Here is a 57,671-nt window from a genome sequence, read left to right as displayed (position 1 = left end):
TTCTCACGCTCTACCAGGGGACGCCGACCGATTTATAACTAAGGGGCTTGACGATTACATTACAAAACCCTTTACAACCGAGACGCTAAACATAAAATTGAAAAACTGGTTTGGTGAACATTATGATTACCATTAAATTTACAACAACCTCTTTTGTAAATTATGGCTAAATCATACGACTATTGCATAAATCGGGATAAACCTATTGATTTAAGGGTTTTAACAAAATACTTCTATTAATTTTAGTATCTTGTATACACTGATCATACGTTTAAACTAAATACCAAAAGTTATGCCTCTACACATGTTATTACGCTATAAAAAGTATGTAATCTTCCTACTTATACTCCTGTTAGAATTAAAATATCCATCCTCTACGTATGCTGTTACCTTAATTCAGGATACGAACTTTAAAGGTCAGACTATAGATTATAACGAGTATAAAGGAGCCGTTTATGATAACGAAACAAATACTCCAATCGTAGCTGCAACTATTGCAGTGAATACCACAAATATTTCAACAGTAACCAATAATGAAGGTGAGTTTTTACTAAAAGTCCCTAAAAACTTAACCAATACAGACATTACTATTTCACACCTAGGATATCAAGATAGGGTTGTTGCCTTATCGGCATTTACAAACGAACCCTTAAAAATAACACTTGATTTATCCATAACAGAACTATCAGAGGTGAGTATCGACCCTAGAGATCCCGAAGCTTTGATAAGAGCGGTAATGAAAAAAAAGGGAACCAATTATTTGAATGATAATACGATCATGACAGCTTTTTACAGAGAAACGATAAAAAAACGTAGAAGTTATGTTTCACTTTCAGAAGCCGTCGTAGATGTTTATAAAAACCCTTATTTCTCAAACAAGACCGATGTTATTAGACTATTTAAAGCGAGGAAAAGTGCTGATTACAAAAAATTAGATACCTTAACTGTAAAGCTTCAAGGTGGACCCACAAGTACTTTGTATATCGATGTGATGAAAAATCCTGAAATTCTATTTACCGATGATTGGGTAAAAACCTACCAATTCAGCTTTGATAAATCTACCAAAATAAGTGATCGACATATTTACGTTCTCAATTTTGAACAACGCCCCAATATTGTAGAACCTATGTATTATGGAAAGCTCTATATCGATGCCGAAACCCTGGCCATGACCAAAGCTATTTTCAGCCTTAATACTGAAAATAGAGAAGAAGTTAGTAAAATGTTCGTACGAAGAAAACCAAGAAATGCCAAAGTATATCCTACCGAGGCTAGTTACAATATTGATTATCGCGAAAAGGATGGTAAATGGTATTATGGCTACGGAAGAATAGATCTTACTATAAAAATTAATTGGAAAAGAAAATTGTTCAACTCGGTATATAAACTTAACGTCGAAATGGCTGTCACCGATTGGAAGAAGAATTCGGAAAACGAAAACCTGAAACCAAAAGATCGACTTAAAACTTCTGTTGTTATTGCAGATGAAGCTTCAGGTTTCTCTGATCCAAAATTTTGGGGAGAATATAATGTTATTGAGCCTGAAAAGTCTATTGAGTCTGCTATAAAAAAAATTCAGAAGCAACTTAGAAAATTGAATTGATACAACTTGAGTACTTTGTAAAGTTCTTATCGAACTGGTTTAAACTTTATAATCTGAAAGAAAAAAATTGTAACATTTCTATGTAAAAGCTGTCATTTACTTAAATTACTTTATAAATATTCGTAATTTTACCTAGACGGTATGTGTCAAGCTGAATACTGAAACAAGTTCAGCACAAGCTTGTTTCAGCTTCTCATCTTAATGTATTGAAAATAAACTTAATGAGATCCTGAAATGAATTCAGGATGACTTCTCTGTTAAATTTTAGGTATAATAACGGACAATCAATAATTACTTTTACAAAAATTCAATATTGAAAAAAAATCTATTCCTTCTAAGCCTTCTATCAATTGCGAATATACTTAATGCTCAAAAAAAGATGGATTCATTGGCTGCAATGACTGATTTTCAAATCTTTGAAAACATTTTAAAAAAAGGGCACCCTTCTCTTTATGAATATATACGTCAGGATTCTTTAGACTATCTTTTTCGAGACACCAAAGAATCCATAGGAAACCACACTTCAGATATCGATCTGTATAAAAGCATGGTAACCATCACCGATAAAATTAAGGACGGCCATCTTCTTTTATTCGCTCCAAACACAATAAAGACAGAACAATACTACTTCCCTTTAATTCTTAAAATAATCAACGCAGATTTTTATACCGATACCGATGATTTTGGAATTCCTATTGGCTCCAAGATCAATACCATTAACACTCATGATGCGGCTAACATTCTTGAGCATCTTAAAAAGTATGCTGCAACAGATGGATATAATCTCACTAGAAAATATAGAGATATAGAGCTAAAGTTTGGATTATTTTATGCTTATGAATATGGAAGTACCAAAGAATTTAAAATTGATTACACCACGCCTGGCGGACAAGACAAATCTATTACTCTTGCTGCAGAATCTTTTGTTAAAGTCAAATTTAGAAATGTAAAGAGAAACTCCTATTTTTCAAAATTTCATCTCGAAAAAAGTGAAATGGGTTTTTTCAAAAAATTCATTACCAATAAAGAACCGTTTGTGTATTACAGGGATGAGATTAAAACGGCAGTTTTAGTGGTAAACTCGTTTGGGATAGACGTTAGAAAATTTAAATCGTCTCTTATTTCAATTTTTAAAGAAATTAAAAAGAAAAAGAGTAAACACCTCATTATCGATATACGCAATAACGACGGAGGTTTTAAACCTAATGCCATACACCTTTATTCTTTTATTACTGAAAAACCCTTTAAACAAATTCTTAGTGAATATGCAATTTCTTTAACAGTACCCGAAAAAGAATATGCAACCAGAACCTTTTTGAATGAAAAAGATTTTTTGACCGATAAATTTAAAAATCATCCTGTTTACGATGGTTGGAAACTTACTTTTGATGATCTCGAGGCCATTATGGTTCCAGAGCGTAATAGGTTTGAAGGAAAAGTGTATGTTTTAATCGGTGGTACTACTTTTTCTGCAGCTTCTAGCTTTGCATTAAATGCCAAGAACGACAAAACAGCTATACTAATAGGTGAAGAAACAGGGGGAGGCTACTATCAGTTTCAAGGACAATTTCCTGTATATTACGAGCTTCCTAACTCCAAAATCACTATGGTACTCTCTATGGTTAAAGTAGAAAACTATGTTACAGATCATACCATACCTAAAGGATCTGGAGTACCGCCTGATCAATATATATCATTATCCATAGAAGATCTTATTAAAGGAAAAGATCCGCTTCTCGATTATGTTTTTAGATTGATTAAAGGGTAAGTAATTAACCAATATACGTATTTACACTGGTCACTAACTTACAAGAAGTGTGCAACATTTGCTTAAATCGCAATGCTACTCCCTCATCATTAAATTTCATAGCCTCGCTTATACTATTCGACAACACCAGTTCGCCAATAAGGTACTCTACAAAATAATTTTGATCTTCTGTTAAAAGCACATATGCTGTCATACGTCGAATTTTAAAAAGTGTAATTTTTAATTGTAAAAGAAAACCTTTTACATGGCATAAAATTAAAAGTTTAAAAAACATCCCCACATATCGGTCTAAAAATTTGTAAACATTAGTATTAACAATGAATTGGTTTACTATGCGTGTTCTTTTGGATAAAATCTGAAGAAAAACCATACCAATTACCCAAAAAAATTAGGAATGCTACCAGCAAGCCCTAATGGAAAAGTTTAGAAAATTGCCAGGCACTACTATGGCAATGTACAGATGAATGTGACGGGTTGTTTCTTATCTCATAGAATGATGCAGTACTCTAATTTAGCGTTCGAAGATAGTAAACTACTTTGGGGCAAGTCCCAGAAGCTTTGGCTGAAAAGAATTTTCAATTTCGAGACAAGCTCCGGGGTTATTTTATCCCTTGGCGGTGTCAATAAACAGAGCAAGCGAATTGTAGTAGTTCTTTACACTCAGACTAGAAAAAAGTTACCTACGATACTAGAAAATCCTTCATAAAATGAACCAGTCGACAATTATCTGAATTTATGAAAACCAAAAAAACCTACACGTTTTTCAAAATGCTAAAGCCAAATTCGGATTATAAATTAGAACTTCGTTGAGAGAATTTCAAATTCATAGAGCGAATTCAACGATCAGATGAAATCGCCATATCATCATATCGGTGAGCATCAACCGTATTGTTATGGTCTATTTCATATTCATAATTCAGCATACCCGTTTTTGAAAATGTGCTAGTAGGAGAATTCTTTATTTTTTCTATTATTCTCTTTTTTACAATTTCAATCTTAGAGGACAGATCTAGAGTTTCTGTATCTTTATGTACCTCAACATCTAAAAATTCGGCAATCGATGCCATAATAACTTCTTCTAAATTCATAGTCATAAAATTTAATTACTTATCAAGTGTCCATTTTTGGTTATAGAGATAATTAAACAAGAAAAGGCTTAATTCATAAAAAATAATTATTTAACTACCCCCCCCCTATTCTTAATTAATCATGGACGAAAAATAGTAAAATTTAAAATTATACCTTATCAAAAATAGGGTATTATCATAAAAATTATAGTTTTTAAAAAATATGACTGCTCTAATTGTTTTATTAATAATTGAAGGCAAAAAAAAAGAAAAGATCATATTGAACTCCTTTATATTTTTTCAATCATGGTCTTTTTAAAATTAGTCATTGGTGAATCACAAAGAGAACAACGATATGTGTCTGGCAAATTGTTAAAACTAGTTCCTGAAACTATCATATTAATCGCATCACCAACAGTTGGATCATAAATAGTTAAGCAATCGTTACATTGATACACCTCATGTACTTCAATCTCTTCTTGAGTGCTAATTATCGAAATTGTCTGTTCTTGTGGCTCACCCAAATTTTTAAAATACGTTTTAGTAAGTTCTAGCAAAAGCATAGATAAGTTCTTTGAATCAACGTCTTGTGCATACATGATATAATTTCGAGTGTTGGGGTCAAAATTTTTTGCATGTACTACATTAAATGTAGCGCCTGGCATAAATTCTTTTCTAGTTGCAGAGGCCTCATTTTTTTCGATCACAATAGAGGTAAAATAGTTATTTTTAGTTTTGAGGGACACAATCGCAAAAGTGAGGCCATAAGTACTAATATCATTAGCATTAAAATCAACGACTAAACATTTCTTAAGCTCTAATGCCTTTTGGTCCTTGATCGGCAAATGCCAGTTCAATTCTAAAGCTGAATGTCGTATATTAATACCAAACCGACCCAATAGCTTTTCTAATGTTAATTTCCCTTCGTTGGGAATTGCTTTAATGATTATAGATTTCCAAGGCGTTAGGCATATTTTACCAATCTTATAATACAAGCAATATTCGCAAAGAGCTTTAAGAAAATCAAGATTATAATGATTGTTTCTCCAATACAAGCCCAGCCAATATTGGTTATTCTCCATTTTATTCATTCCTTCATAATACGGAAACGGTTTAAAATCTATATGAAGAGGTGTTGTTATGGTTTTGTTATTTGTATCAAAGTGTATATTTATGTAGGTAAAGAGATCATCCAGATCACCAACTTTGTTGTAATTCACTTCAATCGCTTGCGCAATCTTAGCAATATCCCAGGTATATACCAATACGGGATAATACGCTTCTTCCCAGCCTGGTAATCGCAGAAATATATACCAATAATCTTCATGCGGTGAAGCAATAAAATTTAAATCACCTGAAAATAGAGGAACGATCTGTTGCTTGGGATCAACAATGTTTATTTTCAATTCTGGTTGATACTGAAAATCTTCCAGAATATACAAATAAGTGGTTCCTCTTAACCATACGGTTGAGTCAAAAATATCTACTGAAACATAAGAGCACGTAATGTTTTCATAGCTGTCGGAAGAAAAAAAGGAGGGTTCAAACTTTTTTTTACTTGAAATACTATTTCCGTTGCTATCATTTGAAGAAAATAGAATATCCTGCCTAGATCCTAAATTAAAGGCTTGCAAGTCCAATTCTTTTGCATATTCAATGATGCGTAGCATTTGCATAACCGATAAAACACCACCTTTTATATCAATTCTGTGTAATGTTTCTGTATTTTTCATGATTTATGCTATTTGTGCTACTGTACGTAAGACTTCTTTGATTTCGGGTTTGCAACTTCCACATCCCAATCCGGCTCCAGTTTTTGAACATAAATCTGCAAACTCTTTACATCCTGAAGTGATAGCTTTTTTGAGATTATCTTCTCCTACCTGACTACAAGAGCATATTAATTTCCCAAGAACCGGCTCACTTGTAGACGAAGACCGCAGTAACTCATCTCTTTTTTCTGATAGCTCTATTTCTTTTTCTATGAGATTTCTAAAATCGGCAAATTCATTTTTATCACCTATCAAAATGGCACCGATCAGTTTATCATTTTTTACAATACATTTTTTGTAGGATCGCTTACGAATATCTGTAAAAATAATTTCTTCGTACATCGAATCATTTGCAGGAACGTTAATGTTTCCTAAACTACACAGATCTAAATCTTCGAATTTTAAAATATTCATGGATATAGACCCCTTATAGATCGCATTAAAATCACCTAGTAAAGATCTAGCCACTAGATCTGCTTGTTGTTCTGCAGCCGCAGTAATCCCATACAAATTTCCTTCAAACTCTGCTATTTCGCCAATGGCATATATAGATGGGTCACTGGATTGCAGGTAGTGATTCACTAAAATACCTCTGCGACATTGGATTCCCGATTGTTTTGCCAGTTCGATGTTGGGTAGCGTGCCTACAGCGTATACGATAGCGTTGCACGTATACGATTTACCTGATTTCAGATTGATCAAAATATCTTCAGATCCCTGATTAAAAACTGTATCTACTTCATTATCAAAGTGAATTTGAATACCTTTCTCTTGAACATCTTCGGCTAATAAACGACTAGCTACGGCATCAAGTTGCCTTTCCATCAAACGACTACCACGTTGTATGATGGTAATTTTTACATGCCTTTTTCGTAGTGAAGCAGCCAGTTCTAAGCCTAACAAACCCCCACCTACTATAGTGACGTGTTGTTCGTTTTCTGGCAAATCGGTTTGTTTCAGATATGCTTTAAGTGTATCAGCATCTCCTCGATCTCTAATAGTAAATCTACCGGGAAAGTGAATAGGTGCTTCTTTAGGAACAAACGGTCGACTTCCGGTAGCCAATACCACAATATCATAGTCGTGCTTTTCACCTTTACTATCGATAAGATACTTTTCGTTTCTGTGAATTTCAATAACCGGATTTTCTATAGAAAGTTCGACATTGAGGTCGTTCATACTTCCTTCCCGCATTTTTTGCAACTGTTCCCAACTTAATTCTTCACTCACGTATTCTGGCAATAAAACTCTGTTGTAAAAAGGATGAAGTTCTTTTGAGAACACCACGATCTCATCATTTGTATTGTATTGACGATACGTTTGTATAAAACGGTATGCTGCTGTACCTGCACCTATGATACAAATTTTTTGTTTGGGTTTTATGTACTTTGCGACCTGTACTGCAGAAAACTTAAAATCAGGCTCTTTGGAAATGGAATCAACGATACTTGTTGTCAAATTATTAGCCCTACCAAAATCGTTACCAAATGGTTTTCCCCAATGCATTGGTAAAAAAACAACGCCGTGTTTTATAGCATCACTTACTTTTGCTGTAACTTGAACTTGTCCTCTTTTACTTTTCACCATAACGATATCCCCTTCTTTGATTTTTCTAAGAAATGCGTCTACTTGATTTATTTCCAGATAAGGGCCGGGAATATGATTCATTAATTTTTTCACCTTTCCTGTTTTCGTTCTAGTGTGCCACTGGTCTCGAACTCTTCCGGTAGTGAGTATTAATGGATAATCTTGCGTAAGTAATTCTGAAGTTGGTTTCGTGAATCTAGGAACTACAAATTTTGCACGTTGTGTATCGGTATAGAATTTTTTATCTGTAAAAAGTCGTGCAGTACCCTGGTGATTAGCATGAGCTACAGGCCATTGAAAACTACCTTCTACTTTGAGTCGATTATAATTTAATCCCGAAACATCAATGTTGGTGCCTTTGGTAAGCAGGCAATGTTCATTATACACTTCTTCTACGGTAGTGTAATCAAACCCTCGATACCCCATCTTTCTTGCAAAATTCCATAAAATTTCGGCATCGGGCAGTGCTTCTCCGGGAGGATCCACGACTTTATTCAAGTATGTGATACGGCGTTCGCTATTGGTCATGGTACCTTCTTTCTCTATCCATCCTGCAGCAGGAAGTAACAGATCGGCATACTCAGTAGTTTCAGAATTATGAGATATATCTTGTACAATAACAAACTTTGCTTTTTTTAGTGCGTTTTCAATTTTGCTCGCATTAGGTAAACTAATTAAAGGGTTTGTACAAATGATCCATACTGCTTTAAGTTTTCCGGTTTCCAAAGCATCAAACATCTCTGTGGCAGTAAGTCCTGGTTTTTCTGAAATCTCTTTACCACCCCAGAAATTGGCAACTTCGCGCCTGTGGTTTGGGTTAGATAAATCTTTGTGCGCTGCCAACAGGTTGGCCATTCCTCCTACTTCTCTACCTCCCATGGCATTTGGCTGACCTGTTAAAGAAAAAGGTCCAGACCCGGGCTTACCAATATGCCCTGTAAGTAAGGATAAATTAAGCAGTGCATTATTTTTATACACACCTACAGAACTTTGATTAAGTCCCATAGCCCAAAGAGTGATAAACCCTTTGGCATCTGCAATATAGGATGCAGCCTTTTTAATAGCTACAGGGGATACTCCACATATTTTAGCCGCCTTGGTCAAAGAAACTGCTTGTAACGACTTTTTTAGTGTTTGATAATTATCGGTATGGTTGGCTATAAAATTTTTATCAATCTTCTTTTTATCGATAAGTCGTTTGGCTATCGCATTATAAAGAACAATATCGGTACCGGGAAGAATTTGTAAATGTAAATCTGCAATATCGCAAGATGGTGTTCTTCTTGGGTCTACCACAATAACTTTGGTCGCAGGGTTCTTTTCTTTATGGGCTTCTATTCTTTTATACAAAATCGGATGACACCATGCAGGATTCGCACCAGCAATCATAAAACAATCAGCAAGTTCGATATCATCATACGAAATAGGCACACTATCTTCACCCAAAGCTTGCTTATAACCTACCACAGCAGAACTCATACAAAGTCTTGAATTGGTATCTATATTATTGGTACCTATAAATCCTTTGGCTAGTTTGTTAACCAAATAATACTCTTCGGTAAGACATTGTCCAGAAACATAAAATCCTACACTATCTGGTCCAAACTTTTTTAATAAAGTACTAAAAACTGCGGTTGCTTTGTCTAGTGCTTCATTCCAGGTTACTCGCTGGCGAGGGTGATTTTTGCTCCACCGCATTTCAGGATAAAGAATTCTATCACTTTTATCTGCAACCACATGGTGCAGATTCATCCCCTTTGAACATAGCATTCCCCGATTTACGGGGTGATCGGGATCACCTACCACAGTAATTGCATCTTTGGGGTCTTTTTTAACGATGATTCCACAACCAACACCGCAGTAAGAACATGTTGTTTTATAGGATTTAACTGTAGCCATAGATGTGGTTTACATACATTCTTATTATAATTTCAAAACTAAGTATTACTACGTATCGATCACAAGTTTGCTACTCTTTTCTGTTGTATCATGCAAAGAATTGTATAATCTGTAAAATAACACATACTCTATTTTGATTTTGATGTAATTTTGCAGTTAATTTTAGGAATACTATATAGCGTCACCCTCCTGTTTTTTAAAAATTAGCATACTACAGAAATGATCAGAGTTCTTTGACATACTTACCATGAGTACCAAACTAAAAATATCCGAACCACTAACTAAGAACAGAGACATTAGACATTTCTCGTTGTACGGCTTTTTCATCTTCTGTTGAGAATTTGATCGTTAGTGAAACGACAGCTGTTATTACTACGAAAACTCCGATAATGAAATATCCGCTGGCTACAGCCTGAGAAGACGCCAGGGCTTGCGCAGCTTCAACCGCTTCCTGCCCTAGACTTTGATACTCAGCGATGGCAGTTTTCTCGGCTATGGCAGATTTAGACTTTAAAACTAATGCAGCAACAAACGCCCCTACATTACCCCCAGCACCTACAATTCCAGAGATAAAACCTATCGCTTTTTTATTTATAAACGGTACCACAGAAAAGGTAGCGCCTTCTGCCATTTGCACAGTAAGACTAAAACCTACCAAGAAAATAATTCCAAAAGTTAGCCCTGTCATACCTGAAAACAAAGACAGCATAAGACCCTCGATCCCAAGGATAACCGCTAAGAACAGAACCCTACCCCGCAATCCTTTTAATTTACCAAACTTATCCCCGAAAAAACCGCCCAGAGTTCTGGCAAAAATATTCATAAGTGCAAAGGATAAAACTAAATTACCCGCAGTAACTCTTTCTAACTGAAAAGTATTTTGAAGATAATCATCCATAGTACCATACACAGTAAGTTCCATACCGAAACACGCAGCATAAACAATAAAAAGTATCCATACTCTATAGTCTTGTATCGCTTTTAAGAAACTTACTTCATCTTTTTTAGCCTTTGTAAATTCGCCTTTAGCTTTCAATTCAGAAAAATTTCCACTTGGTGTATCTTGTGTGAAGAAAAAATATACGATGCCCATGAGAAAACAGACTACTCCTGCTATAATCATACTATATCGCCAAGCTTCCGTTTCTGCTACACCAAAGCTGATTACAGCAGCTGCGATCAAGGGCATTCCCAAACGATTGGCGCCACCGCCTAAATTACCCCACCCGGCAGACGTAGCATTTGCCGTCCCCACAATATTGGGAGCAAACATAATAGAGGTATGAAATTGAGTAATGACAAATGAAGCTCCTATAAACCCGATAAAAAGCCTACATATAATAAATTGTAAAGGTGTTTGTACAAATCCTAAGATAATCACCGGTAGCGCACCTAAAATCAATAACCAGGTATAACAAAGACGAGGCCCAAATTTATCACATAATTTGCCTATTAAAAGTCTGGCAAAAACAGTCCCTGATACAGCTACAATTATCGAATTCCATTTTTGGTCAGGAGTTAATCCTAAATCCTTAACCACATCTGGCATAAAAGGTACAATACCAAACCATGCAAAAAAGCATAGAAAGAAAGCAATCGAAGTAATCCAAAAGGTTCTAATTGGTAGACTTCTTATATTTAATAATTTTAAACTTGTTGATTTACCTAATGTATTCATAATACTGTGCCTTAAATGAGTTAAACTTGATTTTTAGCATAAAAAATATACAACTGAGAGTATCAAAACTAAGTACAAATACTTAAATTTTGTTTCAAAAAATGTAGAAATTACGTAAATAGGAGAAGAATTATGTATTGGAAATTTATTAGGAAATAAATTTTAATATTTGATAAAAAAAAGAAACAGGAATTATAAATATCACAATGAACCTATACAAAGAAGAGAAATTGAACTACTACACTAAGTAAACCATATGTTTTTGCCTTATTATTAAGCTCTACAACGTTTTTTACGTTCATTTTTTTCATCAGATTAAAACGATGAGCTTCAATAGTACGTTTACTAATATTGAGCTGTGTTGCTATAGCTTTATTTGTTTTCCCTGAAATGGCGAGACGAAGAATTTGATGTTCTCTTTTGGTAAGATCAAAAGGATTGGCACTCTTTTTTTCTTGGGGTAGGGTATCTGAAACATTATCGACTACATCCGCAGTATTCCCCCTAATTTTTTTAATTAAAATCGAAGAAACATCTCCGCTAAAATATTGCTCTCCTCTACTTACAGTATTTAAAGCTTTCATAAACTCTTCTTTACTCGCACCTTTAAGAAGATATCCATCTGCTCCCGCATTGATCGATTGTAAAATATACTCTTCAGAATCATGCATAGACAGCATAATATACTTTGTAGACAAATTCATATTTAGCATTTGTCGCACTAGTTCTATACCAGATATTTCTGGCATACGTATATCGCATATAGCAAGATCTGGCTTCAAAGATTTTAGTAACGACATAGCCTCTTTTCCATTAGCTGCTTCTCCCACCACTTCAAAATTTTCTTCTTCTTCTAAAATTGCCCGAATACCGTCTCTAACCATAAAATGATCATCAACAAGTACTATTCTTACCATATCGTTTTTCTAAAAATATTGAACTGCTTTACCTAGTTCAAATATATGAATTATTCAAAAGGAACAGCATTAAATTAAAAATATGAAAAGAAAACATACGTATTATTATGTATAAAAATATATAAAATTAAGTATTAATACTTAGATTTGAAAACTATTTGATCACTTTGTATTATTCATAGTCACTTAAAAAATATCTTATGAAAACACATCTTTATATTGTATTTCTCGTATTTGCGATAACCACAAAAATTAGAGCGCAAGAAATTAGAATTGATGCAGATATTAGACCTCGCGCAGAATACTTAAATGGATTTGGTACTCTGATTCCCGATGGTGTTGACGCAGGTCTATTTATCCAACAACGTTCTCGACTAAAATTTGGATATGCGCAAGAGAAATTTTCAGCATTTGTTAGTGTACAAGATGTAAGCGTTTGGGGAGATACACCACAAATAGCAGTTGCCGATAATAACAATAGTTTCTCATTAGCACAGGCATGGATTGATTTCAAATTCGGAAATGGTTGGTCTACTAAGTTAGGCAGACAAGCATTATCGTATGACGATCAACGAATTTTTGGTGCTCTGGATTGGGCAATGCAAGGTCGTTTTCATGATGCGGCTTTACTAAAATATAATAAACAGTCTCTTCAATTGGATATAGGTGTAGCTTTTAATCAAAATGGTGTGCGCACACAAAGGACGTTGTTCGATCCAAATAACGGAGGAAATGCAAGAGCCGTATTTGATTATAAAGCAATGATATATGCTTGGTTACATAAAGACTGGGAGAAATTTTCGGCCAGTATTCTTGTAGCTAATAATTCGTATCAAAATTTAGATCCTATAGACGGACAAACCCCAATTGACGGAAACGTTAATCGACAAACCTTCGGAACCCATTTAGTAGCTAAACCTGCTAAAGGACTATCTGTCGCTGCTAATCTTTATGGCCAAACGGGAGAATTTACCGAAGAAATTGATCTTTTGGCATACAATGCTATGTTAGAGGTAAATTACAAACCCGGAAAAACTGTATTTGGGCTTGGTTTTGAAACGCTAAGTGGAGATGATAATGGAGGGGCTGACGGAGAAATCAAATCATTCTTCCCAATTTTTGGTACCAATCATAATTTTAACGGATTTATGGATTATTTTTATGTAGGTAATCACGCTAATAACATTGGACTTAACGATTTCTACGCAAAAACTGTGATCAAAACCGGAGAAAAATCAAGTTTACTTCTAAAAGCACATTATTTTGCCGGAGCTGAAAGCCTTGTAGATGGCATAGATGATTATTTAGGAACTGAATTGGATATTGTTTTTACTCAAAAATTAATATCCTTTGCCGCCTTAAAACTAGGGTACTCTCACATGTTTGCTTCTGACTCAATGGAAATCCTAAAAGAAGTGCCACAACCAGCAGATGCACAATATTGGGGCTGGGCGATGCTAGTCGTAAAACCAAATTTCCTGAAATGGAGTGCTACACCTACTCCTGCTGAAGACCAATAAATGATTGAATCCTTAGCCTGAATCCTGCAAAACTGTTTTTTGCAGGATTGTTAGTTGATTATTCAGATATTCTCAATTTACTTACCTTATAATTACGTATTTCTTATCATTTAATTAAGTACTAATACTTAATTTTGAATTCTAAATATATGTATTATGAAGAATGTAGTGGTCATCGGTAATGGAATGGTCGGATATAAATTTTGTGAAAAATTTGTTGTTTCTGAAAACTTTAATGAATTTAAAATTACTGTATTTGGAGAAGAACCTAGACGAGCCTATGACCGGGTTCACTTAAGCGAATATTATGCAGGAAAAACTGCCGAAGATCTTAGTTTATCCAGTGCTTCCTGGTATCAGGAACACAATATCGATCTTCATACTTCAGAAATGATCACCAAAATTAACCGAAAAGAAAAAACAGTAGCAAATCATAGAGGGGTAACCTATGCTTACGATTATTTGGTAGTCGCCACAGGATCTTCGGCATTTGTACCGCCTATCCCTGGTGTAGAAAAAGAGGGCGTATTCGTTTATAGAACCATCGAAGACCTTGAAGCTATAAATGCTTATGCAAAAAGACTAAAATCTGAAGGAAAAACAAAGGCAGCAGTGCTTGGAGGTGGACTTTTAGGCCTTGAAGCTGCTAATGCAGTAAAAGAACTAGGGCTAGAAACTCATGTAGTAGAATTCGCACCCAGATTGATGCCCAGACAATTAGATCAAGGGGGAAGTGATATGCTCCAAACGACAATCGAAGAACTTGGACTACATGTTCATGTACATAAACAAACCGAATTCATTCAAGGAGATCATAGTATTGAAGGACTACACTATACTGACGGCACAGCATTAAAAGTGGATATGCTTGTGATTTCTGCCGGAATTAGACCCAGAGACGAGGTTGCCAAAGAATGTGGCTTAGAAACGGGCGTAAGAGGTGGCGTTATTGTAGATAACACTATGAAAACCTCTGATGATAACATTTATGCCATCGGAGAAGTCGCTCTATACAATAATATGATCTATGGCCTTGTGGCACCAGGATATGATATGGCAGATATCGCCGTATCACAAATCACAGGAGATACCGATAAAAAAATGGTAGATCATATCGATATGTCTACGCAATTAAAACTTATAGGAACCGAAGTTGCCAGTTTCGGTGATGCTTTGAGCGAAAGCGATACTATAGACACCATAGTCTATGAAAACAAAAGAATAGGAATTTATAAGCGTATTAATATTTCTAATGATGGTTCTAAACTGCTTGGCGGGATACTTATAGGAGACTCCTCAGATTACAATGCTTTGTTTCAAATATATAATACCGCGATGGCGCTGCCAGACAATCCTGAAGATTTAATTCTTGGTAATCGTAGTGGTAGTGATTCGCTTATTGGTAATGTAATGGATTTGCCAAATGATGCGCAAATATGTTCATGCGAAAGTGTAAGTAAAAGTACTATCTGCAATGCCATACAAAATGGATCTTGTAATGATCTAAGTGATGTAGTTACCTGTACCAAAGCAGGAACGGGATGTGGAGGCTGCAGACCTATGGTTAAAGACTTGGTTGATGCGACATTAAAATCCTTAGGAAAAGAAGTAAAAGACACCATATGCGAGCATTTTGATTACAATCGACAAGAACTCTTTGATATTATAAAACTAAAGAGGTATAGAAAATATAACGATGTATTAAATCAGTATGGAAAAGGAGACGGATGCGAATTATGCAAACCTGTAATTGCATCAATAATGGCAAGTATTCATGCCGATACCGCAAATGAAGAAGCAGTCATACAGGATTCGAATGACCGATTTCTAGCCAATATTCAGCGTAATGGAACTTACTCGGTAGTACCAAGAATCCCGGGAGGAGAAATTTCTCCAGAGAAGCTCATAGCTTTGGGTGAAGTTGGTAAAAAGTATGATTTATATACCAAAATCACAGGAGGACAAAGGGTCGATTTCTTTGGAGCCCGTCTGGATCAATTACCAAAGATATGGAAAGACTTAATTGATTATGGATTCGAAAGCGGGCATGCCTATGGTAAATCATTGCGTACCGTTAAAAGCTGTGTGGGATCCACCTGGTGTCGATATGGTATGGATGAAAGTGTAAGTTTTGCGATTGAGCTAGAAGAACGTTATAAAGGATTACGATCCCCACATAAGTTAAAAGGAGGTGTATCTGGATGCATTAGAGAGTGTGCCGAAGCGCGTTGCAAGGATTTTGGTGTTATCGCTGTTGAAGGCGGGTGGAATCTTTATGTATGCGGAAATGGAGGCGCCAACCCAAAACATGCCGAATTATTGGCCGAGCAAATAGATAACGAAACAGTGATCAAATATCTTGACCGATTCTTAATGTTCTATATCCGCACCGCTGATCCGTTAGAAAGAACAGCAAAATGGCTAGATAAACTTGAAGGGGGCATCGAATACCTAAAACAAGTCGTAATTGAGGACACTCTTGATCTGGTCACAGCGCTTGAAACAGAAATGGCAACTTTGGTTGGTAAATTTCAATGTGAATGGACACAAGCGATACAGGATAAAGAGATTATGAAACGTTTTAATCATTTTCTAAACAGTGATCAACCTGATGATAATCTTGTTTTTGTTCCGTTAAGAGATCAAAAAATGCCAAAACATTGGAAGTAACTACTTTTAAAAAAAAGAGACGCATTAAAAACAGACAACATGGAAGATATTTTAGAAATATACAAAACCACCACTTTAGAAAGCGTAAACATCTGGTATAAAGCTGCAAAGGTAAGTGATTTTCCTAAAAATGGGGGTGCATGTATAAAATATAAAGAAAAACAAATTGCTATATTTAATTTTGAAAGAAAAAATACGTGGTATGCCTGTCAAAATGTATGTCCGCACAAAATGGAAATGGTTCTAAGCAGAGGTATGATAGGCGATCAAAATGGAATTCCAAAAGTTGCCTGCCCTATGCACAAGAAAACGTTCTCTTTGCAAAATGGACACAATCTTAATGGCAATCTAGCACCTATTGCCATTTATCCCGTAAAAATTGAAAACGACACTGTGTATATAGGATTCGAGGAGTAAGTACACCAATTCACGGCAAACTCACTAGGCATTCGTGGATAACCGTTTTCAATTTCGAGACGAGTTTTCTGTACCTGAGGCACCTTGATTATCGTGTGAAAAATAGTAACTTTGTTATTGAATACTACAATTTTATGTCAATCCATAAATTATCTGAAGCTTACATTTTATTCGATAAGGCCAATGCGCAAGATCCCAATACTGAAGAGGTAAATGGATCAGTAATGCCCAAAGAGCTGATTTACGGACAACGCATGTCTCAGGTCTTAGATGTATTTGAGCCTAATGCTTCAGAACCTTTAAAATTAGCAGCACGATCTCAACATATATGCCGATGGGAGATTCCTAGAAAAAGTTACCCCATGAATAGGGTTGGCTATCTTCAATGGAGGCAAGAGCTTAAGAAATTTCACGCTGCAAAAGCTTCAGAAATTCTTGAACAACTAGAGTATCCCAAAGATAGTATTGATAGAGTCGCTTTTCTGCTTCAGAAAAAAAAATTAAAAAAAGATAACGACACACAAACACTTGAAGATGTAGTATGCCTTGTTTTTTTAAAATATTATTACGAAGAATTTCTAACAAAACACCCCGACGAAAAAGTAATTGATATTTTACAAAAAACCTGGCACAAAATGTCTGTCAAAGGACATAAAGCAGCTTTTAAACTATCATATTCTAAAAAAGCATTAGATTTAATTCAACAAGCAGTAGCCTAATCCCGTTGAAAAAGAAAGAATCTTTAGATCATCAGACCTTTTCCCGTCTCAGTCGCATATATAGCGTTGCACTGGGAGCTATTGCTTTATTTACCATAGGCGCCCAGTTTTTTATTCAGCAATACTTAAATTCTCAAATTGACAGCTCTAGAATTATCAATGTTTCTGGAAGACAACGAATGTTAAGTCAAAAAATTACAAAAGAAATACTTCTACTATCTCATGCCTTTAAAAACAACACCGATTATGATGAATCTATACAAGAACTCAAGGGTAGTATTGAGCTTTGGAGAGCATCGCACAATACCCTTTTAAAATACAATAAACTCAATCAGAAAACGCGTGTAGATAGTACAGTTATCCAAAAAATGTTTGAGAAACTTGAACCTTACTTTCAAAGCATCTATAAACATAGTCAACATATTATTCAGCTTGATAGCTTGGGCATTATTGATTCTTTACAATTAAAAACTCATCTCAAGGCTATTATTCAAAATGAGCCTCTTTTTTTAAAGCAGATGGATGCTATAGTTTTTCAGTATGACAAAGAAGCACAACAAAAAATATCACAATTAAAAAAAATCGAGTATTTGCTATTTACGCTAATTATTATAATTATTATTCTAGAAATTTTCTTTCTATTTAGACCGGTTACTATAAGTATCAGAAATACTATATCCGATCTATTACACGCTCAACAAAGAGCAGAACATATCGCCTTTAAAGCCGAAAAACTGAGAAAATTACAGGAAGAAAATGTCCAAGAATTAGTATCGCTTAATCGCGCTATAGATCAAACACTATTGTATGCTCGAGTCGATGAATTTGGAAATATTAAAAACTTTGGAAAACGTTTTGCTAAACTTTTAGGATCAGAGAAAGCGTATATCCAAAAAAATATTACGGATATATTAGGGTTGGATGAAGTTGAGAAAAATAGATTACTTAGGCTTATTACTCAAAACAAAGGAGATATCTGTAATGAAGAATTTAAAGCCATTATACAAAACCAGACGGTTACATGGCTGGATATTTCCATATTAACGGTGTTTAAAGAATCAGGAAGTGCCGAAAGATTAATACTATGCACCGATATCACTACAAGAAAAGAGGCGCAAAATGAAGTAGAACGTCTACGTACGCAAAGATTTAAAGAGAAAGAAAAGCTACAAAAATTAAATGCAAGTCAAATTGTTGAAGCTCAGGAAGAAGAACGTAAGAGAATAGCCAAAGAGATACATGATAGCATTGGTCAAATGTTAACAGCCCTTAAACTAAACATAGAGTCAATCAACCTAAAGAATGCTGAAAAGGCATTTCGGAAAATAGAAAGTTTAAAGCAATTATCTAATGATTTAATTCAGGGAATTAGGTTTGCAACTTTTAATCTTACTCCGCCAGAATTAAAAGATTACGGTATTAGAACCGCCTTACAGAAAATGGTAACAGAGCTTTCAAAATTAACGGGTAAAAACATAGTTTTTGAAAGCAAGTTAGATCAGGAACAAAGGTTTGATACACTGGTAGAAACTAATCTGTATCGAGTGACTCAAGAAGCAGTCAATAATGCTATAAAATATGCTGATTCTACTAGTATACTTGTGTCGATATATCAAACAAAAACAGTACTAAGCATCTCTATCGATGATAACGGTAAAGGATTTGATATACAAGATATCCCTTCTAAGCCTGCTCACAATGCGGAAGGCGGAATGGGTTTATTTTTTATGAAAGAGCGCATGAATTATATTAACGGTAGATTGTTTATGAACTCTACTCCAGGAAAGGGAACTCGAATAACTTTAAATTATGAACTCCCTAAGACAGAAATTTTAAATTGACAATTTTAATTTTTCATAATAACTTCGTTTCGGTAATAATCAATAATACCATCAATAGGTCTTCGTACGATATTTCCAACCGTTAAATGATAAGGCCAAACTGCAGCTCGTATAATATCTTCACTAAAATGAGCAATAGATCCTATAAAATGAATAGGTACATTTTGCGCCTCGGGGAAACATAAAACTCGATTTTCTACAAATTCCTGAATGCCTTCGGTTACAATTTTATAGAAATAACCATTACGCTCACTTGTAAAAATAAATTCGGCAAAAGTGGCGAGATACGTATTTGGATTGTCTTTTTTATAGAGATTCTCTTTTATCGCATCTGAAGACAGGTCGAAACGCTTTTCAAATTCTGAGGCTACCTCTTGAGGCATTCTTTTGTAATAATAATCCCGAATAAGCCTTTTTCCAAAGTAATTTCCACTAGCCTCATCCATTAGGATATATCCTAAAGAATCTACTGTCATATGAATATGATCCCCATCAAAATAACAACTATTTGAACCTGTTCCCAAAATGCAAACAATACCAGGCTCCGTAGTGGCTGCGTACACCGCAGCAACCATATCTTCTTGTACAATAACTTCGGTTGCGTTTGTAAAAAACTCTTCTAATACCTTTTTGAGCATTGCTGCTGGTTTTTTAGTCCCACAGCCTGCGCCATAGAAATTAACCTTATCAATTTTGTTGCTATACGAAGTAAGTTCTTCATTCGCTCTTATGCGTTCTTCGAGCAACGATTTTTCAAACACTGCAGGATTCAAACCCTTGGTTCGTGTCTTAAAAATAATTTCTCCGGAGTCATCCAGAAGAATCCAATCACATTTGGTAGAACCCCCGTCGGATATTAGAATCATTTGAAGTTTGGTTTGTTATTTGGTAATAAGAAATACAGTAGTTTAAAAATAAGCAAAATGATAAAGAGAGCGTAGCCGATCAATGTATAAAATTATAAAAATACCTTCGACTTCGCTCTGTAGTTAGCTACCCATGGGATAATGGTTTTACAAAGTGCCTACCAAGGTTGATAAATCTACCAATTTTGTAGAATACCCATATTCATTATCATACCACGAGATCAGTTTAAAAAAGTTATCGTTAAGTGCAATTCCTGCGTTGGCATCAAAAACTGAAGTTTGCGACTCTCCTACAAAATCCTGAGATACTACGTTATCTTCAGTATACCCCAAAATTCCTTTTAATTCATTTTCAGATGCCTTTTTGATTACTGCTTTAAGCTCATCATAAGATACTGCTTTTTTGGTTTTCACGGTAAGATCAACTACAGAAACATCTGCTGTAGGTACTCTAAAAGCCATTCCGGTTAATTTCCCTTTTAAAGCAGGTATAACTTTGGTGACTGCTACTGCTGCTCCTGTGGTAGAAGGAATGATATTATTTAACGCACTACGCCCTAATCTATAGTTCTTTTTTGATGGTGAATCTACTACAGCTTGTGTAGCCGTACCTGCATGTACAGTCGTCATTAATCCTTCTTCAATACCAAAATTATCGTCGATAACCTTGGCTAGTGGAGCTAAGCAATTAGTAGTACATGATGCATTAGAAACAATAGTATCTGAATCCTTAATTTCTTTATCATTCACTCCCATAACAAACATAGGGGCATCTTTAGAAGGGGCCGAAATAACCACCTTTTTTGCACCTGCCTTTAAATGTGCATCTGCAGTGCCAAGTGTAGTAAAAATCCCTGTACAATCCATAACAACCGACACTCCAACCGCATCCCATTTAAGATCTTCAGGGTTACGTTCTGCCGTTACTCGAATTTCTTTGCCATTAACTACGAGATTACCATTGGTAACCTCAACGGTACCATCAAACCGACCGTGTACCGAATCATATTCTAATAAATAAGCCAAATGTTCTACGTCTAATAAATCATTGATCGCTACAATCTCTACATTTTCACGTTTAGAAGCAATTCTAAAAGCGATTCTTCCGATTCTACCAAAACCGTTAATACCTATTTTTAACGTACTCATATCTTATAATTTAGTTGTTTATTTTAAAAAGCGACATGTTATACCGAAGTAATATCGGCTACTTTAATCAACATATCATGTTTATGTATTCTTTTATCTAAAGCCTCTTTTAGGGGTACAATGGTTACGGTTTTATGAACAATACCAATCATTACCTCGCTTTTACCTTCTAATAACGCTTCTACAGCACCTACCCCAAGTTTACTTGCCAGTACGCGATCGTAACAGCTGGGCGCTCCCCCTCGCTGAATGTGACCTAGTACTGATACTCTAACTTCGTACCCATCAAGATGCTCTTCGACGTACTGACCCAGTTCGAATATATTTTTTCCTGAGGTATCACCTTCTGCCACGACAATAATACTAGAGGTCTTTCCGGTTTTTTTACTCTTCTTTAAAGATTCAATAAGCCGATCTATGCCCATGTTTTCTTCGGGAATCAAAATTTCTTCAGCTCCTGCTCCTATCCCGGCATTTAAAGCGATATCCCCTGCATCTCGTCCCATAACTTCAATAAGAAATAATCGGTTATGCGAACTCGCCGTATCTCTAATTTTATCAATAGCTTCGACCACCGTATTTAAAGCAGTGTCGTAACCTATCGTATAATCGGTACCGTTGATATCATTATCAATCGTACCTGGAATACCGACAACAGGGAAATTAAATTCCTCAGACAACTTTAATGCTCCGGTAAAACTACCATCGCCACCGATCACTACCAGTGCGTCTATATTGTTTTTTTTCAAATTCGCATATGCCTTTTGTCTCCCTTCGACAGCTCTAAAATCTTTTGAACGTGCAGATTTTAAAAAGGTTCCACCTTTATTGATGATGTTACGTACGGAACGTGCATTTAATTCTTCAATTTGATTGTGGATAAGTCCTTCATATCCTTTAAATACACCAGAACATTTGATGTTATAATAACTGCATGAGCGAACTACTGCACGAATAGCCGCATTCATTCCCGGGGCATCTCCCCCTGAGGTTAATACCGCTATATGTTTAACTTTTGTTGTCATTGAAGCCAAAGCTATCGCTAATGCAAATAATAACCTAATCTGATAAAAAACTAAAACGTTTTCGGTTGATAAATTTGGTAATTACTGATGAAAAAAGAATAATTTTAACACATTTTCATTGATTACGTTAAGATTAAATCAATTTCGCAATGTGTGACGTACACTAAAAAGACAAGGAATACTATGCAACAAAATAATAATCGAACCCTAGTTATACTGGTTCGAACTTTTTAAGACGAAGTTTTAATGAGAACTTTATACTCCCAAGGTTTAAAACTGAAGGTAGTATTAGGTTGTGTTTTGATTGTTTCTTCAGAAAAAAAGTCATGATATGTACCCGTATGATCTACTGAAAATGTATTGGGTTTACTGGTCATATTACCTATAAAAATGATTTCATTACTTCCTTTTTGACGTTTAAAAGCTAAAATTTTGGTATTATCTGAAGTCTGGATTCGAGTATACGAACCTGCATTTTCACCGGTGTGTAATGCAGGACTATTTTTTTTAAGTACTCCAAGCTTTTGATACAAAGGAAAAAATTTACCTTTCTCTTTACTAATCGTATCCTTTTCGAAAAACAACAGGCGTTTATCAAGGTCATACTCTTGCCCGGAGTAGAGCAATGGCATCCCTGGCGCTACATAGGATAGTACAGCAAATATTTCTGCTGCATCCCCCATTCTTTCGTTAACTGTGCCATTCCATGAATTCTCATCATGATTGGATGTAAAATTCATAAGAATATCGTCTTTGTCGTATAATGAATCTATCTGCTGCATTCGCATATCCCACTCCTTCACTGTTGCTTTTTCTTGGGCAATAGCATTCATTTTATGATGAGTATCCCAACTGTACCCCATATCAAAGGCATGATCCAATAATTCTGGTTCCCAACCTTCAGCTAACATAAATACAGGTTTAATTTTTTTGATTGCTTCTACGGTTTTTTCCCAAAAATCGACAGGTACCATTCCGGCAACATCACATCGAAAACCATCAATATCTTCATTTGCCACCCAATGGATCATATCCTGCCTCATCTGCTCGCGCATATTTTGGTTATCATAATTAAGATCTGCGACATCTGTCCAATCGGTATCTACGGTATGCGTGATAGCACCATCACTATCTTTGGTATAATACTCTGGATGGGTTTTAAGCCAGACATGATCCCAACCGGTATGATTTGCGACCCAATCCAGGATTACATAAATGCCATGATCATGAGCGGTCTTGACCAGGGCTCTAAAATCTTCTAGAGTACCGAACTCTGGATTAACTTTGGTATAATCAGAAACAGCATAGTAGCTTCCTAATGAACCTTTACTTTTGGTGGTAGAGATAGGATATATCGGCATTAACCATAGCACCTCAACGCCAAGTTGTTTTAACACAGGAATATCTTTTGTAAACGCTTTAAACGACCCCTCTTCAGAATATTGCCTGATATTTGCTTCATAAATTATCGCATTTTCCAACACTTCGTTGGTAATGGGTTCCAGGTCTTTTTTTTCCGCTGCTGCTGCTGGGGTACTTGCACTCTTCTTTTCTTCATTCTTTACGTTTCCGCAAGAGAACATCACCAGCAAACTAAGTAATCCTATGGCTATTTTTTGCATTCTTATTAAAATTATAGTGTATATACTATGACACAGTTATTAAAGTGTTAGGAGAAATTTTGAATTCCTTTCCATCTACATATATGGTTAATGGCTTGTCACCTTCAAGCGTAAATGATGTTCCTTGCTGCGAAACATTAACCTTCAAAATCTGATTTCTAAAGTTAACATTGAAGGTATACCCCTTCCATTCTTTAGGGATTTTAGGTGCAAAGGAGAGTGTATCATTTTTAATTCTCAATCCGCCAAAACCTTCTACAATACTCATCCAGGTACCTGCCATACTGGTAATATGCAATCCTTCTTCTACCTCTTTATTGTAATCATCAAGATCTAATCTTGACGTGCGAAGGTAAAACGTATAGGCTTGATCCATTCTATCTAAAGCCGCCGCCTGAATACTATGCACGCACGGTGACAATGAGGATTCGTGAACAGTAAAGGGTTCATAAAAATCAAAGTGTCGCTCTAGTTCTTCTTTGGTAAAATGGTCTTCAAACATATAAAAGCCTTGCAACGTATCGGCTTGCTTAATATATGGTGAACGTAAAATACGATCCCAACTCCATTTTTGATTAATTGGGCGTTGAGATGTGTCTAATTCTGCTACTGTCATTAATTCTTTATCCAAAAAACCATCTTGTTGCAAGTATACTTGATGCTTTTCTGAATATGGAAAATACATTCGTTTAGCCACGTCTAGCATCGCATCAATTTCGTTTTGAGACAAATTCGTTTTATCGATAATTCTTTTGTAATCAGAATTGTATTCTGCTTTTACTTTTGTTATGTTATCAACGCAATATTCGATACACCATTTGGCCAGGTAGTTGGTATACCAATTGTTATTTACATTATTTTCATATTCATTAGGTCCGGTTACCCCTAGAATCACATACTTATTTTTATCAGTAGAGAAGGTAGCTCGCTGATGCCAAAAACGAGCGACACCTATCATAACTTCAAGACCTTTTTCTGGTATATAGCTATAATCACCGGTATAACGATGATAATTATATATTGCAAAAGTCATAGCCCCGTTACGATGAATTTCTTCGAAGGTAATTTCCCATTCGTTATGGCACTCTTCTCCATTCATAGTTACCATAGGATACAAGGCTGCTCCGTTACTAAATCCGAGCTTCTCTGCATTTTCGATAGCTTTGTCAAGATGTTGGTAGCGGTATGTAAGTAGATTACGTGCTACTCTCTGGTCTTTGGTAGCCATATAGAAAGGTATACAATACGCTTCTGTATCCCAATAGGTACTCCCCCCATATTTTTCTCCGGTAAATCCTTTGGGTCCAATATTCAATCTCGCATCCTTACCAAGATACGTTTGATTCAACTGAAATATATTGAATCGTATCCCTTGCTGTGCTTTTACGTCGCCTTCAATTACGATATCTGCCATCTCCCAAATTTTGGACCAGGCCTGCTTTTGAAGATCTAATAAAGAATTAAAACCAGCGTCTGCTGCCTGTTTTAATGCAGCGGTACTGGCAGAAACCAAGTCATCTTCTTTATGATTTAAGGATACACAATACCCTCCAAATTTAACAAGCGAAGCAGTTTCACCTTTAGAAGCCTGAACCTCATAACGTAATCTTACATATGTATCTTTGGTTGCCACTTTGGGGTATATGTCCTGCATTTTATCTCCAATAAAAACCTGATTGCGCATTCCTGTACAAACGTGGAACTCGGTCTTCATGGTTTTTGATAAAATGTAAGCAGAACTGCCTTTATGAGCCACGTCATATGTATCCCAAAATTGATCATCCCAATTAGAATCTTCATTTGTGATACCTGCATCGAGATAAGGAGTAAAAACGATTTCAACGTCTTGCTGTAACGGAGTAACTTCATATTTAATTGCGCCTACTTCATCCAAATCCAAGCTTAAAAACCGTGTGGCTACGACCAAAATTTCAATTCCGTTACGTAACACAATAGTAAAGGAACGTTGATACCAGCCTTCCTTCATGTTTAATTCTCTTCTGAAATTTGAAACCGATTTACACCTGTTTAGATCTAGTGTTTCGCCGTTTATTTGCACATCGATACCTATCCAATTGGGTGCATTAAGCACTTTGGCAAAATACTCTGGATATCCGTTTTTCCACCAGCCTACTCTAGTTTTATCAGGATAATACACCCCTGCAATATAACTTCCTTGAAAGCTGGGGCCAGAATATGTTTCTTCAAAGTTGGCTCGCTGCCCCATTGCTCCGTTTCCAATACTAAAAAGGCTTTCCGATGATTTAACTCTTTCAGCATCATACCCTTCTTCAATAATTGACCAGCTATCTGGTTGTATATAGTCTTGATTCATACGTTTACATGTTTTTAATTGTTTGAAAACGAAATAATTAAAAAATTGAGAACGTATGTAACCACTGCGTTCTCTCATTAAGAATTTTAAATCCTACACGCCATATTGTGAAGTAATTTTTAAATTTTTTACTATTCGTTTCCTCTTTATTAAACTTTTCTGGCCGAAACCAAATTATTGATAAATTCTTTATTTATTTCTGTAAAATCTTTAAAAATATAATCTGCTTCGTGTAGTACGCTGGCATCACCTATACCTATACTAATCATATGAGCGGCATTGGCTGCCTGGACTCCTGCCACAGAATCTTCGAATACAATACAATCTTCTGGAGCGATATTTAATTGCTTTGAACCAATCAAAAATACTTCAGGATCTGGTTTAGCTTTAGTAACATCTGTGCCATCTACAATGGTATGAAACTTATCGATTAGCTGTACTTTTTCAAGAATAACTCTTGCATTTTTGCTAGCAGAGCCCAAAGCAATACCCTGTTTTTCAGTACTAAGATGATCTAATATCCGTGGGACATCGGGTAAAATCTCTGTAGTATCCATTCTTGAAATGTATTGAAGGTATTCTTCGTTCTTTTCATGCATTAGTCTAGCAAATTCTTCTTCTGAAATACTTTTGTTACCCCAGGCTAATATTTTTTCGAGAGATCTTATTCGGCTTACTCCTTTGAGCTGTTCATTTTGTTCTACTGAAAAAGAAATTCCTAAACTATTGGCAAGATTTTGCCAGGCCAGAAAATGATACTTTGCCGTATCTACAATCACCCCATCCAAATCAAATATAAATCCTTTCTTCATATGCATTTTATTTATTCATTTATTTCTATGGTTGCTTTATCGCTAACAAACACTGTTAAAAATCCTGAAATGACCATACTTATACCACCAATAATCAGGGCATACACTGTTTCATTTTCAAAAAAAGTATTCAGTAAAAAACCTAAAATTGAAGCTGCTACTATTTGAGGGATAACAATAAAGAAATTGAAAACTCCCATATAATATCCCATTTTTTTTGGAGGCAAAGCCCTAGCAAGCATGGCATAAGGCAAAGACAAAATACTGGCCCATGCAATTCCTACACCAATCATGGATATCACCAGCATTTCTGGCGTTGTAAAAATGGTTATAGATAAGAGTCCTAAACCGCCTAAAACTAGACTTACAAGATGTGTCATTTTACGGCCAACTAATTTTGCGATGACAGGAAGTAAGAAAGCTACAAGGGCTGCCACTGCGTTATAGACCGCAAAAAGAACGGTTACCCAATCTGCGCCATCATTATAAGCTTGAGAGGTAGGATCTGTCGCACCGTAGATGTAGCTAGTTACCGCCTGAGTTGTATAAATCCACATAGCGAATAAGGCAAACCACGAGAAAAATTGAACTAATGCCAATTGCTTCATTGTAGTAGGCATATACAAAAGATCGGTCATTATCGTAACAAATCCATTGATTCCTTTTGATTTTCTAACCAATGCGGCTGTTAGAAATAAAATACCTATAGAAAGAATACCTACAGACACAATATAAAGTTCTTTATCTAAAGATAAGTAAATAAGGATCGTGTTTAGAATGATACCAAAGACACTCATCATAGTTCCGGCTTTTATGAGTTTTGCTATCCTGCTTTCATCCTCTTTACCGGTTAATTGAACATCATACTCAGCTTTGTGATCTGTAAAGGCTTCTAATTCTTCTGGTGTATATTCTTTTGAATTGAAAACTGTCCACATCACAGCTAAAAGAAACACTAAAGCTCCGATATAGAAAGACCACTTAACAGAATCTGGTATAACTCCTTCTGCCGCAGTATTGCTTATCCCTAGCCAATTCGTAAAAATATAAGGCAAGGCAGAACCTACAACTGCTCCCAATCCTATAAAAAAGCTTTGCATTGCAAAACCTTGAGTTCTCTGACTTTCGGGTAAATTATCACCCACAAAAGCTCTAAATGGCTCCATAGATATGTTAATCGATGAATCCATAATCCACAAGGTACCGATAGCCACCCATAATGTAGAAGAATTGGGCATCATGCACAAGGCAATTGATGAAAGTATCGCCCCTACCAAAAAATAAGGCCGTCTTCGCCCTAACTTGGTATGCCAGGTGCGATCACTAAAATAACCAATTACAGGTTGTACAACTAATCCGGTTATAGGCGCAGCCAACCAAAAAACAGCTAACTCATCAACCTGGGCACCCAGGGTTTCAAAAATCCTTGACGTATTGGCATTTTGTAATGCAAAACCGAACTGAATTCCTAAAAATCCAAAACTCATGTTCCAGATTTCCCAGAAATTTAATTTACGCTTGTTCATTAAGTGAAATTAGATGATTACACTGATAAGCGCATGACTTATCAAAACTTATTTAGTAGAAAGTGAAAATATAAGTTTTGACTAGTCGCAAAGATATTATTATTTTTCAATAAGCAAGAATCGCTTTATTATTTTTTTGTAGATTGTCTTTGCACCAGACTCGTATCAATAATAACGGTTCTATATTCTTCAGTAGACATATCGTCTCCTTCTAGCTTATCGATAAGCAATTTTGCGGCTCTAATCCCCATATCTTCCCCGTGCTGACTAATCGTAGTTAAACTTGGGATAAAATGCTTAGAAAGAATACCATCTGTAAAACCAACGACAGCAATATCTTCTGGTACACTTTTTCCTTGCGCATGAAGAACTCGTACAGCGGTAACAGCAAATAACTCATTAACTGCAAAGACAGCATCAATATGCTTATGCTTTAGAAATTCTGCAATCTCAGATTCACAATTATCGACATCTTCTATTTTAAGAATCAGTTCTTCTTGCTCTTCAATATCATAGGCACGCAACGCTTTTAGGTATCCATTTGTTCTAAGTTTACCTACACTGATGTAATCTACTGTGGTGAGAATAGCAATTCGTCTACATCCCAGAGAAAGAAGGTGATTGGTAGCTGTTTGTGCTCCTTTAGTATCATCAATAATGACTTTATCACATACAACTTCATCAATAATTCTATCAAAAAGAACTACAGGCATCCCCTGGCTCATTGTTTCTTCTATATGATGATAATCTTTCTTGAGTTGTGTTTCTTTGGCAACTGATAAAATGAAACCGTCTGCGCTACCACTAGCAAGCATTTCCATATTTAAAACTTCTTTATCAAAAGAGTTGTTAGAGGAGCAAATAATCACATTATATCCTTTTTGGTTTGCAACCTTCTCTACCCCTCCTATAACAGTTGTAAAAAAATGATGAACAATTTCGGGAATAATGACACCAATGGTTTTGGTCTTTCTATTTTTAAGACTTAACGCAATGTTATTGGGTTTGTAATTGTAAAGCTTTGCAAATGCCTTTACCTTTTGCCGCGTATCCAAACTAATTTCAGCACTATCTTTTAGCGCTTTTGATACGGTAGAAATAGAAACATCCAGTTCTTTTGCAATTTGTTTTAGTGTCACTTTTTGTTTCATACGTTTAAATCTTTTTAATTGTTTGGAAACGAAATAATTAAAAAATTGAGAACGTATGTAACCGCTACGCTCTCACATTAAAAATTTTAAACATTCCCTTTGGTGAAGTAATTTTTAAAATTTATTAATGTTCGTTTCATCTGTTTATTTTTATGGTTTTTTAGTGGTCAGACCTGCATGCCTAGCTGCTGGTAGGCGGGTGGAATCGCCATTTACTCATATCGGAGCGTATCATCCTTATTATTATGGCTTATTTCATACGTTTAAATTATTTAATTATTTGAAAACGGAATAATTAAATAATTGAGAACGTATGTAACCGCTACGCTCTTACATTAAAAATTTTAAACATTCTCTTTGATGAAATAATTTTTAAAATTTATTAATGTTCGTTTCATGCTTCTAGTTTAATTAAAAGTTAAGTAATTCTTAAGATTATACCTTTACAGCCAATTTTTTCGCTCCCATTTTTTTAAGATTGAAGGCTACAACGTCGCTACCTAAAACTTATTTCCTAACGCTTACTTTTTATCTAAACATCAAAAATCACTGCGAAAATATATCATATGAGCATTAAATCGTTTAAATTTTTATTGAAATTCTAAAAGTTTTCCACACGCAAACGTTTTCGTAAAGCATGTAAAATAGTTACCTCAAAATTTAACACAAAATTTACATACTTTGGATGGCAGAAAGTGAAAGTATAAGAAGTGAAACAATTAAAAACTAATTTAATTTTTATGAAATGAGTATAAACTTTTTTAAACATGCTCTATCGATATGATTAAAATAAGTTTATGCGAAAACGAAGTGGTTACATCTATTTATGATTTTGTAATTACTTAATTTTCATTGAATTATAAAATTTTAAACAAATGAAAACATTTACAAAATGCGCATTGTTTTTGGTGTGGTTGATACCCATGAGCTTATTTGCTCAATCAACAGTAACAGGAACCGTGAGCGATGCCGGAGGCGGGCAACCAATTCCGGGTGTAAACATTATCGTTAGAGGATCGACGAAGGGGGCTACTACTGACTTTAACGGACAATATACTTTAGATAATGTGAATAAGGGGGAGATACTAGTTTATTCTTATGTAGGTTTTATGGCTCAAGAAGTCGTATTTGATGGTCAACCCTCAATAGATATTACATTACAAGAAGATGCTGCAGAATTAGAACAAGTTGTAGTTATTGGTTATGGAAATACAAGAAAGAAAGATCTAACCGGTTCTGTAGCCTTGGTTACTGCAGAAGATTTCAACACAGGAAATAACGTTACTGCAGAAAACCTGTTTACTGGTCGTGTGGCCGGAGTTAATATTAATACAAATGGTGGCCCTGCTGGTAATTCGCAAATTAGAATTCGTGGTGGTGCTTCTTTAAACGCTTCAAATGATGCTCTTATCGTAATTGATGGTTTGCCAATTAATGACCCATCTGACGAAGATAATGGTTCTAGGTCCATTTTATCTTCTATTAACCCTAATGATATCGAGTCTTTTTCTATTCTTAAAGATGCATCAGCGGCAGCAATTTATGGTAACCGAGGTGCAAATGGAGTAATTATCATTACTACAAAAAAAGGAAGGAAAAATCTTAGTATTAGTCTAGATTCTCAAACCAGTATTACGACTGCAAACAGAACCGTTGATGTTTTTTCTGGAGATGAGTATAGAGCCCTGATTGCCGAACGATTTCCAGACCGGGTAGGTAGTTTGGGAACAGCGAATACAGACTGGCAGGACGAAATCTATCGTGATGCGTTTTCTTCAATTCATAATCTTTCACTTAGCGGGTCCTTATTAGATGTTTTACCCACTCGTCTTTCTGTGGGTCGAGCAGATCAGGAAGGGCTTAGAAAAACATCAAAATTCGAGAGAACTACCACATCATTATCTCTAAATCCACGATTATTTGACAATCATTTGAAAATTGATGTTAATGCGAATCTAAACTTTGAGAAAAACCGTTTTGCTGAGGGTGTAGAAAAAGATGCGATTACATTTGATCCTACTCAACCGGTTTTTGATGCATCTTCACCATACGGGGGCTTTTTTGAATACGTAAATAGCGATGGTTTTGCACTTCCCAACGTACAGCGAAATCCCGTTGCAAAATTATTACAAACCAGAAATATTGCCAATGTAAGACGATATTTTGGAAATGTAAAATTTGATTATCAGATGCACTTTTTGCCCGAATTAAGAGCTGTGGTAAATCTAGGTCTGGATACTAGCGAAACACAAAGATTCGAAGAGCGTTCTACAGAGAGTGCGAACACATTTAGATCAGAGTTTGGAGAGTTTAACGGGTTTAAGTCTGATACAGATTTTACATCAGAAAACAAATTACTAGATGCCTATCTTGTTTATACTAAAAAGTTTGGTGAACTTGATCTGGAAACAACAGCAGGATACTCGTATCAAAAATTTGAAGTTGAAGAATTTAAAACTGAAGATCAACGTGATCCCAACAGACTTCCTGAGAGAAATATTGAACCTGATGTAGTCCTTTTGGCTTATTTCGCCCGAGCGAACCTAAAATTGAGTGACAAATATTTTCTAACCGGTTCCATTCGTAGAGATGGTACTTCAAGATTTAGTCCTGATAATAGATGGGGGTATTTTCCCTCAGCATCTTTTGGATGGCAAATTAGTGAAGAAGATTTTCTTCAAAACTCGACTACAGTAAGCAATCTTAGACTGCGTTTAGGATATGGTATCACAGGACAGCAAGATATTAGCCAAGCATATGCCTATATAGAGCGTTATAGAGGCAGTAATCCTAACACTCAATATATCTTAAATGGTGAAGTGGTCAATATAGTTCAGGCACAGTTTAGAAACGAAGATATCGAATGGGAAAAAATTACTGAATATAATATCGGACTGGATTATGGATTTTGGAACGATCGCATTAGTGGTTCTATAGATGTATTTAGAAAAGAATCTGATGACCTGCTTTCTGAAGCCCCTGTACCCGATGCAGTTAACTTTTCTAACCAAGGATTTCAAAACATAGGTAAGTTTGTAACGCAAGGTGCCGAATTCTCTATTAATACAGATATTATTAGAAGCTCAAATGTGAACTGGAGCGTAAGCTATAATGCCACTTTTATTGATCAAGAAATAGAAGAACTAGCCTTTGGGCAGGATATTATCGTAGGGGGTATCGATGGGGGTACGGGTAATAACGTTCAAATTCAAAGACAAGGCGAAGTTCCTTTTTCCTTTTTCACTTTTGCACAGGTATATGATTCTAACGGAAGACCGATTGAGGGTGCTTATGCAGATCTAGATGGTAATGGCGTTGTAGACAATAATGACAGATACATCGCAGGAAAACCAGCTCCAGACTTTCTTATGGGGCTTCAATCCAACCTCAATTTTTACAATTTCGATTTTAGTTTCAATTTACGTGCTAGTATCGGCAATGATGTCTATAATAATGTGGCTTCAGCGAATGCGCAAGAAGGTAACCTTTTCAGAAATGTATTCAACAACGCACCTACAACCTTGTTAAATACAGATTTTGTAAGTACACCCGATGTAATTCTGTCTGATATTTATGTAGAAGACGGTTCATTTGTACGAATGGAAAATATTACACTGGGGTATACGATGAGGGATATCATGAAAGGTGTTTCAAGTTTAAGAGTTTGGACGGGAGTACAAAATGCTTTTCTAATTACAGATTATTCAGGTCTTGATCCTGAAATTCAGAATGACGGTAGAGATCAGTCTATTTTTCCCAGAGGACGTACTTTCTTATTCGGAATCAATTACAAATACTAAAAAAACTAGCAATGAAAATATATATATCTTTTTTATACGCATTTCTATTCGTAGGGATTTTAAGTTCTTGCGAAGGAGACCTCGATATCGAACTTGAAGACGATGATGACCTATTGGCTGAAGATGTTTTTAACCAGCCCGGGGGATATGATCGAGCAATAGCAGGAGTGTATGCTAACTTTTCGGTCGTTGGTTTAGATGATCCGGGCACATCTAATCTTGCAGGGATCGATGCCGGTACCGGTAATTATATAAGAGGATTATTTAATTTACAAAGTTTAGCTTCTGACGAAGTACTATGGAATTTTGAAAATGATCAGGGAATACGTCAAATACAACGTAATAGCTGGGATGCGAATAATGTTATAGTTTTAGGATTTTGGGCCAGAGCTACATTTCAAATTTCATTAGCCAACGAGTTTTTAAGACAAACTACAGAAGATAAATTAAATGAGCGCGGAGTTGATGAGGCAGCGAAACAAGAAATACGTACGTATAGAGCAGAGGCACGAGTTTTAAGAGCTTTGGCAAATTATCATTTATTGGATCTTTTTAGAAGAGCTCCTTTTGCTACAGAAAATGATCCTGTTGGATTTACCAGAGTTCAAGAAATTGCAGGAGATGATCTGTTTAACTACATAGAAACAGAGTTGCTCGAGGTAGAGGATCAATTACTCGATGTAAATCCAGGCAATGCCGAACAATATGGCAGAGCTAATAAAGGAGTAGCAAAAATGATTCTTGCCAAGTTATACCTCAATGCTGAAGTATTCCTAGAGAATAGCAATAATCGTTTTGCTGATTGCCTTAGAGTATGCGAAGAAATCATCAATAGCGGATATAGTTTAACACCTAATTATCTTAATAATTTTAATGCAGATAACAATAGTAACGGGGCACAAAATGAAATTATATTTCCTGTTGTTGCAGATGGTGTTTCGGTACGAAATTTTGGAGGAGCATCAATCATTATACAAGGACAACAGAACGCAAATGGAGATTTTAGACCTACACCTGCTGACTTTGGTGCTATTGGCTTCGGAAACTTATTTAGAGTACGAGAAGAATTATCTCTAACTTTTGAAGCGCCTTTATTTAATAATGATGAAAGAAATACCTTAGTAAAATTTGACGTACCGGTAGTTCCTGGTCCTAATCCACCGGTAGAAAGGGATATTGCTATAGGTGCAGATTTACTGGATACTTCGTCAGGGTATTTAATGGCAAAATATTCTAATATTAGCTCAAATGGTGAGCCTGGTCAGGATCAATTGTTTGTCGATACCGATTTTCCTTTGTTCAGACTTGCAGATGTTTATTTAATGTATGCAGAGGCTCACCTTGAAGGAGGCGGCGGAGATCTAACTACTGCAACCCGATACATCAATTTGCTTAGAGAGCGAGCCTTTAACAATAGCTCTGCAAATATTTCAGAAGGGGATCTAACACTCGATTTTATACTTGATGAACGAGCTCGAGAATTACATTGGGAAGCGCATAGAAGACAAGACCTTATTCGTTTCGATCTGTATACGGGCGGCAGTTATACCTGGTCGTTTAAAGGAGGCCCACAAAACGGTACTGCGATTGATGAAAAATTTAAACGCTTTCCGGTACCTGCATCAAGTAGATCAGCAAATCCAAATTTAGGACAAAATCCAGGATTCGAATTATAGAAAAACTTAATTTATACAGTCATGAAAAAAATTTCAATTTTAATTTTAGCAGGTATTACTTTGCTTAACTTCTATTCTTGTATAGATGATGAAGGGCCTGAATTTATTATTCAGGAAGAGTCGGCTACCGCACCAGTAATTGTAACGGCTAATACAACCGTTACTTTAAATAAAGAGGTTGAAAACAATCAGGCACTTACTGTGGTTTGGAACGATGCCGATTATAATTTTCAAACCCCTGTTTCTTACAGTATCATGGTTGCCAATGCAGGTACCAATTTTGAAAATGCGATCGAAGCTGCTTCTACAGTAGAGCGTTCGTATACCTGGACCGTAAAAGACCTTAATGATCTGGCAATAAAAACCGGATTAGTAATAGACGAAGAAGGTGCTCTAGAAGTTCGTGTTATTTCTTCTTTAGGAAGTAATGACGGAGTAGCTATGAACTCAAACATTCTTGCCATTACGCTAACCCCCTATTCGACCGAGTTGCCTAGATTATGGCTGCCCGGTGATTATGCTCAGGATAGCGGTTATGGTGCGAATTGGAATCCTTCAGACCCCGCAACACCTACGCTAATAGCAGAAAACTTTACAAGTTCTAAGTTTGAAGGATATGTGTTTTTTGCCAATGATAATTCCAATTTTAAGATTACTCCTACAAATGTTAATTTTGATGGAAACTTTGGGGATACTAATGATTCTGGAACATCTGGAACTTTATTACGAGACGATGCCAGTAAAAATATCGTTGTTCCTATTGCAGGATATTACAAAATCAATGTAGATATTGAAGCACTTACCTACACCCTAACAAAAACAGAATGGGCCATTACAGGTTCGTCTACACCTTTAGGCTTTGCCCCAGCCGAACCAGGTCCAGATCAGGATCATGACCTTACGTATGATAAAGATACAAAGGTTTGGACTACTACCTTGGATCTTTCTTCTGGTGAGATTAAATTTAGAGCAAATGATGCCTGGTCCCTGAACTATGGAAACGATGATAACGGAGATGGATCACTAGACGAAGGTGGGTCGAATATTGCTGTAGCATCAGGAGGTACATTTTTAATTGCACTTGATTTTAGCGAACCAAGAGGGTATAGTTTTATGCTTACTCCTGTAACAAATTAAGAGCATAATGTATAAGAGGCTGTTAGGATCAACAGCCTCTAAACTTTATTAATGATAAAACGAATAGTTATAAAATTTTTAATGTGAGAGCGCAGCGGTTACATACGTTCTCAATTTTATCATTAATGTATTTCTCGATAATTACTAAAATTTAAACGTGTGAAAAAAAATATAAAAAATTCTATAAAAAGTACGCTTCTTATAGGCGCCTGCATAGCAATTTTTTCAGGTTGTTCAAACGATGATGATGCTTCTAACAACCAAGAAGCTGAAGCAGGTCAAGAAGATTTAAAAATGGATCTTACCCCGTTTATAAAAGCTGATGCAGGGGTACTCATGCAAGCATTTTATTGGGATGTAGAGCCAATAGGCGGTTGGTATGACGAAGTAAGTTCAAAAATTGAAGATTGGGCTGCGGCTGGAATCAATAGAATTTGGTTACCTGCTCCGGGAAAAGGAGCTTCAGGACAATTTTCTATGGGGTATGATCCCATGGATTATTTTGATGTAGGAGAATTTAGTCAAAGAGGGTCAGAAAACAAAGAAACACGTTTTGGATCTCGTGAAGAACTTGAAAACCTTATTCAAAAATCACATGATAATGATATCGAAGTCATTGCAGATATCGTTATGGGACATAACTCTGGTGGTGGCTTGCAGTACAACCCCTACAGAGATGCAGAAGTATACAGCCTTTTTGATGAAGAAAATGGAAATGCCTCTGGAAAATTTAATAGAAATTTTGAACATTTTCATCCTAACGCAATTGTTGATGCTGACGAAGGAGCCTTATTTTTTGCCGAAACAGATCTTAGCCACGCTGTTCCTTATGTACAAGAATGGTTATGGGGCCGAGATGACTCTGTAGCAGAATTTTACAAATCACTTGGTTTTGACGGTTGGCGTTTTGATTACGTAAAAAGCTTTGCTCCTAAATGGGTAAAAGCATGGAATGATAAGGTTGGAGGATTCTCGGTAGGAGAAAATTTTGATGGCAATCAACAGGTGCTGAAAGATTGGGTAGATGCCTCTGGATCTCCTGCTTTTGATTTTGCATGTTTCTATAGGTTAGAAGAGTCTCTAGACCGTAACAAAGATCTTACTGCGCTAGGAGAAGAAGGCAATATGCTACGTAAAATATATCCTGACAAAGCGGTTACATTTACAGCGAATCATGATACAGAGAAAGATGAAAATACAAATAATAACATAAGCTATGCCAATAAATTATTAGCATATGCCTATATGTTGACTCATGATGGGTATCCTACAATTTTCTATCTTGATTATGAAAACGAATCTTTTAAAAAGCAAATTCAAAATCTGATTTTAATTAATAGTACTATCGCTACTGGTGATATAGAAATTATTGAAGCTAATAAAGATGAATACATTATGAAAAGAAATGGTTCTGGTGATAACCCAGGACTTATCTTCTACATGAACATAAGTAACAATACCAAGCAATATACTATGCAAACGAATTGGGAGAACAAAACCCTTGTTGATTATGCTAATAATTCTAAAATAACCCCAAGCACCGATGCTGAAGGAAATACAACAATTTACGCCAAAGCGGGTAGTTTTTCTATCTGGTCCATTAGTAAATAGTAACACAATAGTAGAATAAGCCAAAGTCAAGAGCACCTTTTATAGGTGCTCTTGTCATACTGATTTAGACGTATTCTACTCGTTTTTAAAAATTTCGAGCCAGCAAAATTGATCATTTCAATCATAATACAAAAGAATTACTTTACTTTGTAAAAAGGATCTTCTAGTAGTAGAACATCATTTTTACATACATCATCATTATAATTACGTAAACTTAATGCCTAAATTTCCGTTTTATAAGCAAGCTGAATCCAAAGATTGTGGTCCGACTTGTATAAAAATCATAGCAAAACACTACGGAAGAGTTCTTAATACACAAAAACTTCGAACGCTTAGCGAGACTACTCGAGAAGGCAGTTCTCTTTTAGGGCTTAGTGATGCTGTAGAAGAAATTGGATTTCGATCTCTGGGAGTAAAACTTTCGCTAAGAAAACTAGAAGAAGTCCCCCTACCCTGTATCGTGCACTGGAACAAAGTACACTATGTGGTAGTTTATAAGGTAAAATTTAAACGTAACGGTGAGGCAACTATTTATGTATCTGATCCAGCTCACGGATTAATTACGTATTCTAAAGAAGAATTCATCAAAGCCTGGATTGGTAATAATGCCGATGAACATACCGAAGAAGGGGTGGCACTTTTACTCGAACCTACTCCAAAATTTTATAATGACGATCTTGATGAAGAAGATGAAAAGTTTGGGTTCAAATTTATATCTAAGTACATACTTAAATACAAATCCTTTTTATTTCAGCTTGCCTTAGGTTTGGGTGCCGGTAGTTTATTACAACTTATTACTCCTTTTCTTACACAAAGTATTGTAGATGTTGGTATAAAAAATCAGGATATAAATTTTGTTTATCTCGTTTTAATCGCCATGCTATCTCTTTTTATAGGGCGAACACTCATCGAAGTACTTCGAAGTTGGATTTTACTGCATTTAAGTACGCGTATTAATATTTCTTTGATTTCAGACTTTTTTATCAAACTCATGAATTTGCCTATCTCCTATTTCGATGTGAAGATGACGGGAGATTTATTACAGCGAATTAATGATCATAAGCGAATAGAACAAATATTAACGATGTCATCGCTCAATGTGCTATTTTCGATGGTTAATTTAATCGTTTTTAGCGTCGTATTGATCTATTACAGCTTGTCGATCTTTGGTATTTTTGCTATCGGAAGCGCGCTCTACTTTGCCTGGATCTTAATTTTCTTTAAAAAACGTAAAAAATTAGATTACAAGCGTTTTTCTCAAATTAGTGAAGAGCAAAGTAAAGTAATTGAACTGGTTAATGGCATGCAAGAGATTAAATTACACAATGCCGAAAAAAGAAAACGATGGAACTGGGAGTTTGTTCAAGCCAAATTATTTAAAATTTCGATCGAAAATCTAGCACTCGAGCAGTATCAAAGTGTTGGGTCTTCATTTATTAATGAGCTAAAAAATATTCTAATCACTGTATTTTCTGCCAAACTGGTAATCGACGGAGAAATAACATTGGGTATGATGCTTGCCATAACTGCAATTGTAGGACAACTTAATGCCCCAATAATGCAACTGATTAATTTCTTAAGAGAATTACAAGATGCTCAAATATCGTTAGAACGATTAGGCGAAATTCATAATAAAGAAAACGAAGAACAGACTGGTGCAGAAAAAATAAAAGAGATACCTGAGAACTCTGGCTTTGAAATTAAAGATCTCGCTTTTAGATACGTAGGATCAGACAAGAAAGTGCTAGAGAACCTCAACCTGTCTATTCCTGCCAACAAAATAACTGCTGTAGTGGGTGTAAGTGGCAGTGGAAAAACCACCTTGATGAAACTTTTACTTAAGTTTTATAATCCAGACGAAGGTCAAATTTTTATCGGTCCGCATGATTTACAACATGTATCACAAAGATCCTGGAGAGAACATTTTGGAGTGGTTATGCAAGAAGGATACATTTTTAACGATACGATTGCCAATAATATTGCTGTAGGTGAAGATTATGTAGACAAGAAAAAATTAGCCCATGCTGTCGACGTAGCCAATATTAAAGAATTTATTGAATCACTTCCTCTTTCGTATAATACTAAAATAGGAATGGAAGGTGTAGGTCTTAGTACTGGTCAAAAACAACGTTTGTTTATCGCACGTTCGGTATATAAAAATCCAAAATATTTGTTTTTCGACGAGGCCACTTCAGCCCTTGATGCCAATAATGAAAAAGTGATTATGGAAAAATTAGATACTTTTTTCGAAAACAAAACCGTAATGGTCATTGCACATCGCCTAAGCACCGTAAAAAATGCTTTTCAGATTGTCGTTTTGGATAAAGGTAAAATTATCGAAGTAGGAAATCATGAAGAATTGATTAAAAAGAAAGGAAATTATTATAATTTAGTCAAAAATCAATTAGAGCTGGGTAAGTAAAGATTAGTGTTTAGAAGGATACAGAAATAGCATTTAAATGTGTAAACAAGTTGATAACTTGTGTATTAATGTGTACGTATCACACAAAAAGCCTACTCTTAATACTGAATATTGAATACTGAATATTGAACACTGAATACTGAATAGTGAATACTAGATACTGAATACTGAATAGTGAATACTAGATACTGAATACTGAATATCGAATACTGAATATCGAATACTGAATATCGAATACTGAATATCGAATACTGAATATCGAATACTGAATATCGAATACTGAATATCGAATACTGAATATCGAATATCGAATATCGAATACTGAATATCGAATACTCAATACTTAATACTTAATACACAACACTAAGCAAAGAAATGCCAGAAGCTTTAGACGAAATACAATTAAGAAGTGAAGAAGTTCAGGAAATACTGAATAGAGTACCTCATTGGATGATTAGATGGGGCAATTTACTCATTCTGGTTTTGGTATTGCTACTGTTATTTTTATCGTGGTTGATAAAGTATCCTGATGTAATCCCGGCAGAAGCTATCATAACCACTCAGATTCCGCCACAAAAGGAATATGCCCAGGTTAGTGGTAAAATTGAAGCCATTTTGGTTGAAGACGGACAAATGGTACCAGCGTATACACCTTTGGCTATTCTTACCAATACGGCAAATTATCAAGACGTTTTTACACTAAAATCTATAATTGATACGATATCTATCACGAGCACTTCATTTGCATTTCCCATCAAAGAACTTCCTATTTTATTTTTGGGAGACATTGAAACTAGCTTTGCCATCTTTGAAAACAGTTATTCTGAATATCTATTAAATAAAGAATTACAACCCTTTTCTAATGAGGCGCTTGCTAATCAAATTTCACTATCAGAACTGTATCGAAGGCAAGAAAGCTTAAAGGGGCAAAAAAGAATCGCACGAACCGAGCTTGACTTTAAGAAAAAGGATTTTGAGCGACAGCAAAATTTGTTTGATAAGGGGGTCATCTCTGCTCAGGAATTTGAAAATAAGAAAATTGATCTCCTGCAAGCCGAGCGTAATTATGAAAGTAATAACGTACAGCTTTCGCAGATCAATGAAAGCATAAGTGCAGCAACCAAGACCTCGAGAGGGACTGAAATTAACCAGCAAAAAGAGGAAGTAAACCTGCGCAAAAAAGTCTTACAGTCTTTCGATCAATTAAAAAAAAGCATTAAAGATTGGGAGCTTCAATATGTTCTAAAGTCTGATATAGAAGGGCGTGTTTCCTTTCTTAATTTTTGGACTCAAAATCAAACAGTGACTGCTGGCGACTTGGTATTTATCATTATCCCGTCAGAAGATTCATCCTATTTAGCCAAAATTAAAGCGCCCTCACAAAATTCAGGTAAAATAAAAATTGGGCAAACTGCCAATATTCGCTTGGAAAATTTCCCAGATGATGAATTTGGTACGTTAAAAGGAACTGTAAAAAACATCTCTCTTTTACCAGATAAAGATGGCCTCTATTTAATTGACGTCGCGCTTCCTGAAAAATTAATCACTACATACAATACAGAAATTCCATTTAAACAAGAAATGAGAGGTATTGTTGAGATCATTACAGAAGATCTTCGTCTTATTGAACGTTTTTTCTATCAATTTCGAAAGATTATGGATAAATAAACCATTTTTCATTTTGATTGTATACTAGACTTGCTTTCAAAAAAGTTCTGAATCTTTAACTTTAAACCGATACAGGACATATTTTTTTTATAAAACTAGAACCTAAAAGTTTTTGAGTATATTCGCAATTTTAAATATTTAAAGTGTTACTCGTTTTTGATTTAAGCACTTATTTACAAGAATACTAAAATATTATTTTGTCATACTTATCATTAACCATGAATTACATAAAGAAAACAATACCATTATTAACACTTATACTTTTCAATTACAGTTATTCTCAATTTAATGAAACTCCTGTTTTTGATCCAAGCGTAACTCCTGTTTTTTACCCTGATATGGTAACTGCATTTGATTTAGATGGAGATAATGATACAGATATTATTTTCGAATCAGGGGATAAATTAAGATGGTTTGAAAACGATAAAGGAGACTTTGAATCACCTAAGATTTTAATAGAAAATATACGTGACATAAAAACTATTGAAGCTAAAGATTTAGATAACGACAATGACTTAGATTTAATAATTTTTATTCCGAGTAGACGTAATAATACAATAAGAGTGTATGAAAATTTAGGTGACGGAATTTTAGGCGATGAAAAAACAATAAATATAGGTTACCCTTTTGCAGGAGGAAGTTTAAAAAATTTGATCGCTACAGATATAGATGGCGACAACGATAATGACATAATCTTGGTCTTGCACTCTGGTATTTTCTGGATTGAAAATATAGATGGTAATGGAAATTTTGATATATCTAATATGTCATATATCTCCGTAAAAACTCCAGAGTACATGATAGCAAAAGATGTCGATTTTGATAATGATATAGACATAGTTGCTCATTCCAACGAAGAAGTTTTTTGGATAGAAAACAAAGGCAATGCAACTTCTTTTGTTGATCAAAATATTTCAACTTATCGAAATGAAGTTAGAGCAATTACGGTCTTAGATATTGATAATGATGATGATATCGATGTTGTAACAGCTATAAAAGTGGGAAGAAATGATGAAAAAATTGTTCTATCAAGAAATCAAAAAGATAACGGAGGAAACTTTACTAATCAAGAGATCCTTAGCTCTACAAATGGAGAAGATGTTCCTAGACAAATTTTTTCGTCAGATATTGATAACGATGGAGATTTAGATATTTTATATAAATCATTTGAGAGAACTATGTGGATTGAAAATGTAGATGGTCAAAACTTTGACAAAAACCATCTAATCTCTAAAGGTTTTAGAGGAGTTAATTTAATTCCAGCACATTTAGATGGTGATGGTTATAAAGATATTATATCTTTTAACACTGTAAGATATTATACAATTGCTTGGCAAAAAAATTTAGGTAATGGTATATTTTCTAATTACAATGTGCTAAATATAGTACCTTTTGAAGCTTATCAGGTACTCGGTGCTGATTTTGATAATGATGGAGATCAAGACTTAGTCTCCATTTCAGAAAATCCAATTTTTTCTAATGAATATGGGAATTTATCATGGTATGAAAATAGAGATGGTAATGGAAATTATTCTTCTCAAAAATTAATTTCATCTGATTTAGGAATAATAGATGCTTTTGGAACCACAGCAGTTGTTGTTGTAACTGGGGATATTGATAGTGATGGTGATATTGATATTGCTGCAACATACGGAAAAACTATAGTATGGTATGAAAATATAGATGGTAATGGAAATTTCATTGATCATAGGCGCCTTGTTGCTAACGAGCAGGTTAAAGCAATTCAAATAGCTGATATCGATGGCGATAATGACAATGATTTTATAATAACACCATCAGACTTTGGAGAAAATAAAGTGTCGTGGTATGAAAATATAGATGGTAATGGAAAATTTGCTGAATTTCCTAACGAAATAAGCATCTCGTTAGATCTTCATGAAACAGATCAGGTTATAGCTTCAGATATTGATGGAGATAATGACTTAGATGTTATATTTGATACTGATAGTCGTTTATACTGGTATGAAAATACAGATGGTAAAGGAAATTTTACTCTAAATAATGATACTTCGTTGATTTTGGTTTTAAATAGTATAGAATCTTTTGCTGTTGAAGATATAGATGGAGATAATGATTTGGACATTTTATCGGTTTCTAGCAAAGAAGACAAAATATATTGGAGCGAAAATTTAGATGGAAATGGAAAATTTGGTACGGCTAACGTAATTTCATCTGATCTAATAGGGGGCAATTTTGTTGTTGCAGGTGATATTGATAATGATGGAGATAAAGATATAATTGCTGCTGCTTCTTTGTATAATAAAAGTAGCTGGCCTGTTGGAACTACCGATTTCTTAAATAAAATTGTTTGGTATGAAAATATTGATGGAAACGGTAGTTTTGGTAATAGTCAAATAATTACTGAAAATATAGATAAAGTAGAACACTTATATTTATCTTATATTAATAAAGATAAAAAAATTGATATAGCATCTGCTTCCAGTAAAGATAAGAAAATAGCTTGGTTTGAGAATAGGATCATTAATGAGTTGGATTTAGATGATGACGGAGTAGACAATGATATAGACCTATGCCCTAATACCTCTATCGGAGAAACAGTAAACCCAAATGGATGTTCGCAAAGCCAAATAGATGATGACAACGACGGTGTTACCAATGATATAGACCTATGTCCTAATACCCCTATCGGAGAAACAGTAAATTCCAATGGATGTTCGCAAAGCCAACTAGATGATGATAACGACGGTGTTACCAATGATAAAGATCTATGTCCTAATACCTCTATCGGAGCAACAGTAAACTCCAATGGATGTTCGCAAAGCCAACTAGATGATGACAACGACGGTGTTACCAATGATATAGACCTATGTCCTAATACCCCTATCGGAGAAACAGTAAATTCCAATGGATGTTCACAAAGCCAACTAGATGATGACAACGACGGTGTTACCAATGATAAAGATTCCTGCCCTACTACTCCTTTAAATACTGAGGTTGATAATTTTGGTTGCCCTATAGCTTTTCAATTGCCTCCAGATAATTTCAAAATTAGAAGTATTGGAGAAACTTGCATAGGTAAAGGTAATGGTCAAATACATATCAATACAACAGAAGTCTATGATTATGCTGTTACTGTCGGTGGTAAAGAGTACACTTTTGATTCTGATCTTTTGATAGAAAATCTTAAACCAGCTCAATATGAAATTTGCATTACAATTCCTAAATATCCGGAGTACGAACAATGCTTCAATTCGATTGTAGCTGCTGCAACGCCAATTGATGGTAAATCTACAACTCTACAAAATAGCACAGACCCGGTAGAGATGGTAAAAATTACCTCTGGAACCCCACCCTATGCTATTTTTATAAACAATAAAGAGGTTTTCAGTACCGATGTATCTGTATTTTCTGTAAAAGTTGCACATGGAGATCGTTTGAAAGTAGCTACCAAAATTGCTTGCGAGGGAGTATATGAGAAACAAGTTATTCTCGACAACCATAAAACTTTAGTTTATCCCAACCCAACAAAAGAAAAATTATCTGTTTTTATTCCGAATAATAGTAAAAGTCATACTGATATCGCGATATACGATACAAAAGGACAACTAATATTGTCTGGGTTATATGAAATCAAAAACAACAAAATTGAAATTTCTTTACTTGAATTATCTAAAGGAATATATTTCATGAAAATCAAGGCAAACGAACCAAAATTTATAAAAATAATAAAACAATAACGATGAAATTGATTTTAAGCATCATAGCCTTAAGTATGGCTTTGTTTTCTTGTAGTACAGATTCTAATAATGATATTGCCCCTGCTCAACAAAACAATGCTCCTACAGTGCCTAAATTGGTATATCCAAAAAATAATTTGTTATGTACAGAAAACACTCTTGATTTTAAGTGGGAAGTCTCAACAGATAGTAATAATGACGAAATTACCTATCAAATAGATGTAGCAAAAGATAATCAATTTTCAGAAATAATACTTAACGAAAATACTTCTGCTGCCACTCATACTTTCACATTAGAAAAAGGGTTTCCCTATTATTGGAGAGTAAAAGCCATAGATGCTGAAAATGCTTCTAGTGAGTACTCAACAACTTTTAGCTTATTTACTGAAGGTGAAGGGATTGAAAATCATGCTCCTTTTTCTCCGATGCTGATTCAACCTGCATTAAATTCGAAAAACGAAGCAGGAACACTTATTTTAGAATGGACAGCAAATGATGCTGACGGAGATGCCTTAACCTATGATGTATATGTTGACACTGTTACACCTCCTGTTTCGATAGTTTCTTCTGATCAAGAAGACACCACTTTCACCACGATTATTGAAAGTACAAAAAAATATTACTGGAAAATCGTTGCAAAAGATGAAAATGGAGCAGAATCGATTGGGCAAATTTGGACTTTCATTTCAGAGTAAACATATATTAAAAATCGATTAAGATATTGAAAAATAGAGCTTGAAAGTATATACACCTTGAATTTATGGTTTAATAGTATGCTTTCATAAAGCACTTATAGCTATATTAAACCTTATCGAAATTTTCGTTATCTTAATCCTTATAAAGCTTACACATGCAACGCCCTATTATCTGTTGCTGCCAGTGCTGCTTCTTTTACGGCTTCAGCAAAAGTAGGATGTGCATGCGACATTCTAGAAATATCTTCTGCAGAGGCTCTAAACTCCATAGCCGTAACTGCTTCAGCTATTAAATCTGCGCATCGTGCACCTACCATGTGTACCCCAAGCACCTCATCTGTATTTTCGTCTGCCAAAATTTTGACAAAACCATCCAAATCAGCGCTTGCACGAGATCTTCCTAAAGCTCTAAATGGAAATTGACCTGCTTTATATTGGATCCCAGCCTCTTTCAACTCTTCTTCGGTTTTACCTACAGCAGCCACTTCTGGCCATGTATATACCACGCCAGGAATTAAATTATAATCTATATGTGGTTTTTGTCCTGCAATAGTTTCTGCTACAAAAGTACCTTCTTCTTCGGCTTTATGAGCAAGCATTGCTCCTTGTACTACATCCCCTATGGCATAAATAGTTGCAACGTTGGTCTGTAGATGATCATTTACTTCAATTTGCCCCTTATCGTTGATCTTAACTCCGGCAGCTTCTGCATTTAATCCATCGGTAAAAGGACGTCTTCCAACAGAAACCAAACAATAATCACCTTTAAACTCTGCCGAGTTTCCTTTCTTATCATCAGCAGTAATCGTTACCTCTTTGGCACCAGACTTTAAAGCAGTAACTTTATGTGAAGTATAGAACTTTACTCCTTGCTTTTTTAAGACCTTTTGCAATTCTCGAGACAACGACTTATCCATCCCGGGTATAATTCTATCCATGTACTCTATTACAGAAACCTCTGCTCCTAATCGACGATAAACTTGTCCTAATTCTAAACCTATCACTCCACCCCCAATAATAATCATATGCTTAGGAATTTCTTTTAATTTTAAAGCTTCGGTCGATGTGATTACTCGCTTTTTATCAATTTTAATGAAGGGTAGCGTCGCAGGTTTTGATCCTGTTGCAATAATGACATGCTTAGCCTCAATGGTCTCTTTTTTAGCATCATTTTTGGTAATATCGATATGTGTAGCATCTTTAAAAGCTCCTACCCCCTCAAAAACATCAATATTGTTTTTCTTCATTAAAAAACTAACTCCGTCACACGTTTGATCCACGACTGCTTGCTTGCGTGCAATCATTTTTTCCAAATTAATTTTTACATCTCCCGGAATCTCAATTCCGTGATCTGAAAAATGTTTTATAGCGTCTTCATAATGATGAGAAGAATCTAATAAAGCCTTACTGGGAATGCAACCTACGTTAAGACACGTTCCGCCCAGGGTTTTGTATTTTTCGATAATGGCTGTTTTCATTCCGAGTTGTGCGCAACGAATTGCGGCCACATATCCACCAGGTCCCGAACCTATTACTGCTACATCATATGTACTCATACGCTATACTTATATTGTAAATACTATTTTGTTTTTTCCAAAAAAATGAACAATCCCATGGTAGAGCCATTATAATCCGAATCAAGATCGCTTTGCATTGGCAATCAATAAACTAGATCATTTTGACCTTGTCTCTAAAAAACTTAGTCTCTGTTCACTACACCCTGAGCGCTGCCTCAAGAGGATTTTATTCATTAAAATATCCCGTATACTTACGGGATACACAAAGGTACAAATGTTTTATTTCTTATCGAAGCACTCATCTTATCAAATTTTTATTAAAAATGATTAGACGTACTGCTGAAAAGTCATACATTTAACTCAAAATATGAGCGGTGAAATTTGTCTATGCTTTTGATTGGTTTTTATAAAGAAGAACTAATTTGAAACATTAGCCTTAAATTACAAAGAACCATGCGTTATTTAGTTACACTTTTTCTAGTAATTATACTTATTTTATGGAGTTCATGTCGTAACGACTTTGAATCTGATCCTAGCAGCGGTAATTTAGAATTTTCGACAGATACGTTGTTTTTAGACACTATTTTCACCAACATTGGATCCAGTACGTATAGTTTCAAAGTATATAATCGTACGAATGATGATTTTACCATCCCTGCTATCGCTTTAGAACGAGGATCTACTTCAAATTACAGGCTAAATGTCGATGGTATTGCAGGAAAATCTTTCGAAAACATACAGGTATTGGCAAAAGATAGCATCTTTATTTTTGTAGAAACTACAACCGATATTACTGATCAAACATCAGAATCTGAGTTTTTATATACAGATCGCATACTTTTTGATCAAGCTAATAATCAGCAGGATATCGACTTGGTTACCCTTATAAAAGATGCTACTTTTCTATTTCCGTCGAGAAATACGATGACTGGTGAGGTAGAAACACTTTTATTAGGAGTAGATAGTCAAAATAATGAAATCAGAATTGAAGGTTTCTTTCTTAGCGATGATCAACTTAGATTTACAAACGAAAAACCTTATGTTATCTATGGATATATTGCCGTACCTGAAGGTAAAACACTTACCATAGATGCCGGGGCTAGAGTTCATTTTCATGCCAACTCTGGGATCATTGTTGCAAATGCTGCTACCTTACAGATAAATGGGGAATTAAGTATCGATCCTGAACGTCTGGAAAATGAAGTAATTTTTGAAGGAGATCGATTAGAACCTCTTTTTAATAATATTCCCGGGCAGTGGGGAACCATATGGCTTACCGCAGGCAGCACAGGTCATACTATTAATCATGCGACCATAAAAAATGCGACCGTGGGGATATTAATGGACTCGAACGATGGAGGTTTGAATCCCACACTCACCGTAACAAACTCTCAAATATATAATAGCTCGAATGTTGGACTTTTGGCACGCGCCGGAAACGTTTTTGCAGAGAATTTAGTCATTAATAATGCCGGACAAGTATCTTTAAATTGTTCTCTTGGAGGTACTTATAATTTTAATCATTGTACATTTACAAACTTTTCGAGTATAGGCACAGGTTTTCGAGATTTACCCGCAGTACTTATTGATAATAATATTGCTATAAGTGAGTCTGAAGTCCTGGTTGCTGATTTGGTTGAAGCTAATTTTACAAATACTATCATCTATGGAGATCAGAATATCGAAGTATTGTTTAATAAAGTTGAAGGAACCACATTTAATTACAATTTTAAAAATTGTTTAATCCGATTTAATGACTTTAATGATACGCTTATCAATGACCCGATGTATGATTTTACAAATATGGATTTATTTGAAGATGTCATTTTAAATGAAGAACCAGAGTTTAAGGCTCCGTTTGACAATATGCTCAGTATTGGGGAAAATTCTGCAGCAAATGGAAGAGCTGCTACTCCAACTTTAGGTTTCGACATTCTAGGAATTCCAAGAAATACGATAGCTCCAGATATTGGAGCTTATGAAAGTATTTCTTTTGACTAAAGTGATATCAATTTGGGCATTTATAAGACATCTATGATATATTTTAAATCAGTATTGTCCGGTTAAAGAAAATAGACCGCTGCGCTGCTAGAAAATAGAACAAAGACTAATTTGTAAATACTTGTCTATCATGGTTTTTGAAGTAAAGGCAATTCAGTTTCAAAATAAGTTGTCTAAATTTTAAAAAAGCAAGGTGTCTTTTCTATAAACTCATAATTTCTTAATGGCAATAGCGATTTTCAGAGCTTATCAACTTTTTTATTGGACAACAATGATTTTAAACAGATATCATGACTCCGACTATGAATTCATATATTTTTACTTCAAAAAGACTAGGTTTCAGAAACTGGAAAGATACTGATGTCGACATTTTATCCGAAATTAATAACGATGATGACGTCATGGAATTTTTTCCTTTCAAACCCTCTAAACAAGATACAAAAAAGTTTATTGAAAATATGCAACGCATGCAAAGTGAACAAAAATTTTGCTATTTTGCTGTTGATGTTTTAGAAACCAAAGAATGTATAGGATTTATTGGTCTCTGCCTACAAACCTATCTTAAAGCACCCAAATCTTTTGTAGACATAGGCTGGCGGCTCAAAAAAAGTAGCTGGAACCAAGGATACGCTACCGAAGGTGCAAAAGCTTGCTTAGCATATGGTTTCAACACTATCGGATTACGAGAAATATATGCAGTTGCTCCTAGTATCAATAAAAAATCAGCAATAATTATGAAAAAAATTGGGATGCACTATGTAAAAACCTTCAACCATCCTAAACTCTCTGGCTATGAGAAATTAGAATCTTGCGTTCTATACTACATTTCAAAATCAGAATTACAATAATTACAACCTAAGCCACCTAGCTAAGAGAAGTAAAACGAATATAATTAACTCACAAACAAAGGTTTATCTGCCATCATCGCATTAACTTCATCTGCAACACCATGTAGTGCTTCTTCGTTTTCCACATTTTGAATCACTTTGTCAATTAGAGTTACGATAGCACTCATATCTTCTTCTTTAAGTCCTCTGGTAGTTACAGCTGCAACACCAATACGAATACCTGATGTTACAAAAGGTGATTTATCATCAAAAGGAACCATATTTTTATTGACAGTGATTTCGGCAATACCCAAAGCTTCTTCAGCTTGTTTACCGGTAACGCCTTTATTTCGTAAATCGATCAACATCATATGATTGTCGGTACCATTAGAAATAACTTTATATCCTTTATTCACAAAAGCTTCTGCCATTACAGCAGCATTTTTCTTTACCTGTACAATATAATCCAAAAACTTATCACTCAACGCTTCACCAAACGCGATTGCTTTAGCTGCTATGATATGTTCTAAAGGCCCACCTTGATTACCTGGAAAAACGGCGCTGTCTAATAGTGAAGACATCATACGTTTTTTACCATTCTTAAGTGTTATACCAAAAGGGTTTTCAAAATCTTTACCCATAATGATCAATCCTCCACGAGGCCCTCTTAACGTTTTATGAGTGGTCGTGGTCACTATATGGCAGTGCGGTACAGGGTCTGCAATCACACCTTTGGCGATAAGACCGGCCGGATGTGCAATATCGGCCAATAATAAGGCATCTACGCTATCTGCAATCTCTCTAAATTTTTTGTAATCTATTTCTCGAGAATATGCCGAAGCTCCGGCAATAATGAGTTGCGGCTTTTCTGCTAAAGCAATTTCTTGTATTTTATCATAGTTTAATCTTCCTGTATCCTCTTCTACTCCATAAAATACCGGACGATAAAGTTTTCCTGAAAAATTAACAGGGGACCCATGGGTCAAGTGACCACCATGTGAGAGATCAAAACCAAGGATTTTATCTCCAGGATGTAAACATGCATGATACACAGCAGTATTGGCCTGAGAACCAGAATGGGGCTGAACATTTGCATATGCTGCGCCAAACAATTCTTTGGCACGATCTATAGCTATTTGTTCTACAATATCTACCACTGCACACCCCCCATAATATCTTTTACCAGGATAGCCTTCGGCATATTTATTAGTCAATACCGAGCCTGCGGCTTCCATTACTTGTTCACTAACAAAATTTTCTGAGGCTATTAATTCTAATCCGTTGATTTGACGCTCTTTTTCGTCCTGAATTAAATCAAATATTTGTTCGTCGCGTTGCATGTATTCCTGATTTGTTAATAAAGTGGCAAAAATAAGGAATACATCTTTGATATGCACTTAAACAATCCCTAATAAATATAAACAACTTGTTCACAGCTTTTATTATTTTTCTTGCATTTCAGCATACGAAAAACACTTTTTGTACTATCGTGAAACATATCATTCATTTAAAAACCCTATAGAAACGAATGTTATACCATATCTTATCATTTTTTTATACATTTTTCACAAAATAAAAATTCTTTAACCGCTCGAAAATTATATATTTGATTTAGAAGAATAACCCAAAACGTTTAAAAGAACTATAATGCCAATAACAGCGAATAATCCAGATAGAAAAACCTGGATCAAAACAAAACATCACACAGATTTTCCGATTCAAAACATTCCATTTGGGGTTTTTTTAACTAGAGATGACATTATAACTATCGGAACCAGAATAGGCGATACTGCAATTGATTTAGGTGCATTACATCAACTTGGTTATTTTGATGGCATACCGCTTACCGATGATATTTTTTTACAAGATTCGCTCAACGATTTTATTTCTGATGGAAAAAAGACATGGAGATTGGTGCGTAATCGTATCGCAGAAATATTTGACGAAAAAAACGACACCTTAAAAAACAATAAAAAACACCGTCAGGAAGTGCTTTTCTCGCTAGACGAAATAGAAATGCAACTTCCGGTTAGTGTTGGCGATTATACCGATTTTTATAGCAGTATAGAGCATGCTACGAACGTAGGCACGATGTTTAGAGGTAAAGATAATGCCTTGATGCCCAACTGGCTGCATCTTCCGGTAGGATACCATGGCCGTAGTAGTTCTATTATTCCTTCAGGAATACCAATACATCGGCCACAAGGTCAAAAACTCACTAATGGTGCAACAGAACCTATTTTTGGTCCGTCACGACTGGTTGATTTTGAGCTCGAAATGGCTTTTATCACTACTGATGCTAATCAACTTGGGGAGCCCATCCCGATACAAGAAGCAGAAGACTATATTTTTGGATTGGTTCTATTTAACGACTGGAGCGCCAGAGATATTCAGAAATGGGAATATGTTCCTCTTGGTCCGTTTTTGGGCAAAAATTTTGCATCCTCTATCTCTCCTTGGATAGTAACTCTTGATGCGCTTGAGCCCTACCGGACGGCGGGTCCGAAACCTGTTAAAGAGCAATTACCGTATCTTCAATACGAAGGGGCAAAAAGTTTTGATATTCATTTAGAAGTAGCAATTCAACCAAAAAATACAGAAGAAACTGTGGTTTCTAAAAGCAATTTTAAACATATGTATTGGAATATGGCGCAACAATTGGCACATCATACCGTAAACGGTTGCCCTGTTAATTCTGGAGATATGATGGGCAGTGGTACGCTATCCGGACCTACTCCGGATTCTTATGGATCCATGCTGGAATTGAGTTGGAAAGGAGAAAAACCTGTTCAATTAAAATCTGGTGGTAGTCGTAAGTTTATTGAGGATAACGATACCGTAATTATGCGAGGATTTTGTGAGAAAGACGGTGTACGTATTGGTTTTGGAGAAGTATCTACAACGTTGCTTCCCGTATTCAAAAAATAAAAGTAGTGTAGGCTCTAGTAAAACCTCGAAAAATTCAATTTCGAGGTTTTTGTTTATACATTTATATACCTCTTAGTGTGCACAGGTCACCTTTACCGTGTAAAACAGGTTTAGTGTGCAGCATAATACTACAAATATTGATGTAATACTTGTGGAGTGATTGTACTATGTGATGCATGATGCACAGCTTCTCCATTACGAATAACTATAAATTGTGGCGATTCATGAAATATCCCAAATCTTGCAGCAATTTCTGAAGACACATCCCTGTAAGCCAATAGATCTAAATAATAGAGATCAATTTGATTTTCCGGAACATCAAAACTAGCTTCAAAATTACGAATCACCATACCACTAATACCACATCGGGTTGAATGTTTAAATATGGCTTGGGGGATGGTTTTCGAAGCTTCAGCTATAGCTTCTAACTGATCGATTGTTGTTAAGTCTTTCCATGGTAATTTTTTCTTTTGTTCTTTGTCCTCATTTTTTTCTGAATTGAAAAATTTATCAAATATTCCCATTTTTTTACCATTTATTTCATACAAAATTAGGTAAATCATTTTTAAATTGAGACTAATTTCAAAACAGTTCCTTAGAAGTAAATCACCTCGGTGACAAGCTCACGAGGTAATACATCCTTTTAAAGCGCTAATAAAAATGTCAAAAAGTCAGTTTATCTATAAAATATCGAGACATTTTGTCTCTTCTTGATAAAAGGAATATGATTTGATTCTCTATCATGAACTTAAAAAAAAAATAATGAATTTTAATAATCTTACTATAAAATCACAAGAAGCCATACAGCAAGCACAACAACTTGCACAAGGCTTAGGGCATCAACAAATAGAAAATGAACACTTGTTTAAAGCTATCTTTGAGATCGATGAAAACGTACTTCCTTTTTTACTAAAAAAGCTGAATGTAAATATTCAAATCTTACAACAAGTACTAGACAGTACGCTAGAAAGTTTCCCTAAAGTTAGCGGTGGAGACATTCAGTTATCTCGAGAAGCCGGGAAGACACTTAATGAAGCAAGTATCATCGCAAAAAAAATGAACGATGAATATGTAGCTATAGAACATCTGGTCATTGCGATATTTAAATCGAAAAGCAAAATTTCACAGATACTTAAAGATCAAGGTGTTACCGAAAAATATTTGACTGAAGCCATTAACGAAATACGCAAAGGTGAACGAGTTACCTCGCAAAGTGCCGAAGAAACATATCAATCACTAAACAAATACGCCAAAAATCTCAATGAAATGGCTGAAAGCGGAAAGCTAGATCCGGTTATCGGTCGTGATGAAGAGATTAGAAGAGTACTGCAAATTCTATCTAGAAGAACAAAAAACAACCCCATGTTGGTAGGAGAACCCGGTGTAGGTAAAACCGCCATTGCCGAAGGACTCGCACATCGTATTATTGCAGGGGATATCCCAGAAAATCTAAAGGATAAACAAATCTTTTCTTTGGATATGGGCGCATTAATTGCAGGCGCAAAATTTAAAGGTGAGTTTGAAGAAAGACTTAAAGCTGTTGTAAAAGAAGTGACTGTGAGTGATGGTGATATTGTTCTTTTTATTGACGAAATACACACTCTTGTAGGTGCAGGTGGCGGACAAGGAGCCATGGATGCCGCCAATATTTTAAAACCTGCCCTTGCTCGCGGTGAATTGAGAGCCATAGGCGCTACCACTCTGGATGAGTATCAAAAATATTTTGAAAAAGACAAAGCGCTAGAAAGACGTTTTCAAAAAGTAACTGTCGACGAACCCGATACCGAGAGTGCGATTTCCATACTTCGAGGAATCAAAGAAAAATATGAAACACATCACAAAGTTCGTATTAAGGATGAAGCAATTATTGCGGCAGTAGAACTATCACAACGATACATTACCAATAGATTTCTACCTGATAAAGCGATAGACCTTATGGACGAGGCTGCATCAAAGCTTAGAATGGAAATTAATTCGAAACCTGAAGAGCTAGATGTATTGGATCGAAAAATGATGCAACTCGAAATTGAGATTGCCGCCATAAAAAGAGAAGATGACGAGGCTAAACTTAAAGCATTAAATGCAGACTTGGCCAATATTAAAGAAGAAAGAAATGAGATCTTTTCGAAATGGCAAAGTGAAAAAGAAGTGGTTGACGCTATCCAGAACACGAAAACAGATATTGAAGAATTTAAACTCGAAGCAGAACGGGCAGAGCGTAATGGTGATTATGGTAAAGTAGCCGAAATCAGGTACGGAAAAATCAAAGAGTCTCAAGAAAGGCTGGAAGATTTACAACGACAATTGCAAGAACAGCAAAGCACTTCGTCGCTCATCAAAGAAGAAGTGACCAATGATGATATTGCAGAGGTGGTCGCCAAGTGGACGGGTATCCCGGTTACCAAAATGTTACAAAGTGAGCGGGAGAAATTATTACACCTCGAAGCAGAGTTACAAAAACGCGTGGTAGGTCAAAAAGAAGCTATTCGGGCAGTGAGTGACGCAGTTCGTAGAAGTCGTGCCGGATTGCAGGATCAAAAAAAACCTATCGGCTCCTTTCTGTTTTTAGGAACTACAGGTATAGGAAAAACCGAGCTGGCAAAAGCTTTGGCAGAATATCTTTTTGACAATGAAGCCGCCATGACCAGAATTGATATGAGTGAATATCAAGAACGACACTCGGTAAGTCGATTGGTTGGGGCACCTCCGGGATATGTAGGTTATGATGAAGGAGGGCAACTTACAGAAGCTGTGCGTAGAAAACCGTACTCGGTAGTGCTACTTGACGAAATTGAAAAAGCACATCCAGATACCTTCAATATTTTATTGCAAGTTTTGGATGAAGGCCGACTCACTGATAATAAAGGAAGAACAGCAGACTTCAGGAATACGATTATTATCATGACCAGTAATATGGGTAGCCATATCATTCAAGAAAAGTATGAAGCTATAAAAGATATGGATACTGCTATGGAAGCTGCCAAGATAGAAGTTTTGGGATTACTGAAACAATCTGTACGACCAGAATTTTTGAATAGAATTGATGATATCGTTATGTTTTCACCCTTAACTCAGGAAAATATAAAGGAAATAGTACAGCTTCAGCTTCAACATGTATCTAAAATGTTATCGCAACAACATATTACTTTAGATGCCACCGAAGAGGCTATTGAGTTTTTATCAGAAAGAGGCTTTCAACCAGAATTTGGTGCACGGCCGGTAAAACGAACCATACAGAAAGAAGTACTCAATAAATTGTCAAAAGAAATCCTTGCAGGAACCATATCTACTGAAAGTATCATCTTACTTGATGAATTTGATGACAACTTGGTTTTTAGAAACCAGGCAGATTTGGTATCTTAAGATACCAATTTTAATAACAAAAACACCTCGTGAGCTATCTCACGAGGTGTTCCTTCAAAAGATTCTATTTTTTTTGGACTGGCTATTCTCGTAGCATCTTCTATTGTGATAAACTGTTATACAAGTTCTACTCTAAACCCGGTTTATGCATTAGAATTTCGTTATGAGGGTTGAAAATGCCACGACAAAGCATTGCTTTGGGCGAGACGTAGCGTTGGAAGAGTGTTTTCTAAGTTTCAGCATAGCATTCTATGATAAAAACAAGTTTAAAGAGTTGATCTTATCAACAATGTTAACAAGCATATTTTAAAACATCAACATATTCCGTACCTCTGTTTACTACTGCAAATATTCTTGATACCA

At 35.5% G+C, this 57,671-nt stretch carries 37 protein-coding genes (1 of these 37 running past the window's edge); 20 read left to right on the top strand and 17 right to left on the bottom strand.

Annotated elements, in window-relative coordinates:
- The 3 genes from J8281_RS15635 to J8281_RS15625 all read left to right on the top strand — a co-directional run.
- Positions 1 to 136, top strand: the 3' portion of a protein-coding gene (locus J8281_RS15635) for an ATP-binding protein (protein WP_210198589.1). It extends 1,271 nt beyond the left edge of the window; 136 of the gene's 1,407 nt are visible here — the last part of the coding sequence; its start codon lies beyond the left edge, outside the window; its stop codon occupies positions 134 to 136.
- Positions 137 to 292: 156 nt separating this feature from the next.
- Entirely contained in the window at positions 293 to 1,603 is a 1,311-nt protein-coding gene (locus tag J8281_RS15630; protein WP_210198588.1) for a carboxypeptidase-like regulatory domain-containing protein, read from the top strand.
- A gap of 313 nt (positions 1,604 to 1,916) precedes the next feature.
- Entirely contained in the window at positions 1,917 to 3,371 is a 1,455-nt protein-coding gene (locus tag J8281_RS15625) for a S41 family peptidase (protein ID WP_210198587.1), read from the top strand.
- 4 nt (positions 3,372 to 3,375) lie between these two features.
- Here J8281_RS15625 and J8281_RS15620 read toward each other — a convergent pair whose 3' ends face one another.
- The 6 genes from J8281_RS15620 to J8281_RS15595 all read right to left on the bottom strand — a co-directional run bounded on the left by J8281_RS15620 (position 3,376) and on the right by J8281_RS15595 (position 12,291).
- Positions 3,376 to 3,564: a hypothetical protein gene (locus tag J8281_RS15620; RefSeq protein ID WP_210198586.1), complete on the bottom strand. Its 189-nt coding sequence runs from the start codon at positions 3,562 to 3,564 to the stop codon at positions 3,376 to 3,378.
- A 643-nt stretch (positions 3,565 to 4,207) separates the two neighbouring features.
- Positions 4,208 to 4,459, bottom strand: a complete 252-nt coding sequence (locus tag J8281_RS15615) for a hypothetical protein (RefSeq protein ID WP_210198585.1) — start codon at positions 4,457 to 4,459, stop codon at positions 4,208 to 4,210.
- 269 nt (positions 4,460 to 4,728) lie between these two features.
- Entirely contained in the window at positions 4,729 to 6,171 is a 1,443-nt protein-coding gene (locus J8281_RS15610) for a rubredoxin (protein WP_210198584.1), read from the bottom strand.
- 3 nt (positions 6,172 to 6,174) lie between these two features.
- The gene (locus J8281_RS15605; protein WP_210198583.1) at positions 6,175 to 9,696 is read right to left on the bottom strand and encodes a nitrate reductase; all 3,522 of its coding nucleotides are present in this window, start codon (positions 9,694 to 9,696) and stop codon (positions 6,175 to 6,177) included.
- A 277-nt stretch (positions 9,697 to 9,973) separates the two neighbouring features.
- On the bottom strand, positions 9,974 to 11,374 hold the full coding sequence (locus J8281_RS15600; RefSeq protein WP_210198582.1) for an MFS transporter: 1,401 nt from the start codon (positions 11,372 to 11,374) through the stop codon (positions 9,974 to 9,976).
- Positions 11,375 to 11,586: 212 nt separating this feature from the next.
- Positions 11,587 to 12,291 (bottom strand): response regulator transcription factor, encoded by a 705-nt coding sequence (locus J8281_RS15595; protein WP_210198581.1) that lies wholly within the window; start codon positions 12,289 to 12,291, stop codon positions 11,587 to 11,589.
- Between the two features lie 200 nt (positions 12,292 to 12,491).
- Here J8281_RS15595 and J8281_RS15590 point away from each other — a divergent pair, with 200 nt between their 5' ends.
- The 5 genes from J8281_RS15590 (at position 12,492) to J8281_RS15570 (ending at position 19,458) form a co-directional block, all read left to right on the top strand.
- Positions 12,492 to 13,811, top strand: a complete 1,320-nt coding sequence (locus tag J8281_RS15590; RefSeq protein ID WP_210198580.1) for an alginate export family protein — start codon at positions 12,492 to 12,494, stop codon at positions 13,809 to 13,811.
- Between the two features lie 156 nt (positions 13,812 to 13,967).
- Complete coding sequence (nirB, locus tag J8281_RS15585) at positions 13,968 to 16,481, top strand: nitrite reductase large subunit NirB (protein WP_210198579.1); 2,514 nt, start codon at positions 13,968 to 13,970, stop codon at positions 16,479 to 16,481.
- Positions 16,482 to 16,520: 39 nt separating this feature from the next.
- Complete coding sequence (nirD, locus tag J8281_RS15580) at positions 16,521 to 16,898, top strand: nitrite reductase small subunit NirD (RefSeq protein WP_210198578.1); 378 nt, start codon at positions 16,521 to 16,523, stop codon at positions 16,896 to 16,898.
- A 134-nt stretch (positions 16,899 to 17,032) separates the two neighbouring features.
- The gene (locus J8281_RS15575; RefSeq protein WP_210198577.1) at positions 17,033 to 17,617 is read left to right on the top strand and encodes a DUF4202 domain-containing protein; all 585 of its coding nucleotides are present in this window, start codon (positions 17,033 to 17,035) and stop codon (positions 17,615 to 17,617) included.
- A gap of 5 nt (positions 17,618 to 17,622) precedes the next feature.
- Positions 17,623 to 19,458 (top strand): ATP-binding protein, encoded by a 1,836-nt coding sequence (locus tag J8281_RS15570; RefSeq protein WP_210198576.1) that lies wholly within the window; start codon positions 17,623 to 17,625, stop codon positions 19,456 to 19,458.
- Positions 19,459 to 19,463: 5 nt separating this feature from the next.
- Here J8281_RS15570 and J8281_RS15565 read toward each other — a convergent pair whose 3' ends face one another.
- From J8281_RS15565 to J8281_RS15530, 8 genes are all read right to left on the bottom strand, one after another.
- Entirely contained in the window at positions 19,464 to 20,324 is an 861-nt protein-coding gene (locus J8281_RS15565; RefSeq protein ID WP_210198575.1) for a BadF/BadG/BcrA/BcrD ATPase family protein, read from the bottom strand.
- A 147-nt stretch (positions 20,325 to 20,471) separates the two neighbouring features.
- On the bottom strand, positions 20,472 to 21,473 hold the full coding sequence (gene gap, locus J8281_RS15560) for a type I glyceraldehyde-3-phosphate dehydrogenase (RefSeq protein ID WP_210198574.1): 1,002 nt from the start codon (positions 21,471 to 21,473) through the stop codon (positions 20,472 to 20,474).
- Positions 21,474 to 21,511: 38 nt separating this feature from the next.
- Positions 21,512 to 22,498 (bottom strand): 6-phosphofructokinase, encoded by a 987-nt coding sequence (gene pfkA / locus J8281_RS15555; protein WP_210198573.1) that lies wholly within the window; start codon positions 22,496 to 22,498, stop codon positions 21,512 to 21,514.
- 230 nt (positions 22,499 to 22,728) lie between these two features.
- Positions 22,729 to 24,120 (bottom strand): alpha-amylase family glycosyl hydrolase, encoded by a 1,392-nt coding sequence (locus J8281_RS15550; RefSeq protein ID WP_210198572.1) that lies wholly within the window; start codon positions 24,118 to 24,120, stop codon positions 22,729 to 22,731.
- 25 nt (positions 24,121 to 24,145) lie between these two features.
- On the bottom strand, positions 24,146 to 26,455 hold the full coding sequence (locus J8281_RS15545; RefSeq protein ID WP_210198571.1) for a glycoside hydrolase family 65 protein: 2,310 nt from the start codon (positions 26,453 to 26,455) through the stop codon (positions 24,146 to 24,148).
- A gap of 149 nt (positions 26,456 to 26,604) precedes the next feature.
- A complete protein-coding gene (pgmB, locus tag J8281_RS15540) occupies positions 26,605 to 27,273 on the bottom strand; it encodes a beta-phosphoglucomutase (RefSeq protein ID WP_210198570.1) in 669 nt (222 codons plus the stop codon).
- Between the two features lie 5 nt (positions 27,274 to 27,278).
- Complete coding sequence (locus J8281_RS15535) at positions 27,279 to 28,793, bottom strand: MFS transporter (protein ID WP_210198569.1); 1,515 nt, start codon at positions 28,791 to 28,793, stop codon at positions 27,279 to 27,281.
- Between the two features lie 128 nt (positions 28,794 to 28,921).
- The gene (locus tag J8281_RS15530) at positions 28,922 to 29,944 is read right to left on the bottom strand and encodes a LacI family DNA-binding transcriptional regulator (RefSeq protein ID WP_210198568.1); all 1,023 of its coding nucleotides are present in this window, start codon (positions 29,942 to 29,944) and stop codon (positions 28,922 to 28,924) included.
- An 875-nt stretch (positions 29,945 to 30,819) separates the two neighbouring features.
- On the opposite strand from J8281_RS15530, the gene J8281_RS15525 reads away from it, so the two are divergent.
- The 8 genes from J8281_RS15525 (at position 30,820) to J8281_RS15490 (ending at position 46,672) form a co-directional block, all read left to right on the top strand.
- Positions 30,820 to 33,744, top strand: a complete 2,925-nt coding sequence (locus J8281_RS15525) for a SusC/RagA family TonB-linked outer membrane protein (RefSeq protein WP_210198567.1) — start codon at positions 30,820 to 30,822, stop codon at positions 33,742 to 33,744.
- A gap of 11 nt (positions 33,745 to 33,755) precedes the next feature.
- The gene (locus J8281_RS15520) at positions 33,756 to 35,420 is read left to right on the top strand and encodes a RagB/SusD family nutrient uptake outer membrane protein (RefSeq protein ID WP_210198566.1); all 1,665 of its coding nucleotides are present in this window, start codon (positions 33,756 to 33,758) and stop codon (positions 35,418 to 35,420) included.
- A gap of 21 nt (positions 35,421 to 35,441) precedes the next feature.
- Positions 35,442 to 36,557, top strand: coding sequence for a SusE domain-containing protein (locus J8281_RS15515; RefSeq protein WP_210198565.1), 1,116 nt, complete (start codon positions 35,442 to 35,444; stop codon positions 36,555 to 36,557).
- A 183-nt stretch (positions 36,558 to 36,740) separates the two neighbouring features.
- On the top strand, positions 36,741 to 38,168 hold the full coding sequence (locus J8281_RS15510) for an alpha-amylase (protein ID WP_371812625.1): 1,428 nt from the start codon (positions 36,741 to 36,743) through the stop codon (positions 38,166 to 38,168).
- A gap of 217 nt (positions 38,169 to 38,385) precedes the next feature.
- Entirely contained in the window at positions 38,386 to 40,590 is a 2,205-nt protein-coding gene (locus tag J8281_RS15505; RefSeq protein ID WP_210198563.1) for a peptidase domain-containing ABC transporter, read from the top strand.
- A gap of 375 nt (positions 40,591 to 40,965) precedes the next feature.
- On the top strand, positions 40,966 to 42,258 hold the full coding sequence (locus J8281_RS15500; protein ID WP_210198562.1) for an HlyD family secretion protein: 1,293 nt from the start codon (positions 40,966 to 40,968) through the stop codon (positions 42,256 to 42,258).
- Positions 42,259 to 42,476: 218 nt separating this feature from the next.
- Positions 42,477 to 45,977: a T9SS type A sorting domain-containing protein gene (locus J8281_RS15495; RefSeq protein ID WP_210198561.1), complete on the top strand. Its 3,501-nt coding sequence runs from the start codon at positions 42,477 to 42,479 to the stop codon at positions 45,975 to 45,977.
- A 2-nt stretch (positions 45,978 to 45,979) separates the two neighbouring features.
- A complete protein-coding gene (locus J8281_RS15490; protein WP_210198560.1) occupies positions 45,980 to 46,672 on the top strand; it encodes a hypothetical protein in 693 nt (230 codons plus the stop codon).
- A 149-nt stretch (positions 46,673 to 46,821) separates the two neighbouring features.
- Here the strand turns inward: J8281_RS15490 and lpdA are convergent, their stop codons facing one another.
- The gene (gene lpdA, locus J8281_RS15485; RefSeq protein ID WP_210198559.1) at positions 46,822 to 48,228 is read right to left on the bottom strand and encodes a dihydrolipoyl dehydrogenase; all 1,407 of its coding nucleotides are present in this window, start codon (positions 48,226 to 48,228) and stop codon (positions 46,822 to 46,824) included.
- Between the two features lie 414 nt (positions 48,229 to 48,642).
- Between lpdA and J8281_RS15480 the strand changes: the two genes are divergently transcribed.
- Both J8281_RS15480 and J8281_RS15475 read left to right on the top strand, forming a co-directional pair.
- Positions 48,643 to 50,190 (top strand): hypothetical protein, encoded by a 1,548-nt coding sequence (locus tag J8281_RS15480; protein WP_210198558.1) that lies wholly within the window; start codon positions 48,643 to 48,645, stop codon positions 50,188 to 50,190.
- Between the two features lie 302 nt (positions 50,191 to 50,492).
- Positions 50,493 to 51,038, top strand: a complete 546-nt coding sequence (locus J8281_RS15475) for a GNAT family N-acetyltransferase (protein ID WP_210198557.1) — start codon at positions 50,493 to 50,495, stop codon at positions 51,036 to 51,038.
- A 44-nt stretch (positions 51,039 to 51,082) separates the two neighbouring features.
- Here the strand turns inward: J8281_RS15475 and glyA are convergent, their stop codons facing one another.
- On the bottom strand, positions 51,083 to 52,357 hold the full coding sequence (gene glyA / locus J8281_RS15470; RefSeq protein WP_210198629.1) for a serine hydroxymethyltransferase: 1,275 nt from the start codon (positions 52,355 to 52,357) through the stop codon (positions 51,083 to 51,085).
- Between the two features lie 307 nt (positions 52,358 to 52,664).
- Between glyA and fahA the strand changes: the two genes are divergently transcribed.
- Entirely contained in the window at positions 52,665 to 53,945 is a 1,281-nt protein-coding gene (fahA, locus tag J8281_RS15465; protein WP_210198556.1) for a fumarylacetoacetase, read from the top strand.
- Positions 53,946 to 54,073: 128 nt separating this feature from the next.
- Here the strand turns inward: fahA and ytxJ are convergent, their stop codons facing one another.
- The gene (gene ytxJ / locus J8281_RS15460) at positions 54,074 to 54,469 is read right to left on the bottom strand and encodes a bacillithiol system redox-active protein YtxJ (protein WP_210198555.1); all 396 of its coding nucleotides are present in this window, start codon (positions 54,467 to 54,469) and stop codon (positions 54,074 to 54,076) included.
- A 238-nt stretch (positions 54,470 to 54,707) separates the two neighbouring features.
- Between ytxJ and clpB the strand changes: the two genes are divergently transcribed.
- Positions 54,708 to 57,308 carry an ATP-dependent chaperone ClpB gene (clpB, locus tag J8281_RS15455; RefSeq protein ID WP_210198554.1) on the top strand — a complete coding sequence of 867 codons (2,601 nt, stop codon included), beginning with the start codon at positions 54,708 to 54,710 and terminating at the stop codon, positions 57,306 to 57,308.
- Positions 57,309 to 57,671 lie beyond the last annotated feature (363 nt).

Source organism: Aquimarina sp. U1-2 (assembly GCF_017897595.1).
Lineage (GTDB): Bacteria > Bacteroidota > Bacteroidia > Flavobacteriales > Flavobacteriaceae > Aquimarina.
The sequence above is the reverse complement of the archived record's forward strand: the minus strand, read 5'-3'. Positions and strand labels throughout refer to the sequence as shown.

Excerpts from the sequence above, each read along its gene's own strand:
- J8281_RS15615 (WP_210198585.1), bottom strand. The coding sequence starts at position 4,459 with ATGAATTTAGAAGAAGTTATTATGGCATCGATTGCCGAATTTTTAGAT.
- J8281_RS15535 (WP_210198569.1), bottom strand. The coding sequence starts at position 28,793 with ATGAACAAGCGTAAATTAAATTTCTGGGAAATCTGGAACATGAGTTTT.
- J8281_RS15525 (WP_210198567.1), top strand. The coding sequence starts at position 30,820 with ATGAAAACATTTACAAAATGCGCATTGTTTTTGGTGTGGTTGATACCC.
- J8281_RS15520 (WP_210198566.1), top strand. The coding sequence starts at position 33,756 with ATGAAAATATATATATCTTTTTTATACGCATTTCTATTCGTAGGGATT.
- J8281_RS15500 (WP_210198562.1), top strand. The coding sequence starts at position 40,966 with ATGCCAGAAGCTTTAGACGAAATACAATTAAGAAGTGAAGAAGTTCAG.
- J8281_RS15575 (WP_210198577.1), top strand. The coding sequence starts at position 17,033 with ATGTCAATCCATAAATTATCTGAAGCTTACATTTTATTCGATAAGGCC.
- J8281_RS15545 (WP_210198571.1), bottom strand. The coding sequence starts at position 26,455 with ATGAATCAAGACTATATACAACCAGATAGCTGGTCAATTATTGAAGAA.
- J8281_RS15530 (WP_210198568.1), bottom strand. The coding sequence starts at position 29,944 with ATGAAACAAAAAGTGACACTAAAACAAATTGCAAAAGAACTGGATGTT.
- clpB (WP_210198554.1), top strand. The coding sequence starts at position 54,708 with ATGAATTTTAATAATCTTACTATAAAATCACAAGAAGCCATACAGCAA.
- lpdA (WP_210198559.1), bottom strand. The coding sequence starts at position 48,228 with ATGAGTACATATGATGTAGCAGTAATAGGTTCGGGACCTGGTGGATAT.
- pfkA (WP_210198573.1), bottom strand. The coding sequence starts at position 22,498 with ATGACAACAAAAGTTAAACATATAGCGGTATTAACCTCAGGGGGAGAT.
- J8281_RS15495 (WP_210198561.1), top strand. The coding sequence starts at position 42,477 with ATGAATTACATAAAGAAAACAATACCATTATTAACACTTATACTTTTC.
- J8281_RS15595 (WP_210198581.1), bottom strand. The coding sequence starts at position 12,291 with ATGGTAAGAATAGTACTTGTTGATGATCATTTTATGGTTAGAGACGGT.
- nirB (WP_210198579.1), top strand. The coding sequence starts at position 13,968 with ATGAAGAATGTAGTGGTCATCGGTAATGGAATGGTCGGATATAAATTT.
- J8281_RS15605 (WP_210198583.1), bottom strand. The coding sequence starts at position 9,696 with ATGGCTACAGTTAAATCCTATAAAACAACATGTTCTTACTGCGGTGTT.
- glyA (WP_210198629.1), bottom strand. The coding sequence starts at position 52,357 with ATGCAACGCGACGAACAAATATTTGATTTAATTCAGGACGAAAAAGAG.
- J8281_RS15600 (WP_210198582.1), bottom strand. The coding sequence starts at position 11,374 with ATGAATACATTAGGTAAATCAACAAGTTTAAAATTATTAAATATAAGA.
- J8281_RS15475 (WP_210198557.1), top strand. The coding sequence starts at position 50,493 with ATGAATTCATATATTTTTACTTCAAAAAGACTAGGTTTCAGAAACTGG.
- gap (WP_210198574.1), bottom strand. The coding sequence starts at position 21,473 with ATGAGTACGTTAAAAATAGGTATTAACGGTTTTGGTAGAATCGGAAGA.
- J8281_RS15590 (WP_210198580.1), top strand. The coding sequence starts at position 12,492 with ATGAAAACACATCTTTATATTGTATTTCTCGTATTTGCGATAACCACA.
- fahA (WP_210198556.1), top strand. The coding sequence starts at position 52,665 with ATGCCAATAACAGCGAATAATCCAGATAGAAAAACCTGGATCAAAACA.
- J8281_RS15515 (WP_210198565.1), top strand. The coding sequence starts at position 35,442 with ATGAAAAAAATTTCAATTTTAATTTTAGCAGGTATTACTTTGCTTAAC.
- J8281_RS15610 (WP_210198584.1), bottom strand. The coding sequence starts at position 6,171 with ATGAAAAATACAGAAACATTACACAGAATTGATATAAAAGGTGGTGTT.
- J8281_RS15505 (WP_210198563.1), top strand. The coding sequence starts at position 38,386 with ATGCCTAAATTTCCGTTTTATAAGCAAGCTGAATCCAAAGATTGTGGT.
- J8281_RS15620 (WP_210198586.1), bottom strand. The coding sequence starts at position 3,564 with ATGACAGCATATGTGCTTTTAACAGAAGATCAAAATTATTTTGTAGAG.
- pgmB (WP_210198570.1), bottom strand. The coding sequence starts at position 27,273 with ATGCATATGAAGAAAGGATTTATATTTGATTTGGATGGGGTGATTGTA.
- J8281_RS15630 (WP_210198588.1), top strand. The coding sequence starts at position 293 with ATGCCTCTACACATGTTATTACGCTATAAAAAGTATGTAATCTTCCTA.
- ytxJ (WP_210198555.1), bottom strand. The coding sequence starts at position 54,469 with ATGGGAATATTTGATAAATTTTTCAATTCAGAAAAAAATGAGGACAAA.
- nirD (WP_210198578.1), top strand. The coding sequence starts at position 16,521 with ATGGAAGATATTTTAGAAATATACAAAACCACCACTTTAGAAAGCGTA.
- J8281_RS15480 (WP_210198558.1), top strand. The coding sequence starts at position 48,643 with ATGCGTTATTTAGTTACACTTTTTCTAGTAATTATACTTATTTTATGG.
- J8281_RS15490 (WP_210198560.1), top strand. The coding sequence starts at position 45,980 with ATGAAATTGATTTTAAGCATCATAGCCTTAAGTATGGCTTTGTTTTCT.
- J8281_RS15565 (WP_210198575.1), bottom strand. The coding sequence starts at position 20,324 with ATGATTCTAATATCCGACGGGGGTTCTACCAAATGTGATTGGATTCTT.
- J8281_RS15550 (WP_210198572.1), bottom strand. The coding sequence starts at position 24,120 with ATGCAAAAAATAGCCATAGGATTACTTAGTTTGCTGGTGATGTTCTCT.